The 56,061-nt window shown below is 68.4% G+C and carries 52 protein-coding genes (1 of these 52 only partly in view); 17 read left to right on the top strand and 35 right to left on the bottom strand.

Annotated elements, in window-relative coordinates:
* The 15 genes from flgK to flgB all read right to left on the bottom strand — a co-directional run.
* Nucleotides 1-800, bottom strand: the beginning of a protein-coding gene (flgK, locus tag J2739_RS13055) for a flagellar hook-associated protein FlgK (RefSeq protein WP_309902257.1). The gene continues 1,159 nt to the left of window position 1, outside the view; the window shows 800 of its 1,959 coding nt (coding positions 1-800); it begins with the start codon at nt 798-800; its stop codon lies off the left edge, out of view.
* Between the two features lie 104 nt (nt 801-904).
* On the bottom strand, nt 905-2,482 hold the full coding sequence (locus J2739_RS13050) for a methyl-accepting chemotaxis protein (RefSeq protein WP_309902255.1): 1,578 nt from the start codon (nt 2,480-2,482) through the stop codon (nt 905-907).
* 40 nt (nt 2,483-2,522) lie between these two features.
* Nucleotides 2,523-4,244: a methyl-accepting chemotaxis protein gene (locus J2739_RS13045; RefSeq protein ID WP_309902253.1), complete on the bottom strand. Its 1,722-nt coding sequence runs from the start codon at nt 4,242-4,244 to the stop codon at nt 2,523-2,525.
* A 54-nt stretch (nt 4,245-4,298) separates the two neighbouring features.
* On the bottom strand, nt 4,299-4,823 hold the full coding sequence (locus J2739_RS13040) for a chemotaxis protein CheW (protein WP_309902251.1): 525 nt from the start codon (nt 4,821-4,823) through the stop codon (nt 4,299-4,301).
* A 29-nt stretch (nt 4,824-4,852) separates the two neighbouring features.
* Nucleotides 4,853-6,448, bottom strand: coding sequence for a methyl-accepting chemotaxis protein (locus tag J2739_RS13035; RefSeq protein ID WP_309902249.1), 1,596 nt, complete (start codon nt 6,446-6,448; stop codon nt 4,853-4,855).
* Nucleotides 6,449-6,488: 40 nt separating this feature from the next.
* On the bottom strand, nt 6,489-8,090 hold the full coding sequence (locus J2739_RS13030) for a methyl-accepting chemotaxis protein (RefSeq protein WP_309902248.1): 1,602 nt from the start codon (nt 8,088-8,090) through the stop codon (nt 6,489-6,491).
* Nucleotides 8,091-8,313: 223 nt separating this feature from the next.
* Nucleotides 8,314-9,288: a flagellar assembly peptidoglycan hydrolase FlgJ gene (flgJ, locus tag J2739_RS13025; protein ID WP_309902246.1), complete on the bottom strand. Its 975-nt coding sequence runs from the start codon at nt 9,286-9,288 to the stop codon at nt 8,314-8,316.
* 10 nt (nt 9,289-9,298) lie between these two features.
* Nucleotides 9,299-10,402, bottom strand: a complete 1,104-nt coding sequence (locus J2739_RS13020; RefSeq protein WP_309902245.1) for a flagellar basal body P-ring protein FlgI — start codon at nt 10,400-10,402, stop codon at nt 9,299-9,301.
* A gap of 217 nt (nt 10,403-10,619) precedes the next feature.
* The gene (locus tag J2739_RS13015) at nt 10,620-11,309 is read right to left on the bottom strand and encodes a flagellar basal body L-ring protein FlgH (protein ID WP_309902243.1); all 690 of its coding nucleotides are present in this window, start codon (nt 11,307-11,309) and stop codon (nt 10,620-10,622) included.
* Nucleotides 11,309-12,091 (bottom strand): flagellar basal-body rod protein FlgG, encoded by a 783-nt coding sequence (gene flgG / locus J2739_RS13010; RefSeq protein ID WP_309902241.1) that lies wholly within the window; start codon nt 12,089-12,091, stop codon nt 11,309-11,311. Before flgG ends, J2739_RS13015 begins: the two co-directional genes overlap by 1 nt.
* 34 nt (nt 12,092-12,125) lie before the next feature.
* Entirely contained in the window at nt 12,126-12,872 is a 747-nt protein-coding gene (gene flgF, locus J2739_RS13005; RefSeq protein WP_309902239.1) for a flagellar basal-body rod protein FlgF, read from the bottom strand.
* A gap of 22 nt (nt 12,873-12,894) precedes the next feature.
* Nucleotides 12,895-14,106, bottom strand: a complete 1,212-nt coding sequence (flgE, locus tag J2739_RS13000; RefSeq protein ID WP_309902237.1) for a flagellar hook protein FlgE — start codon at nt 14,104-14,106, stop codon at nt 12,895-12,897.
* Between the two features lie 70 nt (nt 14,107-14,176).
* Nucleotides 14,177-14,866, bottom strand: coding sequence for a flagellar hook assembly protein FlgD (locus J2739_RS12995; RefSeq protein WP_309902235.1), 690 nt, complete (start codon nt 14,864-14,866; stop codon nt 14,177-14,179).
* A gap of 26 nt (nt 14,867-14,892) precedes the next feature.
* Nucleotides 14,893-15,309 carry a flagellar basal body rod protein FlgC gene (flgC, locus tag J2739_RS12990; RefSeq protein ID WP_309902233.1) on the bottom strand — a complete coding sequence of 139 codons (417 nt, stop codon included), beginning with the start codon at nt 15,307-15,309 and terminating at the stop codon, nt 14,893-14,895.
* 10 nt (nt 15,310-15,319) lie between these two features.
* Nucleotides 15,320-15,727 carry a flagellar basal body rod protein FlgB gene (gene flgB, locus J2739_RS12985; protein WP_309902231.1) on the bottom strand — a complete coding sequence of 136 codons (408 nt, stop codon included), beginning with the start codon at nt 15,725-15,727 and terminating at the stop codon, nt 15,320-15,322.
* Between the two features lie 170 nt (nt 15,728-15,897).
* Here flgB and flgA point away from each other — a divergent pair, with 170 nt between their 5' ends.
* From flgA to J2739_RS12970, 3 genes are all read left to right on the top strand, one after another.
* A complete protein-coding gene (flgA, locus tag J2739_RS12980; RefSeq protein ID WP_309902229.1) occupies nt 15,898-16,599 on the top strand; it encodes a flagellar basal body P-ring formation chaperone FlgA in 702 nt (233 codons plus the stop codon).
* Between the two features lie 63 nt (nt 16,600-16,662).
* Nucleotides 16,663-16,959, top strand: a complete 297-nt coding sequence (gene flgM, locus J2739_RS12975; RefSeq protein ID WP_309902227.1) for a flagellar biosynthesis anti-sigma factor FlgM — start codon at nt 16,663-16,665, stop codon at nt 16,957-16,959.
* A gap of 8 nt (nt 16,960-16,967) precedes the next feature.
* Entirely contained in the window at nt 16,968-17,426 is a 459-nt protein-coding gene (locus J2739_RS12970) for a flagella synthesis protein FlgN (protein WP_309902225.1), read from the top strand.
* A 33-nt stretch (nt 17,427-17,459) separates the two neighbouring features.
* On the opposite strand, the gene J2739_RS12965 is transcribed toward J2739_RS12970, so the two are convergent.
* Entirely contained in the window at nt 17,460-18,236 is a 777-nt protein-coding gene (locus J2739_RS12965) for a metallophosphoesterase family protein (protein ID WP_309902223.1), read from the bottom strand.
* Nucleotides 18,237-18,385: 149 nt separating this feature from the next.
* Between J2739_RS12965 and J2739_RS12960 the strand changes: the two genes are divergently transcribed.
* The gene (locus J2739_RS12960; RefSeq protein WP_309902222.1) at nt 18,386-19,285 is read left to right on the top strand and encodes a nucleotidyltransferase; all 900 of its coding nucleotides are present in this window, start codon (nt 18,386-18,388) and stop codon (nt 19,283-19,285) included.
* Here J2739_RS12960 and J2739_RS12955 read toward each other — a convergent pair.
* From J2739_RS12955 to J2739_RS12945, 3 genes are all read right to left on the bottom strand, one after another.
* Nucleotides 19,266-20,024 (bottom strand): MHYT domain-containing protein, encoded by a 759-nt coding sequence (locus tag J2739_RS12955; protein WP_309902220.1) that lies wholly within the window; start codon nt 20,022-20,024, stop codon nt 19,266-19,268. The two genes, J2739_RS12960 and J2739_RS12955, sit on opposite strands and share 20 nt — an antisense overlap.
* A gap of 222 nt (nt 20,025-20,246) precedes the next feature.
* Nucleotides 20,247-21,803 carry an amidase gene (locus tag J2739_RS12950; RefSeq protein WP_309902218.1) on the bottom strand — a complete coding sequence of 519 codons (1,557 nt, stop codon included), beginning with the start codon at nt 21,801-21,803 and terminating at the stop codon, nt 20,247-20,249.
* A 2-nt stretch (nt 21,804-21,805) separates the two neighbouring features.
* Nucleotides 21,806-22,789, bottom strand: coding sequence for a Bug family tripartite tricarboxylate transporter substrate binding protein (locus tag J2739_RS12945; protein WP_309902216.1), 984 nt, complete (start codon nt 22,787-22,789; stop codon nt 21,806-21,808).
* 129 nt (nt 22,790-22,918) lie between these two features.
* On the opposite strand from J2739_RS12945, the gene J2739_RS12940 reads away from it, so the two are divergent.
* From J2739_RS12940 to J2739_RS12925, 4 genes are all read left to right on the top strand, one after another.
* Complete coding sequence (locus J2739_RS12940) at nt 22,919-23,830, top strand: LysR family transcriptional regulator (RefSeq protein ID WP_309902214.1); 912 nt, start codon at nt 22,919-22,921, stop codon at nt 23,828-23,830.
* Between the two features lie 234 nt (nt 23,831-24,064).
* Nucleotides 24,065-25,312: an NAD(P)/FAD-dependent oxidoreductase gene (locus J2739_RS12935; RefSeq protein ID WP_309902212.1), complete on the top strand. Its 1,248-nt coding sequence runs from the start codon at nt 24,065-24,067 to the stop codon at nt 25,310-25,312.
* 35 nt (nt 25,313-25,347) lie between these two features.
* A complete protein-coding gene (locus J2739_RS12930; protein WP_309902210.1) occupies nt 25,348-25,665 on the top strand; it encodes a hypothetical protein in 318 nt (105 codons plus the stop codon).
* Between the two features lie 185 nt (nt 25,666-25,850).
* Nucleotides 25,851-27,110: a hypothetical protein gene (locus J2739_RS12925; protein ID WP_309902208.1), complete on the top strand. Its 1,260-nt coding sequence runs from the start codon at nt 25,851-25,853 to the stop codon at nt 27,108-27,110.
* Between the two features lie 60 nt (nt 27,111-27,170).
* Here the strand turns inward: J2739_RS12925 and J2739_RS12920 are convergent, their stop codons facing one another.
* From J2739_RS12920 to J2739_RS12910, 3 genes are all read right to left on the bottom strand, one after another.
* Nucleotides 27,171-28,085: a protein NO VEIN domain-containing protein gene (locus J2739_RS12920; protein ID WP_309902206.1), complete on the bottom strand. Its 915-nt coding sequence runs from the start codon at nt 28,083-28,085 to the stop codon at nt 27,171-27,173.
* Nucleotides 28,086-28,147: 62 nt separating this feature from the next.
* Nucleotides 28,148-28,501 (bottom strand): cupredoxin domain-containing protein, encoded by a 354-nt coding sequence (locus J2739_RS12915; RefSeq protein ID WP_309902204.1) that lies wholly within the window; start codon nt 28,499-28,501, stop codon nt 28,148-28,150.
* Nucleotides 28,498-29,391 (bottom strand): metallophosphoesterase family protein, encoded by an 894-nt coding sequence (locus tag J2739_RS12910; RefSeq protein ID WP_309902202.1) that lies wholly within the window; start codon nt 29,389-29,391, stop codon nt 28,498-28,500. The genes J2739_RS12915 and J2739_RS12910 overlap by 4 nt, the downstream gene beginning before the upstream one ends.
* Before the next feature lie 92 nt (nt 29,392-29,483).
* On the opposite strand from J2739_RS12910, the gene J2739_RS12905 reads away from it, so the two are divergent.
* The 3 genes from J2739_RS12905 (at nt 29,484) to J2739_RS12895 (ending at nt 32,427) form a co-directional block, all read left to right on the top strand.
* Nucleotides 29,484-31,034, top strand: a complete 1,551-nt coding sequence (locus tag J2739_RS12905; protein ID WP_309902200.1) for a cytochrome P450 — start codon at nt 29,484-29,486, stop codon at nt 31,032-31,034.
* Nucleotides 31,035-31,126: 92 nt separating this feature from the next.
* Entirely contained in the window at nt 31,127-31,672 is a 546-nt protein-coding gene (locus tag J2739_RS12900; RefSeq protein ID WP_309902198.1) for a sigma-70 family RNA polymerase sigma factor, read from the top strand.
* Entirely contained in the window at nt 31,669-32,427 is a 759-nt protein-coding gene (locus tag J2739_RS12895) for an anti-sigma factor family protein (protein WP_309902196.1), read from the top strand. The genes J2739_RS12900 and J2739_RS12895 overlap by 4 nt, the downstream gene beginning before the upstream one ends.
* Nucleotides 32,428-32,435: 8 nt before the next feature.
* Here the strand turns inward: J2739_RS12895 and J2739_RS12890 are convergent, their stop codons facing one another.
* Both J2739_RS12890 and J2739_RS12885 read right to left on the bottom strand, forming a co-directional pair.
* Nucleotides 32,436-32,633 (bottom strand): hypothetical protein, encoded by a 198-nt coding sequence (locus tag J2739_RS12890; protein ID WP_309902194.1) that lies wholly within the window; start codon nt 32,631-32,633, stop codon nt 32,436-32,438.
* A gap of 161 nt (nt 32,634-32,794) precedes the next feature.
* Nucleotides 32,795-32,980 (bottom strand): hypothetical protein, encoded by a 186-nt coding sequence (locus J2739_RS12885; protein WP_309902192.1) that lies wholly within the window; start codon nt 32,978-32,980, stop codon nt 32,795-32,797.
* A 198-nt stretch (nt 32,981-33,178) separates the two neighbouring features.
* Between J2739_RS12885 and J2739_RS12880 the strand changes: the two genes are divergently transcribed.
* Entirely contained in the window at nt 33,179-36,151 is a 2,973-nt protein-coding gene (locus tag J2739_RS12880; RefSeq protein WP_309902189.1) for a PAS domain S-box protein, read from the top strand.
* A 57-nt stretch (nt 36,152-36,208) separates the two neighbouring features.
* Here J2739_RS12880 and J2739_RS12875 read toward each other — a convergent pair whose 3' ends face one another.
* Entirely contained in the window at nt 36,209-37,174 is a 966-nt protein-coding gene (locus J2739_RS12875) for a hypothetical protein (RefSeq protein WP_309902187.1), read from the bottom strand.
* Between the two features lie 151 nt (nt 37,175-37,325).
* Here J2739_RS12875 and J2739_RS12870 point away from each other — a divergent pair, with 151 nt between their 5' ends.
* Nucleotides 37,326-38,060 carry a response regulator gene (locus J2739_RS12870; RefSeq protein ID WP_309902185.1) on the top strand — a complete coding sequence of 245 codons (735 nt, stop codon included), beginning with the start codon at nt 37,326-37,328 and terminating at the stop codon, nt 38,058-38,060.
* Nucleotides 38,061-38,135: 75 nt separating this feature from the next.
* On the opposite strand, the gene J2739_RS12865 is transcribed toward J2739_RS12870, so the two are convergent.
* From J2739_RS12865 to J2739_RS12855, 3 genes are read right to left on the bottom strand one after another with little or no spacing between them, the layout of a single operon-like run.
* Nucleotides 38,136-39,278 carry a zinc-binding dehydrogenase gene (locus J2739_RS12865; protein ID WP_309902183.1) on the bottom strand — a complete coding sequence of 381 codons (1,143 nt, stop codon included), beginning with the start codon at nt 39,276-39,278 and terminating at the stop codon, nt 38,136-38,138.
* 47 nt (nt 39,279-39,325) lie between these two features.
* Nucleotides 39,326-40,768, bottom strand: coding sequence for a coniferyl aldehyde dehydrogenase (locus tag J2739_RS12860; RefSeq protein ID WP_309902181.1), 1,443 nt, complete (start codon nt 40,766-40,768; stop codon nt 39,326-39,328).
* Entirely contained in the window at nt 40,765-41,652 is an 888-nt protein-coding gene (locus J2739_RS12855; RefSeq protein WP_405053890.1) for a sterol desaturase family protein, read from the bottom strand. The genes J2739_RS12860 and J2739_RS12855 overlap by 4 nt, the downstream gene beginning before the upstream one ends.
* 181 nt (nt 41,653-41,833) lie before the next feature.
* On the opposite strand from J2739_RS12855, the gene J2739_RS12850 reads away from it, so the two are divergent.
* Entirely contained in the window at nt 41,834-42,754 is a 921-nt protein-coding gene (locus J2739_RS12850) for a LysR family transcriptional regulator (RefSeq protein WP_309902178.1), read from the top strand.
* Nucleotides 42,755-42,787: 33 nt separating this feature from the next.
* Here J2739_RS12850 and J2739_RS12845 read toward each other — a convergent pair whose 3' ends face one another.
* The 5 genes from J2739_RS12845 to J2739_RS12825 form a co-directional block, all read right to left on the bottom strand.
* Nucleotides 42,788-43,813, bottom strand: coding sequence for a hypothetical protein (locus J2739_RS12845; protein WP_309902176.1), 1,026 nt, complete (start codon nt 43,811-43,813; stop codon nt 42,788-42,790).
* Nucleotides 43,814-44,022: 209 nt separating this feature from the next.
* Nucleotides 44,023-45,087 carry a hypothetical protein gene (locus J2739_RS12840; protein ID WP_309902174.1) on the bottom strand — a complete coding sequence of 355 codons (1,065 nt, stop codon included), beginning with the start codon at nt 45,085-45,087 and terminating at the stop codon, nt 44,023-44,025.
* 235 nt (nt 45,088-45,322) lie between these two features.
* A complete protein-coding gene (locus J2739_RS12835) occupies nt 45,323-46,246 on the bottom strand; it encodes a dimethyl sulfoxide reductase anchor subunit family protein (RefSeq protein ID WP_309902172.1) in 924 nt (307 codons plus the stop codon).
* A complete protein-coding gene (locus J2739_RS12830) occupies nt 46,243-47,127 on the bottom strand; it encodes a 4Fe-4S dicluster domain-containing protein (protein ID WP_309902171.1) in 885 nt (294 codons plus the stop codon). Before J2739_RS12830 ends, J2739_RS12835 begins: the two co-directional genes overlap by 4 nt.
* The gene (locus J2739_RS12825; RefSeq protein ID WP_309902169.1) at nt 47,124-50,042 is read right to left on the bottom strand and encodes a molybdopterin oxidoreductase family protein; all 2,919 of its coding nucleotides are present in this window, start codon (nt 50,040-50,042) and stop codon (nt 47,124-47,126) included. The genes J2739_RS12830 and J2739_RS12825 overlap by 4 nt, the downstream gene beginning before the upstream one ends.
* A gap of 85 nt (nt 50,043-50,127) precedes the next feature.
* On the opposite strand from J2739_RS12825, the gene J2739_RS12820 reads away from it, so the two are divergent.
* Nucleotides 50,128-51,030 carry a LysR family transcriptional regulator gene (locus J2739_RS12820; protein ID WP_309902167.1) on the top strand — a complete coding sequence of 301 codons (903 nt, stop codon included), beginning with the start codon at nt 50,128-50,130 and terminating at the stop codon, nt 51,028-51,030.
* Between the two features lie 16 nt (nt 51,031-51,046).
* Here the strand turns inward: J2739_RS12820 and J2739_RS12815 are convergent, their stop codons facing one another.
* Together J2739_RS12815 and xsc are read right to left on the bottom strand one after the other, a co-directional pair.
* Nucleotides 51,047-52,009 carry a bifunctional enoyl-CoA hydratase/phosphate acetyltransferase gene (locus J2739_RS12815; protein WP_309902165.1) on the bottom strand — a complete coding sequence of 321 codons (963 nt, stop codon included), beginning with the start codon at nt 52,007-52,009 and terminating at the stop codon, nt 51,047-51,049.
* A 21-nt stretch (nt 52,010-52,030) separates the two neighbouring features.
* Entirely contained in the window at nt 52,031-53,842 is a 1,812-nt protein-coding gene (xsc, locus tag J2739_RS12810; RefSeq protein ID WP_309902163.1) for a sulfoacetaldehyde acetyltransferase, read from the bottom strand.
* Between the two features lie 160 nt (nt 53,843-54,002).
* Between xsc and J2739_RS12805 the strand changes: the two genes are divergently transcribed.
* On the top strand, nt 54,003-54,833 hold the full coding sequence (locus J2739_RS12805) for an IclR family transcriptional regulator (protein ID WP_309902161.1): 831 nt from the start codon (nt 54,003-54,005) through the stop codon (nt 54,831-54,833).
* Between the two features lie 12 nt (nt 54,834-54,845).
* Nucleotides 54,846-55,820: an AAA family ATPase gene (locus J2739_RS12800; protein WP_309902159.1), complete on the top strand. Its 975-nt coding sequence runs from the start codon at nt 54,846-54,848 to the stop codon at nt 55,818-55,820.
* Nucleotides 55,821-56,061: the final 241 nt, after the last annotated feature.

Genomic DNA, 56,061 nt, shown 5'->3' with positions numbered 1-56,061 from the left:
GTGGCCGTGCCGTTGATGCCCACCAGCGACAGTGCGGTGCGCGTCGGGTCGGACGCCGAGGGCGCCGCCTTCAGCGACATCGCCTGGTCGCCCAGCACCAGCGACTGCCCGTTGCCGATGAAGACGTTGTACTTGCCGCCGTCCTGCGCCAGCACCTTGACGTCGACCAGCTTGCCCAGTTCGTTGACCAGCTGGTCGCGCTGGTCCAGCAGGTCGTTGGGCGGCTGGCCGCCGGCCACCGCGCTCACCTGGCCGATCTGGTGGTTGAGGGTGGCGATCTGCGTGGCATAGGTGTTGATCGCGCCCACGCTGCCCTGGATCTGCTCGTTGACCGAGGTGTTGAGGTCGCTCAGGTACTGGTCGGTCGCACGGAACTTGTTGGCCAGCGCCTGCCCTGCGCTGACGAGCTGCTGCCGCGCCGCCGGATCGGCGGGCGTGTTGGCCACGCCTTGCACGCCGGCGAAGAAGCTCTGCATCAGCGGCGACAGGCCCGCGGTCTTGTCGGCCAGCAGCGAGTCGATGCGGCTGATCTGCGCGCCGTAGCTGGCCAGCGCCGCGCCCGAGGCCTCGGCACCGTTGAGCTGGGAGGTGAGATATGCGTCGTAGCTGCGCGCCACGGTGGTGACGCGGGCGCCGGTGCCGACGAAGCCGGAGGCCAGGCCGATGGCGCTGTTGGTGCCGATCACGGCGGTCTGGCGGCTGTAGCCGGCCGTGTACACGTTGGCCGTGTTGTGGGCCGTGGTCATGAGCGCGCTGCGCGCCACGCTCAAGCCGGTCAGGCCGGTATAGAACATCGACATGGGCTTACCTGTAGAGCTGTTTGTTCTGAATGGGGCCGGCGCGGTGGCCGGCCCCTTTGCTGTTTATCGGCAGCGCAGCCCAAAGCTGAAGGCGGGGCCGAGCCTCAAGCTGCGAGACGGAACACGCTCACCGCGTGCACCAGGCTGCCGGCCTGCTCCTGCATCGATTGCGCCGCGGCGGCGGCCTCTTCCACCAGCGCGGCGTTCTGTTGCGTGACCTGGTCCATCTGCGTGATCGCCTGGTTGATCTGCTCGATGCCCTGGGTCTGCTCGTGGCTCGCCGCGCTGATCTCCCCGACGATGTCGGTCACGCGGCGGATGCTGCCCACGATCTCCTCCATGGTCTTGCCGGCTTCGCCCACCAGCGTGGTGCCGGCATCGACCTTGCCCACCGAGTCATCGATCAGGCCCTTGATCTCCTTGGCCGCCGCCGCGGAGCGCTGGGCCAGGTTGCGCACTTCGGAGGCCACCACCGCGAAGCCTCGGCCCTGCTCGCCGGCGCGCGCGGCTTCCACCGCCGCGTTGAGCGCGAGGATGTTGGTCTGGAAGGCGATGCCGTCGATCACGCCGATGATGTCGACGATCTTCTTCGACGAGGCATGGATCGAGGCCATGGTGTCCACCACCTGGCTGACCACATCGCCGCCCTTGACCGCCACCTCGGAGGCCGACAGCGCGAGTTGGTTGGCCTGGCGTGCGTTGTCGGCGTTCTGCTTGACGGTGGAGGTCAGCTCTTCCATCGAGGCCGCGGTCTGCTGCAACGAGCTGGCCTGCTCCTCGGTGCGCGATGACAGGTCCTGGTTGCCGGAGGCGATCTCGCTCGAGGCCGTGGCGATGGCGTCGCTCGAATGCTTGATCTTGACCACCACCTCGGTCAGCTGGTCCTGCATCTGCTTGATCGAGTGCAGCACGCTGCCCTGGCCGGCCTTGTGCGCTTCCACACCGACGGTGAGATCGCCATCGGCGATCCGGCCCACCACATCGGCCGCATAGGCCGGCTCGCCCCCGAGCTGGCGCGACAGCAGGCGGGCCACCACCAGGCCCAGGCCCACGCTGGCGACCAGGCCCGCGAGGGCCATGACCAGCATCAGCAGGCGCGAGGTCCCGAAGGTTTTCTCGGCGCTCTCCAGGCTGGCCTTGGCCATGCCGTCGCTGTAGGCCACCATCTGTTGCAGCACGTCTTCGACCGCGCGCGAATCCTTCAGCAGCTGCGCGCTGTCCTCGGCCACGCGTCCGTCGAACTGCGAGCTGTCCAGCGACTGCCTGGAGATCAGCTCGACGAAGTCGCCCATGCGCTTGCGCAGCGGCTGCACCAGCGCCTCGTAGCGCTGGTAGAGCTTGGCGCTCTCTTCGCTTTCCATCAGCACCGGCTTGATCTCGGCCATGCGCTCGCCCAGCGCGGCGCCGGCCTTCCTGAGCTCGGCGACCCCGGCATTGCGCTCGCCCTTGGTCGAGGCCGACAACAGGCTCATCTGCGCCCGGCTGGCATACAGCAGGTGGAGGTTGGCCGCCTGCGCCGCCTCGAGCGTGCGCATCTCATGGTGATAGAGCCTGCCGGTCGAGGCGTTGATGCGGCTCATCTGAAGGATGCCGAGCGCGCTGACCACGGCGCCCAGCGCCGCGACCAGCAGGAAGGCAAGGATCAGCTTGACGCCGACACGGAGCTGTTGGAACCACTGCATTTTTCTTCTTCCTTCACGAATGCGGGATCGGATGTCCGAGTCAGAACTCCGTCCAGTCGCCAGAGGGCGCGGCGCTCTGCGCCGGAAGGGCCTTGGCCGCCGCAGCAGCCGGCCTGGGCGCAGGCGCCTTCAGGACGGGCACGGTGCGCTTGGGGGGCACGGCTGCGCGGCTCCTGGCCTGCACCTGCGCGAGCACCTCCGCCGCGGCCTCGTCGTTGGCCAGCTTGAACACGCCCACCGCCTCGACCAGGCTGGCGGCCTGCTCCTGCATCGACTGGGCGGCGGCCGAAGCCTCTTCGACCAGCGCCGCGTTCTGCTGCGTCACCTGGTCCATCTGGCTGATGGCCTGGTTGACCTGCTCGATGCCCTGGGTCTGCTCCTGGCTCGCTGCGGTGATCTCGCCCATGATGTCCGTCACGCGCTTGACGCTGTCGACGATCTCTTCCATGGTGCGGCCGGCCTCGGCCACCTGCTTGCTGCCCTCCTCCACCTTGTCCACCGAGTCGCCGATCAAGGCCTTGATCTCCTTGGCCGCGGCCGCCGAGCGCTGGGCCAGGTTGCGCACTTCCGAGGCCACCACCGCGAAGCCCCGGCCCTGCTCGCCGGCACGGGCGGCCTCCACCGCCGCGTTGAGCGCGAGGATGTTGGTCTGGAAGGCGATGCCGTCGATCACGCCGATGATGTCGACGATCTTCTTCGACGAGGCATTGATCGAGCCCATGGTGCCCACCACCTGCGAGACCACGCTGCCGCCCTTGATCGCCACCTCCGAGGCCGACAGCGCCAGCTGGTTGGCCTGGCGCGCGTTGTCGGCGTTCTGCTTGACGGTGGAGGTCAGCTCTTCCATCGAGGCCGCCGTCTGCTGCAGCGAGCTCGCCTGCTCCTCGGTGCGTGAGGACAGGTCGTGGTTGCCCGCGGCAATCTGGCCCGAGGCGGTGGCGATGGTGTCGGTGCCGGCGCGCACCTGGCCCACCACGCGGGCCAGGCTCTCGTTCATGTTCTTGAGCGCATGCATGAGCTGGCCGGCCTCGTCGCGCGACCGCACCTCGATGCGGGCGCTGAGATCGCCGGCGGCCACGGTCTCTGCCACCCGGACGGCCTGGCCCAGCGGCCGGGTGATGCTGCGCCCGATCAGAAAGGAACACAGGCCGCCGACCAGCAGCGTGAGCGTCGCCATCAGCAAGCGCAGGTTGAAGCCGCCGGCGTTCGCCGCGTCGATCGCGTGGCCCATGTCGTCGATGGCCTGGCGCTCCATCGCCAGCAGCGAGAGCACCCGGCTCTCGTAGGCCTTGGCGGCAGGCTCGAACACCTCCTTGAACACCGTTTCGGTTTCCTCCACGTTGCCGCTGGCCTTGGCCTTCTGCACCGTGTCCTTCGCCGCCTGGTACTTGGCGCGCAGCTCGACGATGGACTTGAAGGTCGCCTTCTCCTCCTCGGTCACCAGCAGGGCCTCGACCTTGGCCATGGTCTCGCCGCCCTTCTTCACGCTCTCGGAAATGACGTCGGCGAAGGTGACCGGCAGGGTCGCATCGGTCGTCTTGGCGATCATCGCGGTGCGGGCGATGGCCGAATAGGTCAGCACGTACCAGTCGGAGATCAGCCGCTCCTTGGCCAGCGGACTCTCCATCATCTGGCGGGTGGCCTCGGCGTTCTTGCGGGCCGTGACCAGCGCGACCGTCGAGGCGATGACGGTCAGCGCCAGCACCAGGCCGAAGCCGAGCGCCAGCCGCGTGCCGATGCGGAGGTTGGAAAAAAACTTCATCATGCGAATCCGGTTGGGAGAAAAAAAATCAGCAGAGACCGGGGAAGGCGCCGCTCACGCGGCCAGCCGTTCCACGAGGCCCATCTCCTCGCTCGACATCAGACGGTCGATGTCCACCAGGATCAGCATCCGCTCCTCCAGCGTGCCCAGCCCGATCAGGTAGTCCGTGTCCAAGGCCGCGCCCATCTCCGGTGCCGGCTTGATCTGCTCCGCCGCCAGCGTGATCACGTCCGACACGCTGTCCACCACCATCCCCACCACGCGCCCGCCGATGTTCAGCACGATCACCACCGTGAACTGGTCGTAGGTCGGCGTGCCCAGCGCGAACTTGATGCGCATGTCGATGATGGGAACGATGATCCCGCGCAGGTTCACCACGCCCTTGATGAACTCCGGCGCGTTCGCGATGCGCGTCACCGCGTCGTAGCCGCGCAGCTCCTGCACCTTCTGGATGTCGATGCCGTATTCCTCGTCGCCCAGCGTGAAGGCCAGGAACTCCAGCGGTCGGCCGCCGGATGCGGCGGGGGAAGCGGCGCCAAGGGCGGCCTGCTTGGGGGATGGGATGCTCGTGCTCGACATGGTTTGTCTCTCCAGGAATGGATTCGTCGTCAGTGGGAAAGCGGAGCCAGCGGCGCGGTACCGTCGAGCCTGAAGACGCGCACCGCCTCCACCAGGCTGCCGGCCTGCTCCTGCATGGACTGCGCCGCGGCGGAAGCCTCTTCCACCAGCGCCGCGTTCTGCTGCGTCACCTGGTCCATCTGCGCGATGGCCTGGTTGACCTGCTCGATGCCGGAAGCCTGCTCCCGGCTGGCGGCGGTGATCTCGCCGATGATGTCGGTGACGCGCTTGACGCTCTCGACGATCTCCTCCATGGTCCGGCCGGCCTCGCCCACCAGCGCCGTGCCTGCGTCCACCTTGGTCACGGAGTCGTCGATCAGGCCCTTGATCTCCTTGGCCGCCGCGGCCGAGCGCTGCGCCAGGCTGCGCACTTCGGCCGCCACCACCGCGAAGCCCCGGCCCTGCTCGCCGGCACGCGCGGCTTCCACCGCCGCGTTGAGCGCGAGGATGTTGGTCTGGAAGGCGATGCCGTCGATCACGCCGATGATGTCCACGATGCGCTGCGAGGAGCTGTTGATGGAGCCCATCGTCTCCACCACCTGGCCGACCACGCCGCCGCCCTTCTTCGCGACTTCCGAGGCGGCCAGCGCGAGCTGGTTGGCCTGGTTGGCGTTGTCCGCGTTCTGCTTGACGGTGGAGGTCAGCTCTTCCATCGAGGCCGCCGTCTGCTGCAGCGAGCTGGCCTGCTCCTCGGTGCGCGCGGACAGGTCGTGGTTGCCCGCGGCGATCTGGCCCGAGGCGGTGGCGATGGTGTCGGTGCCGCTGCGCACCTGCCCGACGATCGCGGCGATGCTGTTGCGCATGCCGTCGATGGCATGCAGCAGGCTGGCCTGGTCGCCCCGCCTCAGCTCGATGGCCACGGCCAGGTCGCCCTCGGCGATGCGGCGGGTGATGCCTGCCGCCTGTGCCGGCTCGCCGCCCAGCTGCCGCAGCAGCCCGCGCGATAGCGCCCAGCCGAAAGCGAACAGCAGCCCGGCCAGCGCCAGCGCGTAGACCGAGAACTCCGCGAGGCGGCGCAGGATCGCATCCTCGACCTGGTCCATGTACACGCCCGAGCCGATGATCCAGCCCCAGGGCTTGAAGCCCTTGACGTAGGAGACCTTGGGCACCGGGTCCTTGCTGCCCGGCTTCGGCCACATGTAGGGGACGAAACCCGCATCCTGCGTCTTCACCATGTTCACGAACTCGACGAACAGGCGCTTGCCGTTGGGGTCCTTGTTGTCGGAGAGGTCCTTGTTCTCCAGCGCGGGGTTGATCGGATGCATCAGCATCCTTGGCGTCATGTCGTTGAGCCACAGGTATTCGTTGCCGCTGTAGCGCAGCGCGCGGATCGCCTGCATCGCCTGCTGCTGGGCCTGCGCCTCGGTCAGCTCGCCCTTGGCCGCCAGCGCCTGGTAGTGGACCAGCAGCCCGTGCGCGGCCTCGACCACCTGGCGCACGCCGGCCTGCCGGTCCTCGAGGATCAGCTTGCGCTCGGACACCAGGAAGAGCGCGGTCAGCAGCAGGATGCCGGCAACGGCGCTGCAGGTGAAAAGGCCGAGCTTCTTCGCGATGCTCATCGTGCGCAGATTCGGTAAGTAGGACATGGCGGCTGTCTCCAGATCGGGTGTTCGGTGCGGTGCTCGATCAGTTATCGGCAATTGCGCGCCAGTCTTGAGGCCCGTGTTCGAGAAGAAGCGCGGGTGCGTGGCCTTGCAGCTTGAACACGCTCACCGCCTCGACCAGCCTGCCGGCCTGTTCCTGCATCGATTGCGCCGCGGCGGCGGCTTCTTCCACCAGCGCGGCGTTCTGCTGCGTGACCTGGTCCATCTGCGTGATCGCCTGGTTGATCTGCTCGATGCCCTGGGTCTGCTCGTGACTCGCCGCGCTGATCTCCCCGACGATGTCGGTCACGCGGCGGATGCTGCCCACGATTTCCTCCATGGTCTTGCCGGTCTCGCCCACCAGGGCGGTGCCCGCATCCACCTTGCCGGCGGAGTCGTCGATCAGGGTCTTGATCTCCTTGGCGGCGGCGGCCGAGCGTTGCGCGAGGCTGCGCACCTCGGACGCCACCACGGCGAAGCCCTTGCCCTGCTCACCGGCACGCGCGGCTTCCACCGCCGCGTTGAGCGCGAGGATGTTGGTCTGGAAGGCGATGCCGTCGATCACGCCGATGATGTCGACGATCTTCTTCGAGGAGGCATGGATCGAGGCCATGGTGTCGACCACCTGGCTGACCATGCCGCCCCCTTTCACCGCCACCTCGCAAGCCGACAGCGCCAGCTGGTTGGCCTGGCGCGCGTTGTCGGCGTTCTGCTTGACGGTGGAGGTCAGCTCTTCCATCGAGGCCGCGGTCTGCTGCAGCGAGCTCGCCTGCTCCTCGGTGCGCGAGGACAGGTCCTGGTTGCCCATGGCGATCTGGCCGGAAGCCGTGGCGATGGTCTCGGTGCCCTCGCGCACTTCGCCCACCACGCGCGCCAGGTTGGCATTCATGCCCTGCAGCGCCTGCATCAGCAAGCCGGTCTCGTCGCGGCTCTTCACCACCACCTCGCTGCGCAGGTCGCCGGCGGCCACGGTCTGCGCCACCTGCACCGCCGCGTCGAGCGGGCGCGTGATGCTGCGCGTCAGCCGCCACGCCAGCACCGCGCCGAGCGCCAGCGCGAGCACGGCCAGCCCGATCACGTCGACGCGGCCCGAGCGGTAGAGGGCGTCGATGGAATCGGCCGCCCGATCGATCCGCCCCGCCTGGTGCGTCAGCATGCCGCGGATGCTGGCGTCGTAGGCGTCGAGCATCGGGATCAGCTTCTCGCTGGTGATGCGCGCGGCCTCTTCCTGCCGGCCCTCGGCCTTGAGCTTGAGGATGCCGTTGCGCAGGCCCACGTACTCGCCGCGCTTCTTCCTGATGTCGTCGCTGATCGCCTGTTCCTCGGGCGTGTCCAGCATGTCCTCGAGCTTCTTCTGCGTCTCGGAGATCAGCGCGCTGGTCTTCGCCATGTTCTTCTGCAGGGCGTCCTGCACTTCGGCGTCGTTGCTCTTGACCAGCGCGAAGGTGCGCACGCTGTTGTTGCTGGTGTTCAGCAGCCAGTTCGCGGCCAGGCGCTCCTTCACCAGCGAACGCTGCACCATCTCCTGCGTGGCGGCCCCCACGCTCTGCAGGCGGAACACGCCGATGCCCGCGACGATGGCCAGCAATGCCAGCACCAGCGCGAAGCCCGTGCCCAGGCGGGTGCCGATTTTCCAGTTCCTCATCTCACTCCCCCTCCGCCAGCGCCCGGCCGGCTCGATCGAATCGAATGGAGCTCACATCCCAGGTAGAAAAAATGCCTGAGGGAGCGCTCGTTCAGGCACCGATCTCGTCGATCAGGCCCGTTCCTTCATCACGCCAACCCAGGCGGCCTGCGTGCGGGTGCGTCGGCCTGCGGGTGCAGGCTTGCGGTATCGGCCATGGCGGTCTTCCTTCTGTGGAGTGGGTTCAGGTGAACTTCTGCATGATCCGGACGAGCTTCTGCCCATACTGCGGATCGGTGGCGTAGCCGGCCTTCTGCAGCCCATGCGCGGCCTCGGCGGGGTCGTCGGTGGCCAGCACGTTGGCGTAGCGCGGATTGCGCGTGATGAACTTCGCGTAGTCGGTGAAGGCCTCTTCGTAGGAGCCGTAGGCCCGGAACTTCGCGCGCACCTTCTGCGGCTCGCCGTCGACGTACTCGGTGGTGGTGGTCTCGACCACCGGGCCCTTCCAGCCGCGGTCGGCCTTGATGCCGAACAGGTTGTAGCTCTGGGTGCCGTCGTCGGCGCGGATCTCGCGCTTGCCCCAGCCCGATTCGAGCGCGGCCTGTGCCAGGATCAGCGGCGCAGGCACGCCGCTCGCCTCGCTCGCGGCCTGCGCCGAAGCGCCCATGCGATTGACGAAACCGTCGACCTGGCCCTGAAGCGAGGCGACGGTCGCGGGCGCGGGTCGATCGCCGTTGCTCTGGTAGAGGCTCAGGTCCGCGCCGCGCTGCGGCACCGGCGCCACGGGCGGCATCGTCGGCGCCGAGCCCAGCGGAATGCCCGCCTGCGGCTTCAGCGCGAAGCCGGCCGGCGGCGCCAGCGACAGGCCTTCGGGCTGGCCCTCGCCCTCCGGCGCGGCGGATGCCAGGCTGCGACTCAGCTGCGCGAGCATCGCCTCGGCCAGCCCGACGCCGCGCCCCGAGAGGTTCTGCGTGAGCTGCTGGTCGAACATCGAGAGATAGAGCTTCTCGTTCTGGCTGTCCAGCAGGCCGCTCTGCGGCACCGCCTGGCGCATGCTCTTGAGCACCATGTTCATGAACAGGGCCTCGAACTGGCGCGAGACCTGCTTCAGCCCTTCCTCGGGCGAGCCGCGCACGGTGCGCCGCAGCGCATCCACGCCCTGCACATCCAGGGCGAAGCGCTGGTCGAGGGCAGCGCTGCGGTCGGTGCTCGTCACCATGCCCGCGGCCTCAGATGACTTCGAGTTCGGCGCGCAGGGCGCCGGCACTCTTCATGGCCTGCAGGATGGAGACCAGGTCCTGCGGATTGGCGCCCAGGCTGTTGAGGCCCTTGATCACGTCCGCCAGCGAGGCGCCGCCGCGCACCATCTGCAGCGCGCCGCCGCCCTGCGTCACCGAGACCTGCGAGGTCTGGGCGACGACCGTGGAGCCGCCGGAGAGCGGGCCCGGCTGGCTGATCACCGGCTCGGTGTTGATCACCACCGAGAGGTTGCCGTGCGCCACCGCGCAGTCGTTGACGCGCACCGCCTGGTTCATCACCACGGAGCCGGTGCGCGCATTGATCACCACGCGCGCCACCGCCTGCATAGGAGTCACCTCGATGTTCTCGAGCCGCGCCAGGAAGCCCACGCGCTCCTGCGTCTCCGGCGCGCGCACGCGGATCATCCGCGCATCGGCCGCATCGGCGGTGCCGGGGCCGAGCTGGCGGTTGATGGCCTCGGCCACGCGTTGCGCGGTGCCGAAGTCGGAACGGTTGAGCTCCAGCGAGAACGTGCCTTCGCCGCCCACCGGCGCCTCCACCGTGCGCTCCACCAGCGCACCGGCCGGGATGCGGCCCGAGCTCAGCTGGTTGATCTGCACCTTGCTGCCGTTGGCCGAGGCGCCCGCGCCGCCGACCACCATGTTGCCCTGCGCGATCGCGTAGGTCGCGCCGTCGACCCCCTTGAGCGGCGTCATCAGCAGGGTGCCGCCGCGCAGGCTCTTGGCATTGCCCATGGACGAGACGGTGACATCGATGGTCTGGCCGGGCCGCGCGAAGGACGGCAGCGTGGCCGTGACCATCACGGCTGCCACGTTCTTGAGCTGCATGTTCACGCCGGCCGGGATGGTGATGCCCAGCTGCTGCAGCATGTTGTTCAGGCTCTGCGTGGTGAAGGGCGTCTGCATGGTCTGGTCGCCGGTGCCGTCCAGGCCCACCATCAGGCCGTAGCCGATCAGGGGGTTGTCGCGCACGCCCTGGATGCTGGCCAGTTCCTTGATGCGCTCGGCGTGGGCGGGAAACGTCAACACACAAAGCGCTGCAATCCCAGTCATCAAATATCGCGACAAACTCATAAGCAAACGCTCTCTTTCAGAGCGGCACCGGAACGGGCCGCGTTCGGGGGACACCGCGGAACCGGCTTTGCCGGGCCGCTGGTGTCGCCCCCGGTGAGGGCTGAGGGCCGCGGCTCCAAGCCTGCCCGCGCAGGCTTGGACGGCCCGAAGAGCCAAGGCCTCTGCGCCGCGGCACGTTGGGCGGCTACACGAAGTGAGCCAACCTGGGGGAGAGCCATCAGAAAGGCATCACGTTGAGAAAGAAGCGCTGCATCCAGCCCATGTGCTGCGCCTCGTCGATGTAGCCCTTGGCCGTGTACTCGATGCGTGCATCGGCCACCAGCGTGGAGGGCACGGTGTTGCTGCCGGACACGGTGCGCGGGTTGACCACGCCCGAAAAGCGGATGAACTCGGTGCCCTGGTTGATGCCCATCTGCTTTTCGCCGGACACCAGCAGGTTGCCGTTGGGCATCACGTCCACCACGGTGACGGTGATGACGCCGTTGAAGGTGTTGTTGGCGTTGGCCCCGCCCTTGGCGTTGAGGATGTTGTTGCCCGACAGCTTGGCGTCCTGGTCGTCCAGCAGCCCGCCCAGCAGCTTGGGAATCGTCGGAAAGGCGGCCGTGAGGCTGCCCGAGCGGCTCGCGCTGGCGCCCGAGTTCTTGCTCGCATTGACCTTCTCGCTGATGACGATGGTCAGGATGTCTCCGATGTTGCGCGGCCGCCGGTCCTCGAACAGCGCATTGCCGCCCGGCCCGTCGCGGAAGATCGCACCGGTGGCACGCGGCGCCGGCAGCGGCGCATAGGCATTGGCGCGCGCGGTCATCGGCTGGTGCACCAGCGGCTCGCGCGGGATCTGCGCGCAGCCGGCGGCGAGCAGGGCCGCCAGCGCGCCGGTAACAAAACGACGAAGGCGTGCGCGGTCCATCACAGCTGGGCCAGGCGCTGCAGCATCTGGTCGGAGGTCTGCACGGCCTTGCTGTTGATCTCGTAGGCGCGCTGTGTCGCGATCATGTTGACCAGCTCTTCCACCACGTTGACGTTCGAGGCCTCCACGTAGCCCTGGCTCAGGATGCCCGCGCCTTCGAGGCCCGGGTTGAGCTGGTTGGGCGCGCCGGAGGAGTCGGTCTCGGCGTAGAGGTTCTCGCCCACGCTCTGCAAGCCGGCGGGGTTGAGGAAGGTCGCCAGCTGAAGCTGCCCGACCTGCACGGTCGCGGTGCTGCCGGCCTGCGTGACCGAGACCATGCCGTCGCGGCCGATCGTCATGCTGGTGGCGTTCTGGGGGATGGTGATGGCCGGCTGCACCGGAAAGCCGCTGGCGGTCACCAGCTGGCCGTCCTTGTCGGTCTGGAAGGAGCCGTCGCGTGTGTACGAGGTGGTGCCGTCGGGCATCAGCACCTGGAAGAAGCCGGCGCCGTTGATCGCCACGTCCTTCGGGTTGTCGGTCTTGGTCATGTTGCCCTGCGCATGGATGCGCTCGGTGGCCACCACGTGCACGCCGGTGCCGACCTGCAGGCCCGAGGGCAGGCGCGTCTGGTCGGAGGTCTGGCCGCCGACCTGGCGCAGGTTCTGGTACATCAGGTCCTCGAACACCGCGCGGCTGCGCTTGAAGCCGGTGGTGCCGACGTTGGCCAGGTTGTTGGAGACCACGTCCAGCTGGGTCTGCTGGGCATCGAGGCCGGTCTTGGCGATATAGAGCGAGCGCATCATGGCGGAGGAGTCCTTGTGTCTGTCGAATGGGGGATCAGCCGTAGGCCAGCAGCTTGTTGGCCGATTGCGCGTTCTCGTTGGCGGTCTGCATCGACTTCATCTGCATCTCGAAGCTGCGCGCCTGCGCGATCATCGAAACCATGGCCTCGACCGGGTTGACGTTGCTGCCTTCGACCACGCCGCTCGCGACCGTGACGGCCGCATCGGCCTCGGCCGGCGGCAGGCCGTCGCGCATGCGGAACAGGCCGTCGTCGCCACGCACCAGGTCGGTGGTTGGCGGGTTGACCAGCTTGAGCCGGCCGACCTCGGCCACGCCCACCAGCGGATCGCCGGCGCCACGCGCCGTGATGGCGCCGTTGGAGGCGATCTGCACCTTGGCGCCGGGCGGCAGCACCAGTGCGCCGCCCTCGCCTACCACCGGGCGCGCGCCCATGGTCAGCAGCTGGCCGTCGGCGCCGACCTGCAGGTTGCCCACGCGGGTGTAGGCCTCGCCGCCGTCGGACGTCTGCACCACCAGCCAGCCGTCGCCGTGCACCGCGACGTCGAGGTCGCGGCCGGTCTGCGTCAGCGGGCCGGGGCTGAAGTCGGCGCCCGGCGTGGTGGCGACCACGAAGGCGCGGGTGGACGGCTCGTCGCCTCCCACCACCGGCACCGCGCGGAAGCTGTTGACCTGCGCGCGAAAGCCCGGCGTCGAGACGTTCGCCATGTTGTTGGCGACCGAGGCCTGCTGTTCCATGGCCTGCTTGGCGCCGCTCATGGCGACATAGAGCATGCGGTCCACTGGGTGCTACTCCTCGTGCCGCTCAGCGGATGTTGATCAGCGTCTGGACCACCTGGTCCTGCGTCTTCACCGTCTGCGCATTGGCCTGGTAGCTGCGCTGGGCGACGATCAGGTTCACCAGCTCGGAGGTGAGGTCCACGTTGGACGACTCCAGCGCGCCCGATTCGAGCGAGCCCTGCTTGGTGCCTTCGCCCGGTGTGCCGGTGAGTGCCGGGCCCGAGGCCTGGGTCTCGCCCCAGACGTTGCCGCCCTTGGGCTCCAGGCCGTTCGGGTTGGCAAAGCTGGACAGCACCACCTGCCCCATCAGCTTGGTCTGCTCGTTGGAGAACTTGCCGGTGATGGTGCCGTCGGGGTTGATCGAGAAGGAGGTGAGCGTGCCGGAGGTGTAGCCGTCCTGCGACAGCTTGTTCATGCCGTTGGCGTTGCCGAACTGCGTGGTGCCCGAAAGGTCGACCGCCATGTTCACCGCGGCGGAGCCGTTGGCGAAGTTCAGGCCGGCGATGTTGAAGGTGCCACCGGCGGGCGTGGTCAGGTTGCCGTTGTTGTCGAAGCCGAGGCTGGTGATGGCGCCGGCGCCGATCGCCGCGCCGTCGGCCTGGGCGTAAGCGTCCCACGCGTTGGCCCCGGTCTTCACGAAATAGGCGGTGAGCTCGTGCGGGTTGCCCAGCGAGTCGTACACCGGGCCGATCGAGTTGGAGTAGTTGAAGGTGGCGGAGTCGGTGGCGTCGAAGGGCGTCTTGCTCGGTACGGGCAGGCGCGAGTCGAGGTTGAACTCGGCCTCCACGCTGGTGGTGGCGTTGGGGTTCATCGAGCTGGTCTGCACCTGCAGCGTGGTGGGCGTGCCGCCGGAGAGGCCGCCCGCCGCCGTCACGCCGTAGCCGGTGAGGCGCAGGCCCTGGCTGTTGACGATGTAGCCGTCCTTGTCGCGGGTGAACTGCCCGTTGCGCGAGTAGGCCACCTCGCCGCTGGGGCTGGAGAGGCGGAAGAAGCCGTCGCCGTTCTGGATCGCCACGTCGAGCGGGCGGCTGCTGGTCTGCGTGACGCCCTGCGTGAAGTTCTGCACCACGCCCGAGACCGAGGCACCCAGGCCGATGCGCGAGCCGGCATAGATGTCCTGGAAGGTGGCGGCCGCCGACTTGTAGCCCACCGTGCCCGAGTTCGCGATGTTGTTGCCGATGACGTCGAGGTTGGCAGCGGCCACGTTCAGGCCGCTGATGCCCTGGGAGAAACTCATGATCGATCCTTGTTGCGATGCGTGGGTGATGCGGCCCCTGCGTCGAAGCGGGAGGCCCGGGGAGAAGCGTTCAGAGGTACATCCGCACGTCGTCGAGGCTGATGCTGCGGCCGTTGGCCAGCTCCAGCGTGACGCCGTGGGTGCCCTGCTTGACGGCGGCCACCTGCGCGAAGGTGAGCGCTGTGGCCTGGACGGCGCTGCCGTCGTTACTGGCGGCCACGGTGAAGCTGTAGCTGCCGGCAGGCACCGCCGAGCCGTCGTCGGCCTTGCCGTCCCAGCTGACGGCGTTGACGCCCTCGGCCAGGGAGCCCAGCTCGAGGGTGCGCACGGTGTGCCCCGCGGCGTCGACGATCTTGACCTGCACGTCGCCGGCCGTGCCGGGCAGCTGCACGGCGAAGGGCACCGCCGCCGGCGCCTCGCCGTCTTTCGGCGCGGTGGTGGCGAGCTGGTTGCCGGGCGACAGCACGTTGTAGCCGATCAGCGAGGCGGCCTGCAGCACCTGGTTGCTGCCGGTCTGGCTGACCAGGCCGGACAGCGTGCTGTTGAGCTTCTCGATGCCGCTGACGGTGCTCATCTGCGCGAGCTGCGAGGTGAGCTCGGCGTTCTGCATCGGGTTGAGCGGGTCCTGGTTGTTGAGCTGCGTCACCAGCAGCTTGAGGAAGCGCTGCTCGTTGTCGGAACCGCCGACGCCGCTGGTGGTGCTGCTGCCTGAGCTCGTGCTCGTGCCGGTGAGGGAAGAAAGGGCGTCGTTGATGGCCATGGCGGGGGGATTGCTTGTTGTGGGGATCACTGGCCGACGGAGAGCGTCTTGACCATCAGCGTCTTGGCGGTGTTGAGCACTTCCACGTTGGCCTGGTAGCTGCGCGAGGCGGAGATCATGTTGGTCATCTCCTCGACCACGTTCACGTTGGGCATGCTCACGTAGCCTTGCGCGTTGGCGTGCGGGCTCTTGGGGTCGTAGACCATCCTGGCGGGCGAGCCGTCCTCGACCACGCCGGCGACTCTCACGCCGCCGATGTCCTGCCGGCCCGAGGCCGCGACCTCGAACATGACCTGCTTGGCGCGGTAGGGCTGGCCGTCGGGCCCGGCCACGCTCTCGGCGTTGGCGAGGTTGCTCGCGGTCACGTTCATGCGCTGCGACTGCGCGGCCATCGCCGAGCCGGCGATGTCGAAGATGTTCATGGAAGCGCCGGACAAGGGCATCGTCGGCTCCTTATTGCTGCGCCGCCGCCAGCAGCGACTTGATCTTGGCGCTCATGACCGTGAGGTTGGCTTCGTAGCGCAGCGCGTTGTCGGCGAAGGCGATGCGCTCGGCATCCATCTCGACGGTGTTGCCGTCGATGCTGGACTGCGCCGGCATGCGGTAGAGCAGATCGGCATCGGGCATCGCCGAGGCTTCGCCCTGCAGGTGGCGCGCCGAGGTGGTGGCCATGCTCATCGAGGCGCCGCCGCGGCCCTGCGCCACGGCTTGCGTGAGCCGGCTCGCGAAGTCGAAGTCGCGCGCCTTGTAGTTGGGCGTGTCGGCGTGGGCGATGTTGGCGGCCAGCACTTCCTGGCGCTGGGCCCGGAGATTCAGGGCTTCGCGGCTGAATCGAAGCGCGGCATCCAGCTTGTCGATCATGAGGGCTCCATCGGTTGGCGTCGCGGCCCGGGGAAGGCGTGGCGACAGATGGAAAGCGAGTCTATGCACGGCCCGCTTCGGCAATGGGCCGAACAAAGGGGCATTTGGCGTGCACTTCGCACCTTGGTGCAGCGCGCCGGCTTCCTAGAATTCCGTGGGCCGATACACCGATGATGGACACGACCCGCTCTTCCCTTCGCTTTCTCCCGATCGTGCTGGCCGCGACCCTGGGCGCCGCGGCCTGTCTGGCCGAGCCGGCCGGCGGCGGCGATGCGCGCGGCGTGGTCGAGCAGTTCCTGAAGACACAGACCGCCGGGCTGCCGGGCCAGGCCCGCATCCGGGTGACGCTGCCGTCTTCGGCGCTGCCGGACTGCGAAGCGCTCGAAGCCTTCTTGCCGAACGGCGCCTCGGCCTGGGGCCGGGTCTCCGTCGGCCTGCGCTGCCCGGGCGAGCGGCCCTGGACGCGCTACGTGCAGGCCCACGTCGCGCTCGAAGGCCGCTACCTGGTGGCGGCCCGTGCCATCGAGGCCGGCAGGCCCCTGGGCGCCGGCGACGTGGCGGCGCGCACGGGCGACCTGACGGCACTGCCGAAGTCGGTGCTGGTCGACCCGGCCGAGCTCAAGGGCATGGTGGCCGCCAACCGCCTCGCCCCCGGCGCGCCGCTGCGGCGCGAGCAGCTGCGCGGCACGGTCGTGATCCAGCAGGGCCAGACCGTGCAGGTGGTCGCCGGCGGGCCGGGCTTCAGCGTCAGCACCGAGGCACGCGCCCTGAACCGCGCCGAGATCGGCGCCACCGTGCAGGCCAAGACCCGCGACGGCCGGCTGGTCAGCGGGGTGGCCGACGAGGAAGGCCAGATCCGGCTGGCGCAGTAGCATGCGACCCTAAAGTTCGGGCGTGGACTGCCGATAAAGCGATCAGCCCTTTGAGGAACCATCTTGAAAATCGACCCACCCGCCTCCTCGGCCACACCCCTCTCCCGCGCCGGCAAGAGCGCCAAGGCCCAGCCCGCCGCAGGCGCCGGCGCCACCGAACAGGCCAAGGACGCGGTGCAGCTGTCCTCGGCCCAGGTGCATTCGCTGCCCAGCGGCCCGAACGCCGACTTCGATGCGGCGCGCGTCGCCGCGATCCGGGAGGACATCCGCGCCGGCCGCTACGAGGTCCATCCCGAGCGCATCGCCAGCGGCCTGCTCAAGAGCGTGCACGAGCTCCTCGGCGGCAAGGACGAGCGCTGAAAAAAAAGATGAGCGCGATGCTGCTGCCCCACCTGCTGGCCGAGAAGGCCTGCGTGGAAGAATTCCTCGGCCTGCTGGCGCGGGAGGAACAAGCCATGCACGACGGCCTGTTCGCTGACCTGGCGCCTCTGACCGCGCACAAGGCCGCCCTCCTCGACCGCATGACCGCGCTGGACCGCGCCCGCGAAGCGGCCCAGGTCGCCATGGGCTTCGAACCCGGCCGCACAGGTGCCGATGCCGCAGCCGCGGCCGCCGGTGCCACCGCGCAGGAAGCGTGGGCTGCGCTGCTGCAACTGGCCGACAGCGCCAAGACGGGCAACCGCCGCAACGGCGCCATGGTCCACGGCCATCTCGACTTCACGCGAAACGCGCTGCATTACCTGCAGGCGGCGGCCCCGCTCTTCTATGGGCCGGACGGAATCCGCAAGGCGGTGAGCGGGACGGGCACGCGGCTGGCGCTGGGGTAGACGAAGGCGCAAGCATCGCGCGCAACGCGCGGCCTAGGTCGCCGCCAGTTCGCCTTCCTCGACCGGCTCGCGCGGCAGCTCGTACAGAAAGAAAGGCGGCACGTCGGGCCGGCTACGCTGCAGCAGGGGTTTGGCGACGTTGTAGACCGGCACGCCGTTCATGGTGCGCGCTTCCAGGGTACCGCGGTGCGCATGGCCGTGGAACACCGCATCCATCGCATAGCGCAACAGCGGCTCCTCCAGCCGGCTGCTGCCGAGGAAGGGGAAGATCTCCACCGGCTCGCCTTGCACGGTGCCGACGATGGGCGCGTAGTGCAGCAGCGCGATGCGGCGCCGGGTGCGCAGCTTGGCCAGCGCCGACTCCAGCTTCATCGCCTCGTTCAGCGCCTCCTGCACGAACAGCTTGATCGCCGGCTCGCCCCAGGCGCCCAGCGACCCGCGTCCGAAGCCGCCGGCGAAGCCCTTCACGCCGGCGATGCCCACGCCGTGGATCTCGCAGGCGGAGCCATCGAGCACATGAACGCCGGCGTGCGTCAGCGCCTCGGTCACCACTTCGGGCGTGCCGGACTCGTAGTCGTGGTTGCCCAGCACGGCGACGACGGGGATGTTGATGGCGCCCAGTTCCTCGACCAGGATCCTCGCCTCCTCGCGCGTGCCGTAGTCGGTCAGGTCGCCGCACAGCAGCAGCGCATCGGCCGCGTCGGCGGCCTGGGCGAAGAAGTTGCGCAGCGTGCCGGCGGAGTCCTTCTGGACATGGATGTCGCCGACCGCGGCGAACCGGATGTGGGAGGATGACTTCGGATTGGGCATGGCGATTCGAGGGAGGGGGAGCGCCAGAATGGGCGCCTTCGCCATTCGGCGTCATCGGCCTCATCCCGCAGCGACTGTAGGCGCTTGCCGACGGGCATGGGGCCGATTGCCTTGTGCTGACGCCTGTCGGCTGCTTCTACCTTGCACGCATGGCACCCTTCACCGTTCGTGCTGCGTCGCTGGGAGAAGAGGTCGAACCCCGCGTGGCCGACTTCTACCGCCAGGCCCTGCACGCCCTGAACGATGCGGGCATCCCCTTCCTGGTGGGCGGAAGCTTCGCCCATGCTTGCTACACCGGCATTCGCCGCTCGACGAAGGACCTGGACCTGTTCATCCGCCGCCAGGACTATGAGCGGATCGCGCTGTTGATGCAGCAGCACGGCTGGCGCGCGGCATTGAGCCATCCGCACTGGCTGGCCAAGGTGTACGAGGGGCCGGAGTTCATCGACCTGATCTTCAACTCCGGCAACGGCCTGATGCCCGTGGACGAGCGCTGGTTCCAGGGCAACTGCCGCGCCGAGGTCCTCGGCGTGCCGGTGCGCGTCGTCAACGTGGAGGACAGCCTGCTGTCGAAGGCCTTCATCATGGAGCGCGAACGCTACGATGGCGGCGACATCGCTCACGTGCTGCAGGCCTGCGCAGAGCAGCTGGACTGGTCCGGCCTGCTGGAGCGCTTCGGGCCGCACTGGCGGGTCCTGCTGGCCCACCTGACCCTGTTCGGCTATATCTATCCGGGCGAGCGTCATCGCATCCCCGGCTGGGTGCTTGCCGACTTGTTGCAGCGCCTGGGCGATGAAATGCGCGAGCCGGCGGCGTCGAACGAGAACGTGTGCGCGGGCACCCTGCTGTCGCGCGAGCAGTACCTGCACGACATCGAGCAACTGGGCTACGTGGACGGGCGCCTCACCCCCGCGAGCACCATGACGGCCCAGGACGTGGCGGCCTGGACCGGCGACATCCAGGCCAGGAAGTCAGAAGCCCGTGCGCCGGAACCCCCGGCGGCCACGGACGCATTGCGCCAGGCGCCGATCATTGGCCCCTTGCCTTGACGTGGTCGAGCCAGTCGTCGATCTCGATCCTGCTGAAGATGAAGATCAGCGCGACGGACGCCGTGTTGAAAACGGCCAGTCCCATGTTGCCGTCGCCCACCAGGTAGGCGGCCGCGGGCGCGGCGCCGGCGCAGACCACGGTGGCCGCCGTCATGCCGGTGTAGTGCATGGCGCACACGGCCATCCCCATCACTGCAGCCGCGAAGAATTGGTGCGCCAGCTCCGTGAGGTTGAAGGCCAGCCACAGTGCCGTCGCTGCCGCGCCGATGGCGATCGCGACCGAGGCGGCCACGACGAGCAGGTCGAAATCCATGCTGGCACGCATGTTCATGGCGAACATGCCGAGGTAGTGCATCACGCACACGCCGAGGCCCGCGAGCAGGCTGCCGGCCAGCCAGCCGCCGCGGGTGAAGCGCTTGCCGCCGGCCAGGTAGAGGGCGATGCCCGAGATCAGGATCGCTGCGACCAGCGACAGGGCCGTCAGCGGCACGTCGTAGGCGATCGGCACGGGCAGCCTGTACGCGGCCATGCCGATGAAGTGCATGGACCAGATGCCGATGCCGCCCAGCGCCACTGCGCCGCAGGCCAGCATGGACAGGTCGAGCGTGCCGTCCCTGCGCACCAGCTTATGAGCGCACAGCAGCGCCAGCAGCGAGCCGAAGAAGGAGATCACGAACGACAGCGCGACGATTCCAGGTTCATAGCGCGGGGACAGCAATTGGCCGACGACGGGGTCCATGGCGTTCCTTCTTGCTTTTTTTGCGCGGGGGTGACACCGGATGCCACTTCCGGATTCGCGGGCTCGCCGCGTGATCCTTCTCCATCGTACGGTTCAGGCCGGAACGCGCCGCTGCCGCGCAGCCAGCTCGCGCGGGGAACCGTGCATTTGTTGGCCTTCCGCCGGCCGGCGTGTGTGGCGATTCCGCGCCCTGGCCGGATCGGGAAACAGCGCAGCGCGCCGCTACACCGCCGACATCGAACCCGAATCCGGAGCGCTCGCCGCCGCCTGCGCATCGGGTGCGGCGGTCACGATGGACCGCAGTGGCGGCTGCGGCTGTGACTTCATGAGCGCCTCCAGGTCCGGGCGCGGGCGGCAAAGCTCGGTGCTGGACGCGAACGCGCGCTCCATCGCGTGCGCGGCCCCGAGGACCTGGTGGTCCGACCTGAAGCCCCCGACGATCTGCAGGCCGAAAGGCATGCCCGCGTGATCGAGGCCGCAGGGCAGCGAGAGCGAGGGATGCGTCACCAGCGTGACCACGTAGGTCAACGCCAGCCAGCGGTAGTAGTTCTCCTGCTTTTCGCCGTTGATGGTGTCCGCGTACGGCTGCGTCCACGGGAAGGGCGAGACGGGCGTGGTCGGCGACAGGATCAGGTCGACGTCGGCGAAGACATCCTGGAACTTGCGGATCAGGCGGGTCTGCTCGGCCTGGGCCCAGGCGCTGTCGAGCAGGCTCATGCGCGCGCCCAGCTCGTAGTTGGCGCGCGAGTTGGGGCCCAGGCTGTTCGGGTCTTTCTCGTACGCGGCCTGCATGCCCGCGACGAAGGCCTCGGCGCGCAGCACGTCGAAGCACCGGTGAACGTCGCCGAGGTCGAGCTTGATCTCGTCGCAGCGCCGGAAGAGGTGCCGCATGCGCTCGATCTTGCGGCGGAAGGTGGCGCGGATGTTCTCGTCCACGGCGCAGGCGCCGAAGTCTTCCGTCCAGGCCACGCGCAGTCGGCTCAGGTCGACCTCGGCCGGCTTGCGGAAGGACAGCGCGTCCAGCGGATAGCTCAGCGGATCTCCGGCGTGCATGCCCGCCGATGCGGCCATCTGCAGGCAGGCATCCTCGACGGTGCGGCCCATCGGACCGACCACCGAGATCGAGGTCCAGCCCAGCAGCTTGCGCACGCTGGGAACGACGCCGGGCGACGGCCTGAAGCCCACCACGCCGCACTTGGCGGCGGGGATGCGAAGCGATCCGCCGGTGTCGGAGCCGGTGCAGACCGGCAGCATGTCGCAGGCCAGCGCGGCCGCGGAGCCCCCGGAGGAGCCGCCGGCATTGAGGTTCGGATCGAAGGGGTTGCCGGTCGCGCCCCACACCTCGTTGCGCGAGTTGGCCCCCGCGCCCATCTCGGGGACGTTGGTCTTGCCGGTGACGATGGCGCCGGCGCGGCGCAGGCGCGCCACCAGCTCGATGTCCTCGGCCGGCACGTGGTTGCGGAACAGGGGCGAGCCCCAGGTGGTGAGCAGGCCCTGCGTCGGCTCCAGATCCTTCACGCCCAGGGGCAAGCCGTGGAGCAGCCCGAGCGGGTCCCCGGCCATCACGGCGTCCTCCGCGGCGCGCGCCTCGGCACGCGCGCGCTCGAAGCACGTGGCGGTGACTGCGTTCACGAAGGGGTTCACCCGTTCGATGCGGGCGATGCAGGCTTCCAGCAGTTCCACCGGCGACAGCGCCTTGGTGCCGATGAGGCGGCGCAGCTCGACCGCGGAGGTCTCGACGAGTTCGCCGGCAGCGGCGCGATGCGCGGACAGGGCCATGTTCAATCTGCGGTGATGTTGGAACGGATCGCCACCGCACGCATCAGCGGCAGCTCCTTGTTGATCAGATCGCTGGCCGCGGCGGCATTGCTGTAGGCCGGCTCCAGTCCCGCCGCCACCAGTTTCGAGCGCGTGTCCGGATCGGCGATGGCCGTGGCCAGTGCCTTCTCGAGCCGCGCCTTGACGGCGGGCGGCAGGCCCTTGGGGCCGGCGACGATCAGCCAGGTGTCCATGTCGATGCCGGGATAGCCGCTCTCGGCCATGGCGGGCACGTTGGGCAGCAGCGCCGAGCGCTTGGCGGTGGTCACCACGATCGCCTTCACCTTGCCGCCGGCGAGCTGCGGAATGGCCGCGGTCACCGTGTCGACACTGAACGGAATCTGCCCGCCGATGAGATCGGTCATGGCCGGCGCGCTGCCCTTGTAGGGGACGTGCGTCATCTTCAGTCCGGCGGCGTTCAGCAGGGTCTCGCCGGCGAACTGCGCGGTGGTGCCGCTGCCGAAGGAGCCGTAGGCGTACTTGCCCGGAGAGGCCTTCACGTAGTCGACGAACTGCTTGAAGGTCTGGACCGGGACGTCCTTGTTCGCGAGCAGGATGAGCGGGGTCCGGCCCGCGATCCCGATCGGATCGAAGCCCTTGACGGGGTCGTAGGGCAGGTTGCTGCGGATGGCCGGGTTGACCGTGAAGGTGGTGCCCGAGCTCACCAGCAGCGTGTAGCCGTCCGGCGCGGCCTTGGCGACGTAGGTCGCGCCGATGATCGTCGCTGCGCCGGCACGGTTGTCGATCACCACCGGCTGGCCCAGCTCCTTGCCCAGGCGGGCGCCGATGACGCGCCCCAGCACGTCCGTCGCGCCGCCCGGCGGGTAGGGGATGACCAGGGTGACGGGCCGCGACGGATAGTCGCCCTCGGCGGCGATGGCTTGCGCGCCGATCAGGCCGGCGCAGGACGCCAGCGCAAGGCCGGCCAGGGCTGAAAGGATCTTCATCGGGCTTTTGCAGGTAAGAGGTGGAAGGAAGCGCCGCACGCCGGCGGCCACTCGATCGTAGGAGTGGCACACGATTGCTACAAGCGCGATGTTTAGAATCTTTCATTGCCGAAATCGCAACTCAGACCCATGGCCGGCCATTTGCTGCAGGAGACCGCCGTGCGCTACTTCCTCGAAGTCGTGCGGACCGGCTCGATCAAGGAAGCCGCCCTGAAGCTGAACGTGGCGCCGTCGGCGGTCAGCCGCCAGGTGGCGCGCCTCGAGCGCGAGATGAACAGCCTGCTGTTCGAGCGCCATGCAAGGGGCATGGTGCCCAATGCCGCCGGGGAACTGCTTGCGGCGCACGCGAAGCGGATGCAGCAGGACAACGAACGGGTGCTGAACGACATCTCCGCCCTGCGGGGCCTGCGCAGCGGCTTCGTGCGCGTGGTCAGCGCCGAGGGCTTCGCTTTCGACTTCATCCCCACGCTCATCGCCCGCTTCCGCGAGAAGTACGACGGCATCCGCTTCCACCTCGAGGTCTGCGGCCGCAGCGACATCCCGCGTCGCATCCGCGATGGCGAGGCGGACGTGGGGGTGACGCTGAGCTCGGTGCCCGAGCCCGGCATCCAGCTGGAGCTGCGCCATCCCAGCCCCATCCTGGCCGTCATGTCCCGCGAGCACCCGCTGGCCCGGCAGCGCCAGCTGTCCCTCAGCCAAGTCACCGCGTATCCGCTGGCGCTGCCGCTGCCCAACAGCTCGGTCCGGCAATTGCTCGACATCAGCTGCAGCCGGCAAGGCTTGCAGTACCGGACCGCCATGACGAGCAACCACGCCGACGCGCTGGTGAGCTTCGCGGCCGCGGCGCGCGACTGCATCGCCTTCTACGGCGAGCTGTCCGTGCGGACACGGCTTCTTGCCAAGACGGTGGTGGCGGTTCCGCTGCGCGATCGGGAAATGAACGAACGCTATCTGGAGGTCGAGACGCTCGCCGGCCGGGCCCTGTCGGACGCCGCCAAGGGCTTCGTGCATTTCCTGACCGAGGCGATCGAGGCGGCATGAGCAGGCTGCCGACGATTGCCGCTGCCGCAATCGAGAAATCGAATAATTGCGCGGCTGGCACGCGCGGCCGTCGCGGTGCAGACGCGACAATAACGGCCGCCCGCCGGCCCTTCGCCCCCACACTTCGATGACCCCTCCTCCCTGCATCCTCCCGATTCCTGAACCCGGCGGCCTCGCGTCGCCCGTGCGTCTCGCGCGCCAGGCCTTGGCCGCGCCCTGGGCGTGAGCGGATCGATGGCGCACACGCCCAAGGAGGTGGTGGTCCTCGGCGCGGGCATCGTCGGCGTCAGCACGGCGCTCGCGCTGCAGCTGCGCGGCCATGCCGTCACGCTCGTCGACCGGAAGATGCCGGGGCTCGAAACCTCCTACGGAAACGCCGGCATCATCCAGCGCGAGGCGGTGCGGCCTTACGCGTTCCCGCGCGACATCGGGACCCTGCTGTGCGTCGCCACCGGCCGCAGCAACGACGCCCACTACCACATGGAAGCCCTGTGGCGACTCGGACCCCGCTTGTTCTCGTATTGGCGCTCGTCCGCGCCTGCGAGCTACGCCGCGATCGTTCCGGCCTACAGCCGGCTGATCGAGCAATGCATCGACGAGCACGCGTTCTGGATCGAGCAGGCCGGCGCCGGCGAGCTGGTGCGCAGGGAGGGATGGCGGCAGATCTATCGCTCGCGCCGGGCCTTCGATGCGGCTGCGAGCGAAGCGACGGACGTGGCGAGCGCGCACGGCCTGGGCTGCTCCGTGCTCGGCGGCGACGCGCTTGCGTCGGCGGAGCCCGCGCTGCAGCGCACGCTCGCGGGGGCCATCCACTGGACCGATCCGTGGAGCGTGCGCGATCCGGGCGAGCTGGTCGCGCGCTACGCCCGGCTCTTCGTCCGGCGCGGCGGCCGCTTCGCGTTGGGCGATGCGATGACGCTGCGGCCCGTTGGCGCCGGCTGGTCCGTCGATGCAGAGGGCGGCCCGGTCCAGGCGGAAGACGCAGTCGTCGCGCTGGGGCCCTGGGCCGATGCGCTGCTGCGCACCCTCGAGTACCGGCTGCCCTTGTTCATCAAGCGGGGCTACCACCGCCACTACGAAGGGGACGCCGGGCTCCGGCTGCCGATGCTGGACGTCGAACGCGGCGTGATGCTGGCGCCGATGTCGCGCGGCCTGCGGCTCACCACCGGCGCCGAGTTCGCGCGCCAGGATGCGGCGGCCACCCCGGTCCAGCTCGGCCGCGCCGAACAGTCGACGCGCGAGCTCGTGCCGCTGGGCAAGCCGGTCGAGGCCGCGCCGTGGCTGGGCTCGCGGCCCTGCACCGTCGACATGAAGCCGGTGCTCGGCGCCGCGCCGCGCCATAAGGGCTTGTGGTTCAACTTCGGCCATGCGCACCAGGGCTTCACGCTGGGGCCCGTCACCGGCCGGCTCGTTGCCGAGCTCATCAGCGGCGAGCCTCCGTTCATCGATCCGGCGCCTTATCTCGCGCGCCGGTTCGGTTGAGGGCGCGTCGGAGAGCTCGTGTGGAGAACAAGAGCATGCTGAAGAACGTCATCGCCTTTGCCGTGCTGGGCATGTGCCTGGTGGGCCTGGAGAACTACCGGTGCGTGCATCTGCAAAGCCTGCGCACCGCCGAGCAGGCGCAGTTGCTGGGCCAGCTCGAGTCCTTGAACCGCCCCGCCGTGTCTCAGCTGATCGAGGATTGGCGCCTGACCTATCCCGAGCCCGACGAGGACCGGCTCGACGAGTTGCGTGACCTGGCCGCACAACTGAGCGCCGATCCGGACGCGCTCGAGGTGCGTCAGCCTGACGAATCGTCAGACCAGAAAACGAGACAGATTTCACGCAGCCTATAAGAAACGCTCCGTTACTATCCCCGCGCTCAGGCGGCGGTCAGTCCGACCGCGGCCGGCACAACGAAAAACAACGGAACTGAACGATGAGGTCTTGGAGCGTGTTCGCCGGAATGGCGATGTTGGTCGGCGGTCTTGCTGGCTGCGGTGGGGGCGGAGGTGGAGGCGGCGGCTTCGCTTTGCCGATCGTGGCAACGACGCCGATGACGTTGACGGTCAATGTCAACGGGGCTGCTGCGACAGCCGGAACGGACGGGCTGTATGCCGCGAAGCCGGGCGACACGATCGAGGTGGTGCCCAACCAGAACGCCGACTGGACGAGCGCCAGCGGGACCGCAGACGCGGTCACCCTGCGCAACGCCGACATCTCGCCCACCAGGTGGAAGGCGCAGATCGTCAACACGACGACCGCTGCGTCGAACTTCACCGTGAGCGCCAAGGCAAGCGCGAACGCTGCGCTCACCAAGAGTGCCGTCTTCAGGATCGCTGGCGGAGACGCACGCAACGCGCAGTACCGCGTGTACGCGACCAACGGCAGCAAGCAGACGCTGGCGCTCGACTTCGACACGATGAGCTACACGATGACGGACGACGCCGGCACAGCGGCGTCGGACACTTTCGCCGTGGATTCGACAGTGGCCAACGGCTATCTCTTCAAGAGCTCGCGCATCACCTCGACCGTCAACACCGCCCGCTTCCGCCTCGCGGACAACACCGTGGTCGGCGCTTTCCCCTTTGCGCAGGCAGGGAGCACCACGGCCTTCGCGGTACAGCCGTTCATCGCTTCGAAGGCGCTGGTGACGACGCAGGCCGAGCTCGCCGGGACCTACAACCGCCTCGGCATCAACCTGACGGCGACGACGCGCGACTCGAACATCCGGCAGGTCGCGGTCACCGCCGGCGGCGCGCAGGTGCTGATGTGCGATGAGGTGGCGATCACGGCGGTGGCGAACTGTCCTGCCTCATCGGTGCGGACCTACAACGTCACGCCCGCTTCCGCCCCGACCGACTGGCGCATCACCAATGTGGCGAACCCGGCGGACACCGGCGTGTTCTCGATCGCGAGGATCGGTGGCGAGAACGTCTACCTGTCGGCCGGCGCCGCCGCCATCGGTGCGCCCGGTGAAGTGGTGTTCCGGGTCGGCGTCCGGCAGCAAGACGCTTGGCCGTCATCGACGGCCATCGCCTCCGATACGAATGGCACGTGGGGCACCCTGAACCTCGATGCGTCGAGCTATGCGACCGGCTTCATTCGCCCGGATGGCAGCAACGGGACGCTCGGCCTCACGGTGAGCCAGATCGGAGCGCCGGCTGCGCTGAACATCCGGGTCGCGCCGCTGGGGGGCAGCAGCGGCGCCTACTTCCTCGTCCAGAGCGGCAAGATCGCAGCCGTGGTGGGAGCCCGCGGTCCGCAAGGCGGATACATGCAGTTCGGCTTGATCGACTGAAGCTCGAACTCTTTCGCCGCTGCCGCAGCTGCCATGTGCGAGGCGGCCGCGGCGGCGTTGCTATTCGAGCAGCGGTTCGAGCCCCGGCGCCTTGTCGATCTCGTTGGGCTTGTACAGCTTGTGCTGCGCCGTGGGGCCGAGGGCGTCCGTGACCACCGCAAGCCGCCATGGGTCACCCCGCTTGGCGCACGCGCGCTCCTCGCCCGTGAGCTGGAAGCTGGTCACCCCCGGGCCGGTGCCCTTCACCGCGAGCTTGAGCAAGGTGGCGCCCTTCTTGTCCGACACCTCGATGTCGTAGCCGAGATTTTGGCCGGCCACGTTCTCGGCCTTGTACCCGTAGCCCGCGAAGTGACGCGTCAGGTAGTCCATCGCGGCCGCCTGCACCTCTTCGCGGGATGCCGGGCCCGAAACGCCATGCTGAATCACCGCCGGAACGCTGCCCCGCGCACGTGCGGCCTGCAGTTCATCTTCCGTGGGCAGCCACCCGCGCGGGCCGCGCACCAGGACGGCCATTTTTTGATCGGGTTCCCACGTGGCGATGTGCCATTCCTGGTCGTCCGGCACCCGTGTCGAGACCTTGGCAGACCGGTCGGTCTCCAGGTCGCGAATGGCCACGCGGTTGGTCTGCAGCACGGCCCTCAACGCGCGGCCCGCGTCCAGCGAGCGCTTGAGCAGGTCGAGCCGGTTCTTGGCGCGCTGGACCTGCAGCGCGCTGCGTTCGCCGCCTCCGACGCGATGCTGCACATCCAACGACTCGAGATAGAACCATCGCCCGCCGGCGCCGACGCTCACGAACTCGGCCCAGAGCGTGGCGATGACGGTGTCGCCGGTGGCCAGCCAGGCGTTCTCGGACGCTTGCTGGCGGGCATCGAACACGCCCATCCTGGCGATGATGTCGACGGGAGTGCGCTTCTCCCCCGTCAGGCGCTTTTCATTGATGACGGCGAGGACCGCGGGGTCGACTTCTTTGTCCATTTCGGAGTGGTTCGGCGAGTTGCAAGCGCTTCGAGTATGCACGCCACCCGCGTCGCCGGGCCTCAGGCCGCGCCGACCAGCAGGGTGGCGACCATCTGGTCGTGCCCCTCGCCGCAGAAGTTGTCGCAGAGGCAGGCATAGCGGCCCGGCGCCAGCGCGGGGAGCACCAGTTCCACGGTCCGGCCCGGAGGCGCGTCGATGCGCACTTTCAGATCGGGAATGGAAAAGCCGTGGACGAAATCGGTCGAGCGGATCGCGATCGTGAGGCGCTCGCCATCCGCGGCGTGCAACTCGCGCGGCGAGAAGCTGAAGCGCGTCGCCACGAGCTCGAGGCGCCGGCCCGGACTCTCGGCCGAGCGCGCGCCGTGCAGCGCCAGCCAGGCCGCGCCGGCGAGGGCGAATTTCCGCCGCTTCATGCCAGCAAATGCTCGCGCGGGCGCGCGGCCCCGGCCCGCCAGTCGACGCTGCGCCACCCGAGGCCCTTGAAGGGCTGCGCCGCATCCCAGGGCAGCTGGGTCTTCTGCGCGGCCGTGCCCAGCGGCGACAACGGGAACATCACCGACAGCGCGGAGTGATGGCCGATGTGCCCCGTCATCTGGTGATGCTCATGATGGATGTGGCCGTAGAACACGGTGACGTTGCGATGCGCCGAGAGCAGCGCGATCGCGGCGTCGCCATCGCGCGTCGCCCAGTCCCATTGCGGCGCGAGCGCGAACAGCGGCCTGTGGGTCAGCACCACGATCGGCGCTTCGGGCGGCCGCCCCGCCAGGTCCTCCTTCAGCCAATCGAGCTGCGCGCCCCCGAGCACGGGCGCCGGCTGCGACACGTTGTCGAGCACGACGAAGTGCACGCCCTGGTGGTCGAAGCTGTAATTGAGCGCGCCGCCGAAGACCTCCAGGTAGGCCTCGCCGCGGTCCAGTGCGGCGTCGTGCTCGCCAGCGAAGAACCAGGTCTTCGGCGCCTTCAGCCCTGCGGCCATCTCCTGGACCTCTCGCAGGCGCGCGCGCCGCAGCTTCGGGTCATCGGTCGTTTGCGTCAGGTCGCCGGTGAAGACCACGAAGTCGGGCTGCACCGGCAGCGCATTGACTGCGGCGATGGCGCGCGTCAGCGACTGCTGCGGTTCGGGGTTGACCTTGGGATTCGCATAACCCCAATGCAGGTCTGAAAGCTGCACGAAGAAGAAGTCCTCGCCGGCCGAAGCCGGTGAACCGAGCTGCGCGCAGCCTGGCAGCGCCGAGGCCACGACCAGGCCGCCAAGGCCGGCCAGGCCGAGGAATTCGCGGCGATCGGGAAGATGCAGGCCCATGGTCTTGCCTTTCTAAGTAGGTTGGCGCCGGCAAGACGCCGGATACCTGCCAAGACCGGGGCACCGGGACCTTTATTCCCGCTTCTTCCGCGTTGCCGCGCGACCGCCGGCGGCGTACGATGCACGACGCTTCGAGCGCCCCTGCGCGGGACGCTCGATCGCGTGAAGGCGAGGAGGAAAGGATGAGTTCTGTCTCCGGGCGCGCCACCGCAACAGCGCAGCGGCCCACCTCGATCGACGCGCTGCCGGGACCGAGACAGTGGCCTCTGACTGGCAATCTTCTGCAGATGAAGGTGCCTCGCCTGCATCTTCAGCTCGAGGGCTGGGCCAGGACCTACGGCGACATCTACCACCTCAGGATGGCGAAGCAGGACGTGGTCGTCATCACCAGGGCCGAGGACATCGCGGCCGTCCTGCGCGCCCGCCCCGAGACCTGGAGCCGCCCCAACAATTTGGCTTCCATCGCGCGCGAATCCGCGGCCTACGGCGTGTTCGCCGCGGAGGGCGACGAGTGGCGCCGGCAACGCCGCCTGGTCATGACCGGATTCGACCCCGAGCACCTGCGCAACTACATGCCGTCCCTCGTTCGCGTGACCCGGCGACTGCGCAACCGGTGGATCGTCGCCGCACACGCGGCAACGGTCATGAACCTGCAGGCCGAACTGATGCGCTACTCGGTGGACGCAGCGTCCGGCATCTCCTTCGGCATCGACATCAACACCATCGAGGACGAAAGAAGCGACCTGCACGAGCACCTGAAGCACATGTTCCCGATGCTGTTTCGCCGGATGAATCTGCCGTTTCCGTACTGGCGGTACTTCCGCCTGCCATCGGACATCGTCTACGACAGGCACATCGCCGCGATCCATCGCGTCATCCAGGCCATCGTCGAGCAGGCACGGGAGCGACTGCGGCAGCACCCGGAGAGACGAGAGCAGCCGACCGACCTGCTCGAAGCCATGCTCGCCGCGCGAGACGCCGACGGCAGCACGCTGAGCGAAGCGGACATCCACGGCAACGTCTTCACGATGCTCAGCGCGTCGGAGGACACCACGGCCAATACGCTGGCCTGGACGATCTACCTGCTTCACCAGCACCCGGCGGCATGGACCCATCTCGTCGCCGAGGCCCGCGCCGTCCTGAGAGGGGAGCCCGTCGCGCAGTCGGTGGATCAAGTCAGGTCACTTCGCTACGCCGAAGCTTGCGCCAGCGAGGCGATGCGCCTTCGGCCCGTCGCGCCGCTGCTGATCCTCGATGCCATCGAAGACACGACGATCCGGGAGGTTCGCATCCCCAAGGGAACCCGGCTGTTCCTGGCGATGCGGCCCGCCGCCGTCGACGAGTCCGCCGTCGAAGCCGCGAGCGAGTTCCGGCCCGAGCGATGGCTCGCCGACGGCGCCGGCTCCGTTCATTCGCCCAAACGCCTGTCGATGCCGTTCGGCGCCGGGCCCAGACTCTGCCCGGGGCGGTATCTGGCCATGATGGAGATCAATCTGGTCCTCAGCATGCTCGCGCGCAATTTCCAGCTGCTCGACGTGTCGACGCCCGATGGCACGCCGCCGGAGGAGATCCTGGAATTCACGATGCATCCGGTCGGCTTGCGGATGCGCCTGACGACCGGCGCCCGGGCGAAGCCCTGCTAGCTGCGTGCGGCGGGAATAAAGTGCGCGCGGCGCCGGTCTTCATGACGGATGCATGAGAAGACCGGCCCCTCCCTCACCGCGAGCAGCGACCCGTGGACGAACCCAGCCGCCGAGAACGCTTCGAGACCACGATCCTGGTCCACCTCGATGCCGCCTACAACCTGGCGCGCTGGGTGCTGCGCGACGACGCGGCCGCGCAGGATGCGGTGCAGGACGCGAGCCTGCGCGCCTTCCGCTTCTTCGACGGCATGCTGGGCCCCAGCCCGAAGGCGTGGTTCATGGCCATCGTGCGCCGCGCCTGCCTCGATGGACTGGGCCGCGCGCGGCGCCGCAGCGTCGAGGAAAGCTATGACGAAGAGGCCCACGGCGAGGCACTGCAGGACGCGGCCTGCGCGGCCGAGTCGCCCGAGTCGCTCGCCATCCGCGCCTCGGACCTGCGCCGTTTGCACGCCTGCATGGAGACGCTGCCGCGGGAGTTTCGCGAAGTGCTGATCCTGCGGGAGATCGAGGAGCTCAGCTACCGCGAGATCAGCGCGGTGGTCGGCGTCCCCATCGGCACGGTGATGTCCCGGCTGGCCCGGGGCCGCGAACGGCTGGCGCGGGGCCTGCGCGCGCCCGACGCGAGGAAGCTGCCGTGAACTGCGAACATGCGCTGAAGGTGCTGGACGCTCACCTCGATGATGAGCTGGACACGGCCACCAGCGCGCAGGTGGTGCAGCATCTGGCGGCCTGCCCGGCCTGTGCGGCGCGGCTGGCCGAGCGCAGCAGCCTGCGCGCGGCGCTGCGGCAGTTGCCGCGCGAGCCGGCGCCGGCTGCCCTGCGGCGCGCCATCCAGCACACGCTGACGCGGGTTGAAGATGCGGGCCGCGCGGGGCGCTCGCGCAGCGTGGGCTGGTGGCAGGCGCTGCTGCTGGCGGGCGCGACCGCCTCGCTGGCCTTCGTCGTGGGATTGTGGGTGGGCGCGCCGCGCGACCCCGACCTGAGCGAGCAGCTGGTCGCACGCCATGTGGCCTCGCTGGCCCGGTCCGATGCGCTGGTCGCGGTGCTGTCGGAGGACCGCCACGTCGTCAAGCCCTGGTTTGCCGGGAAGCTGGATTTCGCGCCGCCGGTGCGCGACCTGGGCAGCCAGGGTTTCACCTTGATCGGCGGCCGTCTCGACCACCTCGGCGGCCAGCCCGCCGCGGCCCTTGTCTATCGCATACGGCGGCACGAGATCACCCTGTTCGTCACGCGCGCGGCAAGCGCGGCGCAAGAGGCGCCGGTCGAGTCGACGCTGCGCGGCTTCTCGCTGCTGACATGGAGCGCTGGCGGGCTGCGCTTCGCTGCGATCTCGGATGTCGAGCCGCGCGATCTGCGGCGCTTCGGCGAGCTGGTGCGCGCGCCGGCGGATTGAAGGCGAGGCTACAACCGCGTCAGCACCGTCCGCACCGCATAGCCGTTGCGGTACACGCCTTCGATCGTCCCCAGGACTGGGTCCTTCGGGGAGGCCGTCACGTACTTGTCGTCGGAGGTCCGGTAGACGATGACGGTTCGATCACTCTGCGCGCTGAGCGTGCGGGCGACGCCGGTGGCCTGGTTGAGCGTGCGGTAGGTGTTCATGGGGTTTTTCGGTGGCGAAGAAATGCTAAACCGAAGGTTCTCAGCCAGAAGCTCTCCGATCCTGGCTGCGGTGCCGGATGCCGGTAAAAGGCCACGGTTTCGGCAGCTATCTGTTCTCGCCGTTCAAGGCTCGCCGTTCAAGGCTCGCCGTTCAAGGAACGCTAGCCGGAACTCAGCAGGGCCGCCAGCGCATGGCCCAGCAGCGAAGCGATGCCCGGCCGCAGGCGATGCAGCTCCCGAGCCATCGGCCCGCGCGCCTGCCAGTGCAGCAGGATCAGCCACGCATGCAGGCGCTCGCGCAGGCGGACCAGGGCATCGACGGACGGGGCAAATGGGCGCTCGAACATCACGGTTCCTCGTGGACGCGGCCTCAAGCGGGCCGATGCCGCAAGGATGGCGGCCGAGGGTATTCGCTTCATTTCGAGCGCCCGCGCCTCCGTAGCCGTTTCGCTGCGCGGCCGGGCCGCTGCAACCATCATGTATCCGGCGTGTATCGAGCAGGCAATGAGGGCCACGGCCAGGCGCGCCAGGCCTAGACTGGCGCCATGCAAGCCACCGCAGCGACCCCCAGCGACGGCGTGACGATCGACCGCCTCTCGGCGCAATTGCAATCGCTGCGCCGCGTGGCGCTGGCGGTTGCCCACCCGGGCGGGCCGGGCCTGTTCGGCGCCCTGGTGGGCGAGCTGGCCGAGGCGCTGGCGGTGCCCACCGTGTTCATCGCCGTGTTCTGCGACGATGCCTGCAGCGTGATGCGGACCCTGGCCGTGCGGCTGGACGGCAAGAGCTTGAAGAACTTCGACTATGTGCTGCAGGGCACGCCCTGCGCGCACGTGGTCGGGCGCGAGTTCCGCTACATGGCGAGTGGCGTCGCAGCGGAGTTCCCGCGGGGCTCGCTGTTCGCGGCCAAGGGAATGGACGCCTACGCCGCCTTTCCGCTGCGCGACAGCCAGGGCGAGGCGCTGGGTCTGCTGGTGGCGATGGACCGCGTGCCGATTGCCGGCGGCGACGCCGCGCATGCCGAGGCCATGCTCAAGATCGTCGCCGGCCGCGCGGCCGCCGAGATCGAGCGCACCCGCACGGACGCGGCGCTGCGCGCGGCCGCGCTGGCGGTCTCGGGCGCGCGCAGCGACACGGTGTTCGACGAACTGGTGAAGCTGCTGGCGACCATCCTGCACGTGGAGGTGGCCTTCATCGCGCGCCGCGCCGCCGACGAGCCCTGCCAGCTGACCATGCTCGCGATGCAGTACGACGGCCAGGTGCTGCACGACATCCGCTACGCCATCGCCGGCACGCCGTGCGAGAAGGTGCTGGGGCAGCAGTTCCGCGCCTACCCGCACGGGCTGCAGGCGCTGTTCCCCGATGACGAGGAAGCGAAGACGCAAGGCACCGTCAGCTACGCCGGCTACCCGCTCACCGCGCTCGACGGCACGCCGCTGGGCGTGGTGTCCGTGGCTTCGCGCCGGCCACTGACGCAGCTGGACCGGGTGGAGTCGATGCTCAAGATCTTCGCCATGCGCGCCGCGGCCGAAGTCGAGCGCCTGGCCGCGAACGAGGCCCTGCAGCAGTCGGAGGCGAGCTACCGCGCCATCTTCGAGACGGCGGAAGACGCGATCTTCGTGCACGACTGGGACTCCGATCGCATCCTGGACGTCAACACCAAGGCCTGCGAGACCTACGGCTACACGCACGAGGAACTGACGCGGCTCTCGGTGGCCGACGTCAGCTCCGGCGTTCCGCCCTACACCGCCGCGGACGCGCTGCGCTGGATCGAGCTCGCCAAGCAGGGCCACTGCCCTTCCTTCGAATGGCAGCGCCGCAACAAGGACGGCAGCCTGCACTGGGACGAGGTGCGGCTGAAGGCGGTGAGCTTCAACGGCCGCCGCCACATCCTGGGCTTCGCGCACGACATCACCGAGCGCCGCGAACGCGAGCGCGCCCTGCAGCGCAGCGAGGCGCGGTTGCGCGCCACGGTGGAAGCGGCCTTCGACTGCGTGATCGGCATGGATGCGGAGGGCCGCATCGTCGAGTTCAACGCTGCTGCCGAACGCGTGTTCGGCTACCGGCGCGAGGCGGTGCTGGGCCGGCCGGTGGCCGAGGTGATCGTGCCCGAGCGCCGGCGCGAAGCGCACGAGCGCTGGATTCGCGAGTTCCCGATCACCGGCAGCGGGCCGATGCTGGGCCGGCTGGTCGAGTCGACCGCGCTCACCGCCAGCGGCGAGGAGATTCCGGTCGAGCTCGCGGTGAGCGTGGCCGAGTCGCCCGAGGGCAACATCTTCGTGGGGCACGTGCGCGACATCAGCGCGCGCCGGGACGCCGAGACGGCCCGCCTCGCGCTGGAGGCGCAGCTGCGCCAGGCGCAGAAGATGGAGGCCATCGGCCAGCTCACCGGCGGCATCGCGCACGACTTCAACAACATCCTGACCAGCGTCATCGGCTACCTCGTGCTGGGCGAGGAGCGCTGCAAGTCCGTCGGCGATGCGGTGCTGCTGCGCCAGTTGGGCCAGGCCCACCTGGCGGCGCAGCGTGCGCGCGACCTGATCGGGCAGATGCTGGCCTTCGCGCGCCGCCAGCGCGGCGAGGCGCGCGTGCTCGACGTGGCGCCGCTGGTGCGCCAGACGCTGCGGCTGCTGCGGGCAACCCTGCCCTCCTCGGTCACGCTGGACGGCAACGCCGGCGTCGACGACTTCGGCTCGCCGCTGTGCGTGGCCATCGATCCGGTGCAGTTGGAGCAGGTGCTGTTCAACCTGTGCATCAACGCGCGCGACGCACTGGACGGCGCCGGCCGCATCAGCGTGCACCTGCGCGCCCACGCGCACGAACGCTGGCAATGCGCCTCCTGCCGCGCGCCGGTGGACGACGGGCCCTGGGTCGAGCTCAGCGTGGCCGACGGCGGCAGCGGCATCGCGCCCGAGCTGCAGGAACGCATCTTCGATCCCTTCTTCTCCACCAAGGCACCGGGCAGCGGCTCGGGCATGGGCCTGGCGATGGTGCACGGCATCGTGCATGGCCACGGCGGCCACCTGCGCCTGCGCACCGAGCCCGGTGCCGGCTCGGTCTTCTCCGTGATGCTGCCGCGGGCCGCGGCCACGCCCGCTGCGATCCCGGACCCTGCCCCGGCGCGTGCCGCCGCCGAGGCGCCGGCCCTGCGCGGCAGCGTGCTGGTGGTGGAGGACGATCCGATGGTGGGCGACTTCCTGGTCGAGCGCCTGGCCAGCTGGGGCTTGCGCGTGCGCCTGCAGCGCGAGCCGCAGACGGCCGCCGCCTGGCTGGCCGAGCCCGCGCACGAGACCGACCTGCTGGTCACCGACCAGACCATGCCGCACATGACCGGCCTGCAGCTCGCGGCCCGCGCCCGCGCGCTGCGCCCCACCCTGCCGGTGGTTCTGGTCAGCGGCAATGCCGGCAGCTTCGATCCGCAGGAGCTGGCGCGTTGCGGCGTGCATGCGCTGCTGCGCAAGCCGATCGACGCCGAGCGCCTCCGCGCCGTGCTGCGCGAGGCGCTGGCGACGGGAGACTGAGGGACGGCGAACGGGAACGTCCGGCCGTCCGATTTCAAAAAGGCTCTCCCGCGCGACTCAGGCCGCCATCGCTTCGGCCACCCCCGGCTGCTTGGGCATCGCATAGCCGAGCGGCGCGGTGGCGTTGCGGATGCGGGTGGCTTGCGTCGCATTCAGGCAGGAGAACAGGACCTTGTTGAAGCGCGGCTCCAGCAGACCGGACACGATGTACTGCCAGCGGTAGGCCTTCAGCACCAGCGCATGGACGGCCGCGGCGCGTTCGGCATGCCCGGACAGCCCGGTGATCCCGCAGAAGTACCCTGCATCGGCCGCGGCCTGCGCCTGCACGGTGGCGTCGACCGCGCCGACCAGCGCGATCAGCTCGCCGACGGCGACGTCGCGCCCGGCCTCGTCGAGGCGAGCGTCCTCCTTCAGGAACTCCATCTCGTCGAGGATCGCGTGCTGCGACTCCTCGCGCCAGTGGTAGAGGAAGACATCCTTCCACAACGGGCAGATATGCTCGTCGGGCGCGATGCTGGCGCGGTAGTGGGCTTGCGAGAAGAGCTCGATGTAGAGGGTCAGCGCGAGCACGGCCCAGTTGCCGCTGCCGAGCACCGCCTGCGCGATCGCGTCGGGATCGGCACTCATGACATAGCCCGACGGCATGTCCTGCCCCATCATCGACTCCAGCTGGCGGAAGAGCTTCTGGTGCTTGAGCTCCTCGTCCGTCATGCGCACCAGCGCCTCCATGGCGACCTGGTCCCCGAGGGCCTGCGCGCGCCCGAGCTCCATCACCTTCGCGGCGATGAAGCGCTCCACCAGGCCGAACATATAGGCATAGGTGCGCCCCTGGACCTGGCTGAGCAGGCGCCGCTCCTCGCCGCCGAGGAACGGTAGCTCGTCCGCGAGCGAAAGGCCGTCGGGCAGGAAGTGGCGGCTGTAATCGAATCCGCGGCCGCGGATGATGTCGCGATCGATCTCCCAGCGGACGCGCTTGGAGACTTCGATGACTTTGGCGTAACGCTCGGTGCTGGTGCTGTTCATGGCTCGGTTCCTCAGGTTGGGATAAACATGCAGGGCCGGCGTTGCCTGACCCTGGCCGCCAGTCTGGGCGGCGCTGGTAACGGGAGCGCTTCAGCTGTCACCGCCTGTGTTGCGGTTGTGTAGCGCCCGGGTGTCGCGCAGAATGCCGCGCATGGACCAGTCCACGCGCGTGCTCATCGTCGACGACGACGCCTCGGTGCGCGCCATGCTGCGCGAGTACCTCGGGGGGCACGGCTTTGCGATGAGCGAGGCATCCAGCGGCCCGCAGATGCGCGAGTGCCTGGAGCGCGAGTCGCCACACGTCGTGCTGCTCGATATCCGGCTTCCCGGCGAGGACGGCCTGAGCCTGGCCAAGTACCTGCGCGAGCGGCACGACATGGCGATCATCATGGTGACGGCCTCCGGCGACGTGATCGACCGCGTGGTCGGCCTGGAGATCGGCGCCGACGACTACATCGCCAAGCCGTTCGACCCGCGCGAGCTGCTGGCGCGCCTGAAGAGCGTGCTGCGCCGCACGCGCGCGCGAACCGGGGCGCCCGAGCCGCCGGCCACGGCGCCCGCACCGCTGGGCGGCAGCCGGCAGCGCTTCGGCCGCTGCGAGGTGGACGTGGAGGCGCGCCGGCTGTTCGAACGCGACGGCACCGAGGTCACGTTGACGGCAATGGAGTTCGAGCTGTTGCGGGTGTTCCTGGCCAACCCGAACCGCGTGCTCTCGCGCGACCAGCTGCTGGTGCACACCCGCAACCGCGAATGGGAGCCCTTCGACCGCTCGATCGACATTCGGATCGGCCGCCTGCGCCGCAAGATCGAGCCCGACCCGACGGGCGAGCCGCGCTGCATCAGGACGGTGCGCAATGCGGGTTACATGTACGTGCCGGATGCGTAGCCACGAGGTGGTGAAAACCGGCTACGGGCAGCCGGACGCAGGGGCCGAAGAGGTGCCGCAGAAGCCGCGGCAAGCCTAGGCGCGATTCGGGTTGAGCAAGTACTTCTCGCCGGTCGCCTGCCTGCCGTAGACCGCGATCTCCTCGGGCTTCAGGGCCTCGCGCATCGACACCTCGCGCGTGTAGTGACTGGCGAAGGTGGTCTTGAGCTCCGCTGCGACGCGCGCCTTGAGCTTCGCGGCCTGCTCGGGCCCGATCTTCTGCAGGAAGGAAAAGAGCAGCCAGCCGCCCATGCCCCAGCTCATGCCGAAGCCGCGCGTGAACTCGGTCGGGCCGCGGTCCAGGCCGCCGTAGATGTAGACCTGCTTGTGGGTCGTCGTCCCGTAGCGGCTGTACTCGGTCGACTTGCGCAGGAGCGCCGCCTCCATGGCGTTGAGGATCTGCCCGGCCAGCTTGCCGCCCCCGATGGCATCGAAGGCCAGCGTCGCGCCGGTGACGGCCAACGCCTCGGTCAGGTCTTCCATGAAGGCAGGCGCGCTGGCGTCGCACACGTGCTTTGCGCCGATCGCGCGCAGGATGTCCGCCTGCTCCTTCCTGCGCACGATGTTGACCAGCTCGATGCCGTCCGCGAGGCAGATGCGGTTGAGCATCTGCCCGAGATTCGAGGCGGCGGCGGTGTGCACCAGCGCCTTGTGGCCTTCGCGTTTCATGGTCTCGACCATGCCCAGCGCGGTGAGCGGATTGACGAAGGCAGAGGCGCCCTCGGCCGGCGTGGTGCCCTCCGGCAGCGGCATGCACTGGGCGGCGGGGAGGCAGCGGTACTGCGTGTACATCGCGCCGCCGATCGCGGCGACCGTCTTGCCCAGCTGCGCCTGCGCCGTGGGCGATGCGCCGGCTGCGACCACCACGCCGGCGCCTTCGTTGCCGACCGGCATGGACTGGTCGAGCCGGCCGGCCATGGCCTTCATGGCGGCGTCGGGGACGGTCGCGGTGATCACGGGCCGCTCGGGCGTGCCGCCGGCCTTGGCCGTTTTCATGTCGGCCGCGCCGAACAGCAGGCCGAGGTCGGAGGGGTTCATCGGCGCGGCTTCGACGCGCACGATCACTTCGTCGGGCTTGGGTGGGGGGATGGCTTCTTCGAACAGCGAGAGTTCGAGCTCGCCGCTCCGCTTGATCAGCGAGCGGAGCTGGAGGGCCGTGCGGGGAATCTCGATGGGCATGACGCGTCTCCTGGGTGAGCGCGCCAGTATAGGCGTGGGGTGTCGGCTCAGGTGATGATGCGCAACACCTTGCTCATGATGTCGAAGGTGCGGCCATAAGGCGGCTGCAGCAGCCGCGTGCCGGAGAGCGCCGACTGGTGGAACACCGGCTTGTGCTTGCTGAAAGTGCGGAAGCCGTACTCGCCGTGATAGGCCCCCATCCCGCTGGCACCGACGCCGCCGAAGGGGAGTTCCTCCTGGCCGAAATGCCACATGCAGTCGTTGATCGTCACGCCGCCCGAAATGGTTCGGGCGAGCACCTTGTCGCGGTCCCCGCTGCAGGTGCCGAACCAATAGAGGGCCAGGGGACGGTCGTGCCTGTTGACGTACGAAATCACGTCGTCGACGGTGTCGTAGGCCATCACCGGCAGCAGCGGTCCGAAGATCTCCTCCTGCATGATCTTCATGCCGTCGGTGGCATTCAGCACGAGCGCGGGGCCGAGCTTGCGCGTGCCGCCCGCCGCGTCGATGCCTTCAGGATGCAGCGGCACGATCAGCGCGCCGAGCTTGCGCGCATCGTCCAGCAGCACTCGGAGCCGGGCGAGGTGGCGTTCGCTGACGATGGCGGTGTAGTCCGGATTGGCGGCGATGGCCGGGTACTGGCGCTCGACCTCGCGGCGCATCGCCTGCACGAACGCATCGACGGCCTGGCGCTGGACTGCCACGTAGTCGGGGGCGATGCAGGTCTGGCCGGCATTGAACAGCTTGCCCATCACGAGCCGGGACGCGGCCTGCGCCATGTCGACCTGCGGGCCGAGGATGGCCGGCGACTTGCCGCCCAGTTCCAGGGTGACCGGCGTGAGGTTGGCCGCCGCGGCCAGCGCGACCTGGCGCCCCACGGCCGTGGACCCGGTGAACAGCAGATGATCGAAAGGCATCGACACAAAGGCCGTGCCGACCTCGGTTCCGCCCGTGATGACCGTCAGTTCTTCGGTGGCGAAGCTTTCCGCGACCGCCTGCCGCATCAGCCCGGCCACGCGTGGAGTCAGCTCGGAAGGCTTGATCATCACGCGATTGCCGGCGGCGATCGCCGCGACCGCAGGCCCCATCGCCAGTTGATACGGATAGTTCCAGGGGCTGACCACCCCGACCACGCCGAGGGGCTGCGGCGCGATGCGATTCGAGCCGGGTCGGAAGGCCAGCGCGGTGGGCGCGCGCCGCACCTTCATCCACGACTTCAGGCGTCGCCGCGCATGCTTGATGGCCGCCGTCACCATCATCACGTCGGCGAGGCGGGTCACGTGCCCTGAGCGATGGCCGAAGTCGGCCGAGACGGCGGCCTCGAGGGCCGGTGCGATGCGCTCGGTCATCGCGAGCAGGCGGTCGAGCCGCTCCAGGCGCACCGCATGCGAGGGATTCATGTCGGCGGCGAACGCGGCCTGCTGGCGCGCGAAGGCCTCGTGCATGCCGTCGAACGATGGTGGGGGCGCTTTCTTCAAGATGGCGTTCATGGCTTGCTCCCGGCAGCTTGCACTTGCGGTGCGGCGTTCGCGTCGGCTTCGGCGTAGGCCCGGCCGCCGGGCACCAGCGCCGAATGTACGCGCCGCGAATGGATGAGCGGGTAGAACATCTCGACGAACCAGCGCTCCTTGCCGAAGACCAGGTCGTCCTGCAGGCCGACCTTGGCCGGGTAGCGGCGGGTGATCTTGGCGGTGCCGAAGATCAGGTCCCACACGAAGAGCAGGTTGCCGAAGTTGCCCTTGTAGTGGCCGATGCCGTCTTCGTTCGTCAGCGCGTGATGCGCCCAGTGCGTGGCCGGCGTCGACACCGTCCGCTCCAGCAGCCAGGCCAAGGGGTGCAGCCACTTCACGCGGTACAGCGGCGCATCCCAAGGCACGGCGCAGTGCGCCCCCAGGATCACGGTGAGCTTGATCACGATGTAGACGAGGTAGGCGTTGCCGAAACCCAGGTAGATCAGCACGCCGGAAGCCCACAGGCCCGGCATCATCAGATAGTAGAAGAAGTTGTTGCGGTAGGTGACACGGATGCTCATGTAGTGCGCGGTGTGGTGCGCGCGATGCAGCGGCCACAGCAGCGGCGTGTGCGAGATCCGGTGCCACCAGTACTGCGTCATGTCGTCGGCGACCAGCAGGATCGCGCCCATGGCCCACCACGGAAGATGGGCCCATGCGTCGCGCTGCCCGGGCAGCGCCAGCGCGCACAGCCTGGCGCTGACTGCGAAGACAAAGGGCTGCGACACCGCCAGCAGCGAGAGGAACATGAACAGCTCCAGCCGGGTGTCGTCGGCGGTGGCGTGGAACTGCTCGTGCTTGCGGGAGGCGATCTCGAGCAGGGCGAAGAAAAGAATGATCGCGGCGAGCACGATGTTCTGGATGAGGGTCACCGGTTGTCTCCTTGGTGTCGATCGGGGAACCCCGGGGCCTGTGCCTGAACCGCGGGGCCTGGATGTTCTTGTGTTTTGCGGCGATTGTTCCGGCACGCACCGATTGAGTCCAATGCATATTGAAGCCAGAATCAATGCACTGGCTGCAATGGCCGGGGCAAGGAACCATCCCATGGATCTCAAGCGCTGGGCCCATATCGTCGCGGTGGCGGACCGGCGAAGCTTCATCCGCGCCGCGGAGCAGGTACACCTCAGCCAACCTGCGCTGACCCGCAGCATCCAGGCGGCCGAAGCCGAGTTGGGCCTGCAGCTCTTCGACCGGGGCACGCAGGAAGTGGTGGCAACGCCGGCCGGCGAATTCATCGTCGCGCGGGCGCGGCAACTGCTGTTCGACAGCCGCTGCCTGGAACGCGATGTCGGGCTCTATCGCAGCCGCGGCCTGGGCGACACGGCGTTCGGCGTCGGGCCCTTTCCCGCCGCGACCTTCCTGTCACCACTGCTGGCCGCGATGCGGCGGGAGTTTCCCGGCATCAAGCTGCGCGTCGAGATCAGCAACTGGCAATTGCTGCTGAAGCGCCTGGTCGAGGAGGACGTGGAGTTCTTCGTGGCGGACACGCGGGATCTGCCTGCGGACCCGGGGCTGCAGGTGCGCGCCCTGCGCCATGAGCCGGGCCGTTTCTACGTGCGTGCGGGCCACCCGCTGACGACGCGCAAGAGCGTCACGTTTCCGCAGTTGTGGACGCACGGCGTCGTTTCCGTGCGCCTGCCCGCCGCTGTGCGTGCCGCGGTCTCCGGCCTGCTGGGCCTGGCATCCACCGACGAGTTCGCGCCCGCCCTCGAGTGCGACGATGTCGAGATCCTGAAGAAGGTCGCGCTGGATTGCGACGCGGTCCTGGCCGCGCCGCACGCCGCGGTGGCTCAGGAGGTCGAGGCCGGCACCCTTCACGCCCTCAAGGTCACGGGGCTGCCGCCGCTCTCGGCGCAGATGGGGCTGGTCACCTTGCGCGGTCGCACGCCGTCGCCGATGGCGGAGCTCATCATGGGGCGGCTGCCGATGGCGCCTGCACGCACGGCACGAGGTCGCGGCGCGTGAGGACGACTGCTCGCACTGCTGTCGCTGGCTGAGTCAAGGATGCTTCGGGAGGACCTGGGGTGCATCAGGTGTTTGCACCGGGGACACTGCAGGGCCCGTGGGCATGTTGAACATGGACTTGGGAGAGGCGGGTGGCGGGTACTTCATTCGCGCTTCGATGGTCTCCGCGAGAAAACGCATATAGCTGTTGCCCGGATTCTGATCAGCGTGGCGCCGAGCGATGGCCGCCAACTTCTGCACCTGAGAATCGGGCGCGGCCTCCGCGAGTAGCGGCATCGCCTCCCAGGACGAGAGGTATGCCAGGACCTTGCGCGGATCGGTGCCTGTCTCGCTCAGCTTGGCGACGATGATGTCGTCGAGGCTACGCCCCGTCTTCGCGCTCTCCATGGTGGCGCTCGCCCGTAGCCAAGTCTCATAGCGAAGACCATCTGTCCCGCCGTACAAGCCCACCTCCTGACCGAAATTGGGCTCCGTGGCGCGCAGCAACTGGGCCATGTCCTCGGAAGACTTCAAGAACGGCGCCGCATTGAAGTCCTGGCCGCTGTTGAGTGCGTCGGCCAGGATGTCGGAGGCGAGTCGATTGGATGACGCACGGATCTCCGCCATGAACTCGCTCTGTTTTTCCGGTGGCGCACTCGGAATGAGGTGCGCCATCTCGCGAAAGTACGAATCAGCGGGAAGAGCGCCGCTTTGAAGGGCTTGCTCAAGTACCTGCTTGGTGTCCGGCAGATAGCCCAATCTCGCGTAGTCCGTTGCGGCATAGGCAGCGACCTGCTTGTTCGAATCTGCAGCGAGACTTTTCAATTCGAGCGCGATGTCCTGGTTCGCGCCGGATGTGTTCTCGCGGTTATAGAGCGCGAAAAGAATGGATGGCATCGCGATCCTTTCTTCGTCACTCAGTCGGCCGCTGCGTGAAAGCCCAAGAGCCAAGGTCGCCGAGAGAGGTGTCGCGGGGATACCCTTCGCGCGCATTTCTTCCAAGGCAATGCGACCTGATACTCCAGGTGTCGGTTTATAGGCGCGCAGTGGGTTCTCGTCATCGAGCTTGGAGGAAGCCATCGCCAAATTGGCTCGATACTCGACCGCCCCGTTCGCCATTGGGGCACTAGTGCGGAGAGTGTCGGCAGGAGGCGCCGAGCTCACGCCGTACGGCCGCGCAGATTGCACACCCGTCCGCGGCGCCTTGGCCGCGAAACTGTAGTAGACAGCAAAGGCACTCGCGAGACTCACCATTCCCAGCAGGGTCCAATGAAGTTTCTTCATCCAATTTATCCCCTGAAGTTCTTAAGCGCCAGGAATACGGCCGCAGGGACAATGGTGGTCGTCAGAATATTGTCCTTGAAGAAAGTCCACCGCGCATATGGCGAATCGGTAGTTGGAATTTGAATCGGGTTGCCTCTCGCATCCACTTGCCCCCCAGCGGTGAAGATGTTGTAGATGTCTATCACGAAAGTGTCGCAGCGATAAGTTCCCTTTCTGGCGTCAGTCGTTGCTGTTCTTGGTAGGGCCGGTGTGGCTGTCGGCAAGATCGTGTAATCGGCGCCAAGCCTGTAGATCTGGAGTGCGCGGGCATTCATGGCGCGCCGACTGTCCAGGACACGTGCGGCCTTGTCTTTGCAATCGAAATCGAAGCAGCCTTTGACGTAAAAGTCCGGAATGTTGGGGTAACCTGCGCCCCAGTAGGCATTTGGCCCCTGCGCCCGCACCGTGGACTTGAAGTTGTCGACTGTCACATACTGGACGACGAGCGGCTCCTTCATGACTTGGTAAATGTTCGTCCCATCGAAATAGCCGACGTGCCCAGGTGCAGCAAGCCAGCCGACGAGTTCGCGTCCCACCACATCCCCGGCCTGCTTCGGCTCCGGTTTGTTCAGATCGGGATCAGCCCCGATACCCCAAAGGCTTTGCCCGTTTGCTGCGACTACCACGAGGTTGCCGTCGTCTTGGGGCTTCAGATAGGCACCCGCATTGCCTGATGTCGCCGAATACCAAGTCGCGTAGCGTGCAGGCGGCTCCTTGTAGTAAACGGGCTGGCCTTTTAGTGCCGGAAGAACCGGCGGATCGTAGTAAGTGACAGCATTTCCGTCAGCCTGCATGACGAGAAAGCCACCTGGTAGATTGGACGTGCCGGTGTTCCAACGCACCGCGCCATCGGCGACTCGGTAATACACGAGGTTCCCGTCGCTCTGCATGGTCAGCATGTACTGCCCGTTGTCCGAGTAGATGCTTTGGCCCGCATACATCGCGGCGCCGGGAGCCAGGACGGCGGCGCTGGCGTGTGCGGCAACGAAGAACGAGGTGGCGGCGATCGCCTTTCTTATCAACTCCCGCATTTTTTTCCTTTGGCTGGTTGGCCGCCCCGGCTGGAGCGGCGGCCGATGCTAGGCGTTGCCTATCCGGCCCACAACTACCAGAGTTTGTAGTTGTGCCAGCACTGCAAATTTGCTAGCTCATGCGATGTCGAGACCGAAGGCGGTCGAGCGACCTGGCGCTTCGGGCACTGCCATCTGCGATGAGGCAAAAAAAAAGCCGGCACCAAGTGCCGGCCATTTCTCGCCGTGCGCCGACTCAGGACACGACCTGGTAATACAGGTTCTGCGGATGCCGCGCCTGCGCGAAGAAGAACCAGCGCTCGGCGAGCAGCCCCGGCGCCTGCACCAGCAGCGCCAGCACGAAGGCGAGCGTCGACTGCGCGGCGATGCCCCACAGCAGCAGCAGGGCCGGCAGCGCGAAGCCCAGCACGATGAAGCCCAGCTTCACCTGCTTCAGTGCCGCACGGCTGGCGCCATGGAAGAACTCGCGCGTGTTGAAGGACCCGGCAGACATGCCCATGGACTTCTGCACCAGCTTCGGCGCGCGGATGCCGGTCGCCGTCTGCAGCGTGGAGCGCGGCACCAGCGCGGCATTGCGGCGCAGGGACAGGGTGCGCGTGCCCCAGGCGGCGAGCGTGACGGCCAGCGCGCAGGGCCCGCTCACGCCCAGCAGGGTCTGCTCGCCCATCAGCGCTGCCAGTGCGCTGGCGAGGACCAGGCCCGAGGCCAGGCCGATCAGCGCGAAGTTGACCAGGGTCAGCGGCTGCGCCCATTCCTGGATGAATCTCAGGCAGGCGTAGATCATCGCGGTGCAGTACCAGAGCAAGGCAGCGACCGCGATCGCGGCCAGCGGCAGCCATGGCGAATGGACACCATTGCGCAGCGCCAGCCACCACAGAGCGACCACCGCGATGAAGCTGGGCAGCACGATGACCTCGCGCGACAACCAGGAGGTGCGCCACATCAGCACTGCGCGCCACGCCCGCTCGGGCCGGCCCAGGTGCCCGAAGGAGGCGCCAAGGCCGACCAGCAGCATCGCCTCGGCCACGATCAGCGACAGGCCCAGGAAGCCCGGCGCGAGCGGCATGCCGGCCAGCACGGCGAGCGCCAGCGCGACCACCAGGCCCTGCGCGGCGCCGGCCACGGTGGTGAAGACGACGACCGAGAACGCGGGGTTCACGACATGCCCCCCAGCTTCGCCTGGACCCGGCTCGGGCCGCCCGCCTCATCGGTCACGCGGCGAGGCAGGTACTGGTTGGCGGGGTTGGTTTCCCACTCCGGCATCAGCGAATAGCCACCGCGTTCGCGGATGACCCGGGAGACCTCGGACTCCGGGTCCTTCACGTCGCCGAACATGCGCGCACCGGTCGGGCAGGCCTTCACGCAGGCGGGCTTGCGGTCTTCCTTCGGCAGCTTCTCGTCGTAGATGCGGTCCACGCACAGCGTGCACTTGGTCATGACCTGGCGCTCCTCGTCGAGCTCGCGCGCACCGTAAGGACAGGCCCAGGCGCAGTACTTGCAGCCGATGCACTTGTCGTAGTCGACCAGGACGATGCCGTCTTCCTTGCGCTTGTAGCTGGCGCCGGTGGGACAGACCGGCACGCAGGGCGGGTCCTGGCAGTGCAGGCAGCTCTTCGGAAAGTGGATGGTCTCGGTGCCCGGGAAGGTGTTGGCCTCGTAGGTCTGCACGCGGTTGAAGAAGGTGCCGGTCGGGTCGGCGCCATAGGGCTTCTCGTCGGCCAGCGGGCCGGCACTGCCGGAGGTGTTCCATTGCTTGCAGGAGGTCACGCAGGCGTGGCAGCCGACGCAGACGTTGAGGTCGATCACCAGGGCAAGCTGCTTGGCCAGGGTCTCGCCGGGCTCGGCACGCACGCGGTCGTGCCCACCGAGGCGTGCAGGCCTGCGCTGCGCGGCCGGTGGCTCCAGGTCTGCTTCCCGCTCGGCAGTGACGGCCGATCCGCAGCCGCAGCCCTCGCCGCAAGCGCCGCCCGCCATTTCGAGCGCGGGCGCGCGCGCCGGTTGCACGGCAGACGCCATCAAGTCCTTCAGCCACTGCATCATTTCCGGCTCCTTCCCGCGAAATAAGTGAGCACGCTCGCCGCCTTGCCCAGCACGCCCGGCGCGGCCGGCATGGTGGCGATCTGCGGGAAGCTCTCGTGCGGCTCGTCCGGTTCGGCCGGCCGGATGCGCACGCGCACGTCGTACCAGCCGGCCTGGCCGGTGACCGGGTCGGAGTTGCTGATGCGCCTGCCGTTGAAAGGCAGCTCCTCCGTGATCAGGTGGTTGAGCAGGAATCCCTTGCGCGCCTCGTCCGCGCCCGGCGCCAACTGCCACGCGCCGTCGGCCTTGCCGATGGCGTTCCAGGTCCACACGGTGCCGGGCTCGACCGCCTCGCTGTAGCGCAGCATGCAGCGCACCTTGCCCCACTGGCTCTCGACCCAGCACCAGCCGCCGTCGGCGATGCCGGCCGCCTTCGCGGTGGTCGGGTTCACGTGCAGGTAGTTGTGGCTGTGGATCTGGCGCAGCCACGCGTTCTGCGAATCCCAGGAGTGATACATGGCCATCGGCCGCTGCGTGATCGCATTGAGCGGATAGGCCTCCAGCTCGGTCACCGCCTCCTCGAGCGGCGGATACCAGAAGGGCAACGGATCGAAATAGGTGTCGATGCGCTCGCGCAGCGCATCCGGAGGCTGGCGGCCGGCGCTCTTGCCCTGGGCCGCGAGGCGGAAGCTCTGCAGCGTGTCGGAGTACAGCGCGAGCTGCACCACGTCGTTCTTCTGTCGCCAGCCCTTGTCCTTGGCGAAGTCCAGGTACTCGCGGTTCCAGTTGCGCATGTAGTGCATGGTCTCGGGCATGTGGTACTGGAACACGCAGTTGTTCTGCGCGTAGGCGTCCCACTGCTTCGGATTGGGCTCGCCGCGCAGGTGCTGGTCGCCGTCCTTGCCGCGCCAGCCCATCAGGAAGCCGATGCCCGGCTGCGGCTGGAAGTTGACGATGAAGTCCGGGTAGTCCTTGAACTTGCGCTCGCCCTCGGCCGAGGTGAAGGCCGGGAACTTCATGCGCGAGGCCAGCTCGATCAGCACCTCCTGGAACGGCTTGCACTGGCCGGTGGGCGGCACCACCGGGACGCGCACCGAGTCCACCGGACCGTCGAACTCGGAGATCGGTCGGTCCAGCATGCTCATCACATCGTGCCGCTCGAGGTAGGTGGTGTCGGGCAGCACGAGGTCGGCAAAGGCCACGGTCTCGCTCTGGAACGCATCGCACACCACGAGGAAGGGGATCATGTGCTCGCCCTTCTCGTCCTTGCGGTTGAGCATCTCGCGCACGGCCATCGTGTTCATGCTCGAGTTCCAGGCCATGTTGGCCATGAAGATCAGCAGCGTGTCGATGCGGTAGGGGTCGCCCTTCACCGCATTGGTGATCACGTTGTGCATCAGCCCGTGGGCCGACAGCGGATGCTCCCACGAGAAGGCGTGGTCGATGCGGATCGGCGAGCCGTCGGGGTTGATCGCCAGCTCCTCCGGGTTGGCCGGGAAGCCCAGCGGCGCCGCGTTCAGCGGGGTGTTCGGCTGGATCATCTCCGGCGCATTGAAGGCGCGGTAGTTGGGCACGATGTGGCGCGGGTACGGCGCCTTGTGGCGGAAGCCCCCCGGCGCGTCGATGGTGCCCAGCACGCTCATCAGCACCGCCAGCGCGCGCACGGTCTGGAAACCGTTGGAATGCGCGGCCAGCCCGCGCATGGCGTGGAAGGCCACCGGGCGCGCCTGCGTGGTCGGGTGCTTCTTGCCCCAGGCATCGGTCCAGGGGATGGGCAGCTCGAAGGCCTGCTGCAGCGCGGTCTCCCCCATTTCGCGGGCCAGCTTGCGGATGCGCAGGGGGTCGATGCCGGTGATGGCCGCCGCCCACTCGGGCGTGCAGCTGGCCACGCGCTCGCGCAGCAGCTGGAACGAGGGCGCCACGCGGGTGCCGTCGGCCAGGGTGTAGTGGCCTTCGAGTGCCGGGTCGCAGCCCTCGGCAATGCCTTCCGGGTACGCCGGCTTCACGCTGCCGGAGGCCTTGTCCCAGACCAGCTTGTTGTGCGGGTTGCGGCCATCGCCGGGCGGCCCGCGCTCGGGGTCGAAGGCGAACAGGCCCTGCCGGTCGCAGTCGTCCAGCACCACCAGCTGCGGCGCGTTGGTGAAGCGCTGGAGGAAGGCATGGTCCACCAGCTCGTTCGCGATCAGCTCGTGCAGCAGCGCCATGAAGAGCGCGCCATCGGTGCCCGGCTTGATCGGAATCCATTCGTCGGCGATCGCGGAGTAGCCGGTGCGCACCGGGTTGATCGAGATGAAGCGGCCGCCGTTGCGCTTGAACTTGGCGAGCGCGATCTTCATCGGGTTGCTGTGGTGGTCCTCGGCGGTGCCGATCATCACGAACAGCTTGGCGCGGTCGAGATCGGGGCCGCCGAACTCCCAGAAGCTGCCGCCGACGGTGTAGATCATGCCGGCGGCCATGTTGACCGAGCAGAAGCCGCCGTGCGCCGCGTAGTTGGGGGTGCCGAACTGGCGCGCGAACAGGCCGGTCAGCGCCTGCATCTGGTCGCGGCCGGTGAAGAGCGCGAACTTCTTCGGGTCGGTGGCGCGGATCTTCGAGAGGCGCTCGGTGAGCAGCTCGAAGGCGCGCTCCCAGCTGATCGGCTCGAACTCCCCGGCCCCGCGCTCGCTCCCGGGCTTGCGCAACAGCGGCTGGGTGAGCCGCGCGGGCGACACCTGCTTCATGATGCCCGACGAGCCCTTGGCGCAGATCACGCCCTGGTTCAGCGGATGGTCCGGGTTGCCGTCGATGTAGCGCACCTCGCCGTCCCGCAGGTGCACGCGGATGCCGCAGCGGCAGGCGCACATGTAGCAGGTGGTGGTCTTGACCTCGGTGTCCGCCGTCGGCGTGGGGGAAGCCAGGGGATCGTGGATCGGCTCGCGCGAGAGGAAGTTGAACAAGGCGCTGGCTCCGGTTGTCGTGGGGTGTCGCGTGCCCATGATAGGGTTGTGCCTCTGAACAAAAAAGCAGTTAATTCAGTTCATCATGACCGAAAAAACCGATCATCGGCTGCGCCTCACCCTGCGCCAGCTCGAAGTCTTCGCCGCGACCGCACGGGAGGGCTCGACGCGCGCCGCGGCCGGCCGCGTGGCGCGCTCGCAGTCAGCAGCCAGTGCGGCGCTGGCCGACCTGGAGGCCGCCTTGGGCGCCCAGCTGTTCGACCGCATCGGCCGCCGGCTGGTGCTCAACGAGAACGGCCGCGCGCTGCTGGCCCGCTCGGTCTCGCTGGTGGACCAGGCCGCCGAGCTGCAGGCCCTGTTCTTCAGCGACCAGCAGGCGCCGCTGCGCATTGCGGCCAGCTTTACCACGGGCGAGTACCTGCTGCCGGAGATCCTGCTGCGCTGGAAGCAGCACAACCCGCAGGCGCGCGCGCGGCTGATCATCGGCAACACCACCGACGTGATCGCCGCGGTGATCGGCTTCGACGCCGATGTCGGCTTCATCGAGGGGCGGCAAACGCATCCCGACCTGGCAGTGCGACGTTGGCGCAGCGACGAGATGGTGATCGTGGCCGCGCCCACCCACCCCCTGGCGGGCAGGATGGTGGGCGTGCGCGAGCTGGCCGAGGCGGCGTGGGTGCTGCGCGAGGAAGGCTCCGGCACGCGCGAGGCGACCAACGACTGGCTGGGCCGGCGCCTCGGTCCGCTCGACGTCGAGCTGGAGCTGGGCAGCAGCCACGCCATCAAGCGGGTGGTGGCCTCGGGCGTGGGTATCGGATGCATGTCGCGCTACGCGGTGGCGGACGCGCTGGCCGAGGGCTCGCTGGTCGAGCTCAAGACCACGATGCCGAAGAACTCGCGCGCGCTGTCGATCGTGCTGCACCGGGAGCGGCGGCCGGGGCGCGCGATGCAGGGCTTCATCGATTTTTGCAAGGCAGAGGCGGCCTAGGGATCGGCTGTTCTCCTCAGTCCGAATCCCGTGCCGCGCCCAGCACCGCCAGCGCCACCGAGGCGATGCGCGCCGGCAGCGAGTCGGCGCGCGAGGTCAGCACGATGGGCACGCGCGCGCCCAGCACCAGCCCCGCGCATTCCCCGCCGCCGATGTAGGTGAAGCTCTTGTAGAGCATGTTGCCGGCGTTGAGGTCGGGCACCAGCAGCAGGTCGGCATCGCCGGCCACGCGCGACTCGATCTTCTTGAGCTGCGCGGCCTCGGCCGAGATCACGTTGTCGAAGCCGAAGGGGCCTTCGACCAGCGCGCCGGGCCAGGCACCCGCTCGCGCCATCGCGACCAGCGCCTGCGCGTCGACGGTGGCCGGGATCGCCGGGTTCACCGTCTCCACGGCGGCCACGATGCCGATCTTGGGTCGCGCGATGTCCAGCTTGCGCAGCAGGCCGATCGCGTTCCCCAGGATGTCGCGCTTGGCGTCCAGCGAGGGCGCGATGTTGACCACGCAGTCGGCCAGCCCCAGCAGCTTGGGGTAGCGCGGCAGGTCGAACAGGAAGAGATGGCTGATGCGCGTCTCGCCGCGCAGGCCGATGGCCTTGTCGACCACGGCGGACATCAGTTCGTCAGTGTGCAGCGAGCCTTTCATCAGCGCGCCCACCACGCCCTGGCGCGCCATCGCGACGGCGCGCCGCGCGCTCTGCCCGGCGGTGCCGCTGCAGTCGATGATCTCGAAGCGGCCGGCATCGACGCCGGCCGCGTCCGCCGCTTGCAGGATGCCCTCGCGCGGGCCGATGAGCACCGGCTGCGCGAGCGCCTCGTCGCGGATGCGCGCGGCCGCATCGAGCGCCGCCGCATCGCAAGGGTGGACCAGCCCGACGCGAACCGGCCGGGTCCTGGCCCGCTCGCGCGCCTGGGCAACCAGGGCAGCGAGCCGGGGATGCGCAGCCGCCTCCTCCGGCAGCTGCAGTGCCGCTGAAGCCATGACGGGTTGTCGGCCCGCGGCTTAGACGTAGTCCTTGTACTTGTCGAGGAGGCGCACCGGCTTGGCCAGCGCATCGCGGCGGAAAGGATCGCCCAGTTCGCGCGTGCACATGACCTCGATCACGGTGGTCTTGCCTTCGTTCATCTGCATGTCGACGGCCTTCTTGAGCGCGGGCCCCACGTCCTCCAGCCGGTCGACCACGATGCCCTCGGCACCCATGGCCTTGGCGATGCCCGCGAAGCTCTGGTTGTCGAGCTCGCCGGCGACGAAGCGGCGGTTGTAGAAGTCGACCTGGTTCTTCTTCTCCGCGCCCCATTGGCGGTTGTGGAAGACCACCGCCGTCACCGGGATGTCGTGGCGCACGCAGGTCATGATCTCGACCATGCTCATCCCCCACGCGCCGTCGCCCGCGTAGGCGATGGCCGGGCGGTCGGGCGCGGCCAGCTTGGCGCCGATCATGGTGGGCAGCGAGTAGCCGCAATTGCCGAAACTCATGGGCGCGAAGAAGCTGCGCGGCTCCTCGAAGCGCAGGTAGCTGTTGGCCACGGCGTTGATGTTGCCGATGTCGGTGGAGACCATGGCGCGCGGCGGCATCGCCTTCTCGAGCTCGCGCAGCACCTGGCGCGGGTGCAGCCACCGGCCGCCTTCCTTCTCGGCCTCCTGGATCATGTCGAGGCTGTAGGGGTCGCGCTCGTGGGTCCAGCCGTCGAGCTCCTTTTCCCAGGCGGCCTTTTCTTCCTTGATCTTCGCGGCGCGCTCGGCCTTGGTGGCGTCGCAGGCGAGCTTGCGTTCCGCGAGGCGCGCGAGCAGCGCCTTGGCGACGGCCTTGGCGTCGCCGTGAATGCCGACGGTGATCTTCTTCACCAGCCCGAGGTTGGTGTGCTCGGCCTCGACCTGGATGATCTTGGCCTCCTTGGGCCAGTAGTCCATGCCGTGCTGCGGCAACGTGCCGAAGGGGCCCATGCGCGAGCCCAGCGCCAGCACCACGTCAGCCTGCGCGATCAGCTTCATCGCGGCCTTGCTGCCCTGGTAGCCCAGCGGGCCGGCCCACAGCGGATGGCTGGCCGGGAAGGAGTCGTTGCGCAGATAGCCGTTCGCCACCGGCGCGCCGAGGCGCTCGGCCAGGGCCTTGCATTCCTCGACCGCATCGCCCATCACCACGCCGCCGCCGGAGAGAATGACGGGGAACCTGGCGGTGGCCAGCAGTTCGACCGCGGCCGCCAGGCTGTTCTCGCCGCCGCTGCCGCGTTCCACGCGCATCGGCTTGGGGATCTCGCACTCGATCTCGCCATAGAAGTAGTCGCGCGGGATGTTGAGCTGGGTCGGACCCATTTCCGAGATCGCGCGATCGAAGCAGCGCGCCGTGTACTCGGCCATGCGCTTGGGGTTGTTCACATGGCCCTGGTACTTGGTGAACTCCTGGAACATCGGCAGTTGGTTGGCTTCCTGGAAGCCGCCGAGGCCCATGCCCATGGTGCCGGTTTCAGGCGTGACGATCACCACCGGGCTGTGCGCCCAGTACGCCGCCGCGATGGCGGTCACGCAGTTGCTGATGCCGGGGCCGTTCTGCCCGATCACCACGCCGTGGCGGCCGGAGACGCGCGCATAGCCGTCGGCCATGTGGCCGGCGCCCTGCTCGTGCACCACCGGAATCAGGCGAATGCCGGCCGGCGCGAAGATGTCCATCGCATCCATGAAGGCCGAGCCCATGATGCCGAACATGTCGGTCACGCCGTTGGCGACCAGGGTCTCCACGAAGGCCTCGGAAGGCGTCATCTTCTGCACGCCTGTGACGGCGGCGCGCGCGGGTGCGGCGGGGGGTTGCTTGCTCATGAAAAGGTCTCCTTGGGTCGGCGAAGTGTCGCTGGGCTTGTCGAAAGTTGGAACCGATAGTTCCGGAATTCGTGTTCGCGAATATAGGCCCTGACCTGGCTTGCGTCAAACAAAATTCCAAAAATCGGTACGGGTTGTCCCGTTTTTTGTTGAAAAGACTATGATCCAGCCCATGAAAGTCGTCAATGGCCTGAAACCCGAAACCGCCGAGCTGAACGGCGACACGCCGACCATGCGCCTGTTCGCGCTGTTGGAGGTGATCGCCGCCAAGGACCAGCGCTACGCCCTGCAGGACCTGGTCGAAGCCACCGGCCTGCCCAAGCCCACGCTGCACCGCATGCTGCAGCAGCTGGAGAGCGCGGGCCTGCTGCAACGCGAGGGCGACAGCCGTCTGTACGGCATCGGCACGCGGCTGCGCCGGCTGGCGGAGAACCTGCTGCTCAACGACAGCCACCACGGCGCGCGTCACACGGTGCTGCGCCAGCTGGTGGAAGAGATCGGCGAGAGCTGCAACCTCACCGCGCTTTCGGGCAGCGAGGTGGTGTACCTCGACCGCGTCGAGACCGCGGCGCCGCTGCGCTTCTACCTGCATCCGGGCTCGCGCGTGCCGGTGCACTGCTCGGCCAGCGGGAAGGTCTTCCTGGCGCAGATGAGCCCGGCGCAGCGCCGGCGCCTGCTGGCCAACGCGAAGCTGGAGGCCTATACGCCCAAGACGCTGACCGCACTCGATGCGCTGGAACGCGAGGTTCAGCGCGTGCGCAAGGAGGGCTACGCCTTCGATGCCGAGGAGTTCCTGCCCGGACTGCTGTGCATCGCGGTCCTGGTGCCGAACGCGAGCGGACCTTCCAACCTGTGCATCGCGGTGCAGGCGCCGGTGATGCGCGTCGACGCCGAGAAGGCGAAGAAGCTGCTGCCCGCGCTGCAGCGCGCGGCGCTCGCCTTGTCGCGCATCGATGCCGACACCGATGGCGAAGACCGCGCGCAGGCCTGAAGGATCATGGACATGACCGACATCACCGCCCTGAAACCCGAGCGCCTGCTGAGCGTGCGCGAGGTCTTCGGCATCGACAGCGACCTGATGGCCCCTGCCTTCGCCGAGCGCGACGACCATGTGCCCGAGATCGACGCGGTCTACCGCTTCAATCCCGACGTCACGCTGGCCATCCTCGCCGGCTTCATGCGCGACCGCCGGGTGATGGTGCAGGGCTTGCACGGCACCGGCAAGTCGACCCACATCGAGCAGGTGGCGGCGCGGCTGAACTGGCCCTGCGTGCGGCTCAACCTCGATGGCCACATCAGCCGCCTCGACCTGGTGGGAAAGGACGCCGTGGTGCTGCGCGAAGGCCAGCAGGTCACCGAGTTCCAGGAAGGCATCGTGCCCTGGGCGCTGCAGCGGCCGGTGGCGCTGATCTTCGACGAGTACGACGCGGGCCGGCCCGACGTGATGTTCGTGATCCAGCGCATCCTGGAACAAGGCGGCAAGTTCACGCTGATGGACCAGAACCGCGTGCTGCATCCGCATCCCTCCTTCCGCCTGTTCGCGACCGCCAACACCGTGGGCCTGGGCAATCTCAACGGCCTCTATCACGGCGCGCAGCGCCTCAACCATGCGCAGATCGACCGCTGGAACATCGTCGCCTCGCTCGACTACCTGCCGGCCGAGGAAGAGATCGCGATCGTGCAGGCGCGCGTGCCCTCGACGAGGAACGAGGCCGGTCACGACATGGTGCGCGCGATGGTGGCGGTGGCCGATCTCACGCGCAAGGGCTTCGCGGCCGGCGACCTGTCGACGCTGATGTCGCCGCGCACCGTGATCACCTGGGCCGAGAACGTGGAGATCTTCCGCGACCCGGCGCTGGCCTTCCGGCTGTCCTTCGTCAACAAGTGCGACGAGGCCGAGCGGCCGCTCGTGGCGGAGTACTTCCAGCGCTGCTTCGACCTCGAGCTGAAGGAGTCGCATCAGCTTTCCGGGTCGTGAGGGCGGACTTGTCGAACGCTGCGCATCGGGTGTTCGGTTTTGGGAGGTGCGCCTGTTCCGAGGCTGGCGCCGGGGCGTCGTCCCGGCAGCCGAGTCACTTTCTTTTGTCTCGCCAAAAGAAAGTAACCAAAGAAAAGGCGACCCCACTGCGCGTGACCCTTCGCTTCGCTACGGGCAACCTGCGGTGCTCGCTTCAGGCGGGGTCCGCGCAAACTCGCTTCGCTCAAACACGCGCGGCCCT

Origin of the sequence: Variovorax soli (assembly GCF_031454625.1) — a bacterium.
In the GTDB taxonomy this organism is placed as follows: domain Bacteria; phylum Pseudomonadota; class Gammaproteobacteria; order Burkholderiales; family Burkholderiaceae_C; genus Variovorax; species Variovorax soli_A.
Note: the sequence above shows the minus strand (reverse complement) of the source record. Positions and strands in the feature narration are given on the sequence as shown.

Bases quoted from the DNA above. Each gene is read 5' to 3' on its own strand.
- J2739_RS12885 (WP_309902192.1), bottom strand. From the start codon at position 32,980: ATGTTCGAGCGCCCATTTGCCCCGTCCGTCGATGCCCTGGTCCGCCTG.
- J2739_RS12910 (WP_309902202.1), bottom strand. From the start codon at position 29,391: ATGGGCCTGCATCTTCCCGATCGCCGCGAATTCCTCGGCCTGGCCGGC.
- J2739_RS12880 (WP_309902189.1), top strand. From the start codon at position 33,179: ATGCAAGCCACCGCAGCGACCCCCAGCGACGGCGTGACGATCGACCGC.
- J2739_RS12845 (WP_309902176.1), bottom strand. From the start codon at position 43,813: ATGGCTTCCTCCAAGCTCGATGACGAGAACCCACTGCGCGCCTATAAA.
- J2739_RS12830 (WP_309902171.1), bottom strand. From the start codon at position 47,127: ATGATGCAGTGGCTGAAGGACTTGATGGCGTCTGCCGTGCAACCGGCG.
- J2739_RS12970 (WP_309902225.1), top strand. From the start codon at position 16,968: ATGAGCGCGATGCTGCTGCCCCACCTGCTGGCCGAGAAGGCCTGCGTG.
- J2739_RS12890 (WP_309902194.1), bottom strand. From the start codon at position 32,633: ATGAACACCTACCGCACGCTCAACCAGGCCACCGGCGTCGCCCGCACG.
- J2739_RS13015 (WP_309902243.1), bottom strand. From the start codon at position 11,309: ATGGACCGCGCACGCCTTCGTCGTTTTGTTACCGGCGCGCTGGCGGCC.
- J2739_RS13045 (WP_309902253.1), bottom strand. From the start codon at position 4,244: ATGAAGTTTTTTTCCAACCTCCGCATCGGCACGCGGCTGGCGCTCGGC.
- flgA (WP_309902229.1), top strand. From the start codon at position 15,898: ATGATGGACACGACCCGCTCTTCCCTTCGCTTTCTCCCGATCGTGCTG.
- J2739_RS12915 (WP_309902204.1), bottom strand. From the start codon at position 28,501: ATGAAGCGGCGGAAATTCGCCCTCGCCGGCGCGGCCTGGCTGGCGCTG.
- J2739_RS12950 (WP_309902218.1), bottom strand. From the start codon at position 21,803: ATGGCCCTGTCCGCGCATCGCGCCGCTGCCGGCGAACTCGTCGAGACC.
- J2739_RS12840 (WP_309902174.1), bottom strand. From the start codon at position 45,087: ATGCGGGAGTTGATAAGAAAGGCGATCGCCGCCACCTCGTTCTTCGTT.
- J2739_RS12820 (WP_309902167.1), top strand. From the start codon at position 50,128: ATGACCGAAAAAACCGATCATCGGCTGCGCCTCACCCTGCGCCAGCTC.
- J2739_RS13050 (WP_309902255.1), bottom strand. From the start codon at position 2,482: ATGCAGTGGTTCCAACAGCTCCGTGTCGGCGTCAAGCTGATCCTTGCC.
- flgB (WP_309902231.1), bottom strand. From the start codon at position 15,727: ATGATCGACAAGCTGGATGCCGCGCTTCGATTCAGCCGCGAAGCCCTG.
- J2739_RS12960 (WP_309902222.1), top strand. From the start codon at position 18,386: ATGGCACCCTTCACCGTTCGTGCTGCGTCGCTGGGAGAAGAGGTCGAA.
- flgE (WP_309902237.1), bottom strand. From the start codon at position 14,106: ATGAGTTTCTCCCAGGGCATCAGCGGCCTGAACGTGGCCGCTGCCAAC.
- J2739_RS12800 (WP_309902159.1), top strand. From the start codon at position 54,846: ATGACCGACATCACCGCCCTGAAACCCGAGCGCCTGCTGAGCGTGCGC.
- J2739_RS12860 (WP_309902181.1), bottom strand. From the start codon at position 40,768: ATGAACGCCATCTTGAAGAAAGCGCCCCCACCATCGTTCGACGGCATG.
- flgG (WP_309902241.1), bottom strand. From the start codon at position 12,091: ATGATGCGCTCGCTCTATATCGCCAAGACCGGCCTCGATGCCCAGCAG.
- J2739_RS12805 (WP_309902161.1), top strand. From the start codon at position 54,003: ATGATCCAGCCCATGAAAGTCGTCAATGGCCTGAAACCCGAAACCGCC.
- J2739_RS12965 (WP_309902223.1), bottom strand. From the start codon at position 18,236: ATGCCCAATCCGAAGTCATCCTCCCACATCCGGTTCGCCGCGGTCGGC.
- J2739_RS12865 (WP_309902183.1), bottom strand. From the start codon at position 39,278: ATGCCCATCGAGATTCCCCGCACGGCCCTCCAGCTCCGCTCGCTGATC.
- flgC (WP_309902233.1), bottom strand. From the start codon at position 15,309: ATGCCCTTGTCCGGCGCTTCCATGAACATCTTCGACATCGCCGGCTCG.
- J2739_RS12850 (WP_309902178.1), top strand. From the start codon at position 41,834: ATGGATCTCAAGCGCTGGGCCCATATCGTCGCGGTGGCGGACCGGCGA.
- J2739_RS12930 (WP_309902210.1), top strand. From the start codon at position 25,348: ATGCTGAAGAACGTCATCGCCTTTGCCGTGCTGGGCATGTGCCTGGTG.
- J2739_RS12875 (WP_309902187.1), bottom strand. From the start codon at position 37,174: ATGAACAGCACCAGCACCGAGCGTTACGCCAAAGTCATCGAAGTCTCC.
- J2739_RS12935 (WP_309902212.1), top strand. From the start codon at position 24,065: ATGGCGCACACGCCCAAGGAGGTGGTGGTCCTCGGCGCGGGCATCGTC.
- J2739_RS13040 (WP_309902251.1), bottom strand. From the start codon at position 4,823: ATGTCGAGCACGAGCATCCCATCCCCCAAGCAGGCCGCCCTTGGCGCC.
- J2739_RS12940 (WP_309902214.1), top strand. From the start codon at position 22,919: ATGGCCGGCCATTTGCTGCAGGAGACCGCCGTGCGCTACTTCCTCGAA.
- J2739_RS12955 (WP_309902220.1), bottom strand. From the start codon at position 20,024: ATGGACCCCGTCGTCGGCCAATTGCTGTCCCCGCGCTATGAACCTGGA.
- J2739_RS13035 (WP_309902249.1), bottom strand. From the start codon at position 6,448: ATGTCCTACTTACCGAATCTGCGCACGATGAGCATCGCGAAGAAGCTC.
- J2739_RS13020 (WP_309902245.1), bottom strand. From the start codon at position 10,402: ATGAGTTTGTCGCGATATTTGATGACTGGGATTGCAGCGCTTTGTGTG.
- J2739_RS12920 (WP_309902206.1), bottom strand. From the start codon at position 28,085: ATGGACAAAGAAGTCGACCCCGCGGTCCTCGCCGTCATCAATGAAAAG.
- flgJ (WP_309902246.1), bottom strand. From the start codon at position 9,288: ATGGTGACGAGCACCGACCGCAGCGCTGCCCTCGACCAGCGCTTCGCC.
- J2739_RS12870 (WP_309902185.1), top strand. From the start codon at position 37,326: ATGGACCAGTCCACGCGCGTGCTCATCGTCGACGACGACGCCTCGGTG.
- xsc (WP_309902163.1), bottom strand. From the start codon at position 53,842: ATGAGCAAGCAACCCCCCGCCGCACCCGCGCGCGCCGCCGTCACAGGC.
- J2739_RS12945 (WP_309902216.1), bottom strand. From the start codon at position 22,789: ATGAAGATCCTTTCAGCCCTGGCCGGCCTTGCGCTGGCGTCCTGCGCC.
- J2739_RS12815 (WP_309902165.1), bottom strand. From the start codon at position 52,009: ATGGCTTCAGCGGCACTGCAGCTGCCGGAGGAGGCGGCTGCGCATCCC.
- J2739_RS13030 (WP_309902248.1), bottom strand. From the start codon at position 8,090: ATGAGGAACTGGAAAATCGGCACCCGCCTGGGCACGGGCTTCGCGCTG.
- J2739_RS12995 (WP_309902235.1), bottom strand. From the start codon at position 14,866: ATGGCCATCAACGACGCCCTTTCTTCCCTCACCGGCACGAGCACGAGC.